The 57,671-nt window shown below is 53.7% G+C and carries 53 protein-coding genes (1 of these 53 running past the window's edge); 49 read left to right on the forward strand and 4 right to left on the reverse strand.

The window, feature by feature from the left end; translation table 11 throughout:
- Positions 1–194 precede the first annotated feature (194 nt).
- The 31 genes from ftsA to FD38_RS01750 all read left to right on the forward strand — a co-directional run bounded on the left by ftsA (position 195) and on the right by FD38_RS01750 (position 36,086).
- Positions 195–1,532, forward strand: a complete 1,338-nt coding sequence (gene ftsA, locus FD38_RS01600; RefSeq protein WP_057730538.1) for a cell division protein FtsA — start codon at positions 195–197, stop codon at positions 1,530–1,532.
- 21 nt (positions 1,533–1,553) lie between these two features.
- Positions 1,554–2,834, forward strand: coding sequence for a cell division protein FtsZ (gene ftsZ, locus FD38_RS01605; RefSeq protein WP_057730540.1), 1,281 nt, complete (start codon positions 1,554–1,556; stop codon positions 2,832–2,834).
- 37 nt (positions 2,835–2,871) lie between these two features.
- Positions 2,872–3,315, forward strand: coding sequence for a cell division protein SepF (locus tag FD38_RS01610; protein ID WP_057730542.1), 444 nt, complete (start codon positions 2,872–2,874; stop codon positions 3,313–3,315).
- An 11-nt stretch (positions 3,316–3,326) separates the two neighbouring features.
- Positions 3,327–3,635 carry a YggT family protein gene (locus FD38_RS01615; protein ID WP_225430755.1) on the forward strand — a complete coding sequence of 103 codons (309 nt, stop codon included), beginning with the start codon at positions 3,327–3,329 and terminating at the stop codon, positions 3,633–3,635.
- Positions 3,636–3,658: 23 nt separating this feature from the next.
- The gene (locus tag FD38_RS01620; RefSeq protein ID WP_057730544.1) at positions 3,659–4,438 is read left to right on the forward strand and encodes a YlmH family RNA-binding protein; all 780 of its coding nucleotides are present in this window, start codon (positions 3,659–3,661) and stop codon (positions 4,436–4,438) included.
- Between the two features lie 19 nt (positions 4,439–4,457).
- A complete protein-coding gene (locus tag FD38_RS01625) occupies positions 4,458–5,168 on the forward strand; it encodes a DivIVA domain-containing protein (protein ID WP_057730545.1) in 711 nt (236 codons plus the stop codon).
- Positions 5,169–5,518: 350 nt separating this feature from the next.
- Complete coding sequence (ileS, locus tag FD38_RS01630; RefSeq protein WP_057730547.1) at positions 5,519–8,329, forward strand: isoleucine--tRNA ligase; 2,811 nt, start codon at positions 5,519–5,521, stop codon at positions 8,327–8,329.
- A 157-nt stretch (positions 8,330–8,486) separates the two neighbouring features.
- Entirely contained in the window at positions 8,487–8,708 is a 222-nt protein-coding gene (locus tag FD38_RS01635; protein ID WP_057730548.1) for a cold-shock protein, read from the forward strand.
- A 3-nt stretch (positions 8,709–8,711) separates the two neighbouring features.
- Positions 8,712–9,254, forward strand: a complete 543-nt coding sequence (locus FD38_RS01640; protein WP_057730550.1) for an NUDIX domain-containing protein — start codon at positions 8,712–8,714, stop codon at positions 9,252–9,254.
- A gap of 8 nt (positions 9,255–9,262) precedes the next feature.
- Positions 9,263–9,577 carry a hypothetical protein gene (locus tag FD38_RS01645; protein WP_057730552.1) on the forward strand — a complete coding sequence of 105 codons (315 nt, stop codon included), beginning with the start codon at positions 9,263–9,265 and terminating at the stop codon, positions 9,575–9,577.
- A 17-nt stretch (positions 9,578–9,594) separates the two neighbouring features.
- Positions 9,595–10,287 (forward strand): 5'-methylthioadenosine/adenosylhomocysteine nucleosidase, encoded by a 693-nt coding sequence (locus FD38_RS01650; RefSeq protein WP_057730554.1) that lies wholly within the window; start codon positions 9,595–9,597, stop codon positions 10,285–10,287.
- A 25-nt stretch (positions 10,288–10,312) separates the two neighbouring features.
- A complete protein-coding gene (locus tag FD38_RS01655; protein ID WP_057730556.1) occupies positions 10,313–11,479 on the forward strand; it encodes a cysteine desulfurase family protein in 1,167 nt (388 codons plus the stop codon).
- A 1-nt stretch (position 11,480) separates the two neighbouring features.
- Positions 11,481–11,822, forward strand: coding sequence for a DUF1831 domain-containing protein (locus tag FD38_RS01660; RefSeq protein WP_057730557.1), 342 nt, complete (start codon positions 11,481–11,483; stop codon positions 11,820–11,822).
- 150 nt (positions 11,823–11,972) lie between these two features.
- Positions 11,973–14,063, forward strand: a complete 2,091-nt coding sequence (locus FD38_RS01665) for a DUF262 domain-containing protein (protein WP_057730559.1) — start codon at positions 11,973–11,975, stop codon at positions 14,061–14,063.
- 290 nt (positions 14,064–14,353) lie between these two features.
- On the forward strand, positions 14,354–15,211 hold the full coding sequence (locus FD38_RS01670; protein ID WP_057730560.1) for a metallophosphoesterase family protein: 858 nt from the start codon (positions 14,354–14,356) through the stop codon (positions 15,209–15,211).
- 135 nt (positions 15,212–15,346) lie between these two features.
- A complete protein-coding gene (gene mnmA, locus FD38_RS01675) occupies positions 15,347–16,477 on the forward strand; it encodes a tRNA 2-thiouridine(34) synthase MnmA (RefSeq protein ID WP_057730562.1) in 1,131 nt (376 codons plus the stop codon).
- A gap of 244 nt (positions 16,478–16,721) precedes the next feature.
- Entirely contained in the window at positions 16,722–17,381 is a 660-nt protein-coding gene (locus FD38_RS01680; protein ID WP_057731038.1) for a histidine phosphatase family protein, read from the forward strand.
- A 13-nt stretch (positions 17,382–17,394) separates the two neighbouring features.
- Positions 17,395–18,078, forward strand: a complete 684-nt coding sequence (locus tag FD38_RS01685; RefSeq protein ID WP_057730564.1) for a tetratricopeptide repeat protein — start codon at positions 17,395–17,397, stop codon at positions 18,076–18,078.
- Positions 18,079–18,084: 6 nt separating this feature from the next.
- Complete coding sequence (gene recD2 / locus FD38_RS01690; RefSeq protein WP_057730565.1) at positions 18,085–20,598, forward strand: SF1B family DNA helicase RecD2; 2,514 nt, start codon at positions 18,085–18,087, stop codon at positions 20,596–20,598.
- A 90-nt stretch (positions 20,599–20,688) separates the two neighbouring features.
- Positions 20,689–21,675, forward strand: coding sequence for a ribose-phosphate diphosphokinase (locus FD38_RS01695; RefSeq protein ID WP_057730567.1), 987 nt, complete (start codon positions 20,689–20,691; stop codon positions 21,673–21,675).
- A 66-nt stretch (positions 21,676–21,741) separates the two neighbouring features.
- The gene (locus FD38_RS01700; protein WP_057730569.1) at positions 21,742–22,797 is read left to right on the forward strand and encodes an acyltransferase family protein; all 1,056 of its coding nucleotides are present in this window, start codon (positions 21,742–21,744) and stop codon (positions 22,795–22,797) included.
- A 175-nt stretch (positions 22,798–22,972) separates the two neighbouring features.
- Positions 22,973–24,625 carry a peptide ABC transporter substrate-binding protein gene (locus FD38_RS01705; protein ID WP_235806462.1) on the forward strand — a complete coding sequence of 551 codons (1,653 nt, stop codon included), beginning with the start codon at positions 22,973–22,975 and terminating at the stop codon, positions 24,623–24,625.
- 192 nt (positions 24,626–24,817) lie between these two features.
- On the forward strand, positions 24,818–25,726 hold the full coding sequence (gene murQ / locus FD38_RS01710) for an N-acetylmuramic acid 6-phosphate etherase (protein ID WP_057730572.1): 909 nt from the start codon (positions 24,818–24,820) through the stop codon (positions 25,724–25,726).
- A 152-nt stretch (positions 25,727–25,878) separates the two neighbouring features.
- Positions 25,879–26,868: an aldo/keto reductase gene (locus FD38_RS01715; RefSeq protein WP_057730574.1), complete on the forward strand. Its 990-nt coding sequence runs from the start codon at positions 25,879–25,881 to the stop codon at positions 26,866–26,868.
- Positions 26,869–27,010: 142 nt separating this feature from the next.
- Positions 27,011–28,027: a ribose utilization transcriptional repressor RbsR gene (gene rbsR, locus FD38_RS01720; RefSeq protein ID WP_057730576.1), complete on the forward strand. Its 1,017-nt coding sequence runs from the start codon at positions 27,011–27,013 to the stop codon at positions 28,025–28,027.
- A 119-nt stretch (positions 28,028–28,146) separates the two neighbouring features.
- Positions 28,147–29,067, forward strand: a complete 921-nt coding sequence (rbsK, locus tag FD38_RS01725; RefSeq protein WP_057730577.1) for a ribokinase — start codon at positions 28,147–28,149, stop codon at positions 29,065–29,067.
- Positions 29,068–29,379: 312 nt separating this feature from the next.
- Complete coding sequence (tkt, locus tag FD38_RS01730; protein WP_057730579.1) at positions 29,380–31,404, forward strand: transketolase; 2,025 nt, start codon at positions 29,380–29,382, stop codon at positions 31,402–31,404.
- Positions 31,405–31,520: 116 nt separating this feature from the next.
- Complete coding sequence (locus tag FD38_RS01735) at positions 31,521–32,411, forward strand: C40 family peptidase (RefSeq protein ID WP_057730581.1); 891 nt, start codon at positions 31,521–31,523, stop codon at positions 32,409–32,411.
- Positions 32,412–32,514: 103 nt separating this feature from the next.
- Positions 32,515–33,555 carry a DUF1002 domain-containing protein gene (locus tag FD38_RS01740; RefSeq protein WP_057730583.1) on the forward strand — a complete coding sequence of 347 codons (1,041 nt, stop codon included), beginning with the start codon at positions 32,515–32,517 and terminating at the stop codon, positions 33,553–33,555.
- A 484-nt stretch (positions 33,556–34,039) separates the two neighbouring features.
- Positions 34,040–35,701 (forward strand): LysM peptidoglycan-binding domain-containing protein, encoded by a 1,662-nt coding sequence (locus FD38_RS01745; RefSeq protein ID WP_057730585.1) that lies wholly within the window; start codon positions 34,040–34,042, stop codon positions 35,699–35,701.
- A gap of 178 nt (positions 35,702–35,879) precedes the next feature.
- Complete coding sequence (locus tag FD38_RS01750) at positions 35,880–36,086, forward strand: hypothetical protein (RefSeq protein WP_057730586.1); 207 nt, start codon at positions 35,880–35,882, stop codon at positions 36,084–36,086.
- Between the two features lie 63 nt (positions 36,087–36,149).
- Here the strand turns inward: FD38_RS01750 and FD38_RS01755 are convergent, their stop codons facing one another.
- The 3 genes from FD38_RS01755 to FD38_RS01765 all read right to left on the reverse strand — a co-directional run bounded on the left by FD38_RS01755 (position 36,150) and on the right by FD38_RS01765 (position 39,159).
- The gene (locus tag FD38_RS01755; protein WP_225430754.1) at positions 36,150–37,112 is read right to left on the reverse strand and encodes a diacylglycerol/lipid kinase family protein; all 963 of its coding nucleotides are present in this window, start codon (positions 37,110–37,112) and stop codon (positions 36,150–36,152) included.
- A gap of 152 nt (positions 37,113–37,264) precedes the next feature.
- Positions 37,265–38,944, reverse strand: coding sequence for a ribonuclease J1 (gene rnjA / locus FD38_RS01760; protein ID WP_057730588.1), 1,680 nt, complete (start codon positions 38,942–38,944; stop codon positions 37,265–37,267).
- On the reverse strand, positions 38,941–39,159 hold the full coding sequence (locus FD38_RS01765; RefSeq protein WP_057730590.1) for a DNA-directed RNA polymerase subunit epsilon: 219 nt from the start codon (positions 39,157–39,159) through the stop codon (positions 38,941–38,943). The genes rnjA and FD38_RS01765 overlap by 4 nt, the downstream gene beginning before the upstream one ends.
- Positions 39,160–39,359: 200 nt before the next feature.
- Here FD38_RS01765 and FD38_RS01770 point away from each other — a divergent pair, with 200 nt between their 5' ends.
- Entirely contained in the window at positions 39,360–39,857 is a 498-nt protein-coding gene (locus FD38_RS01770; RefSeq protein WP_057730592.1) for a hypothetical protein, read from the forward strand.
- A gap of 94 nt (positions 39,858–39,951) precedes the next feature.
- Here FD38_RS01770 and def read toward each other — a convergent pair whose 3' ends face one another.
- Positions 39,952–40,512, reverse strand: coding sequence for a peptide deformylase (def, locus tag FD38_RS01775; protein ID WP_057730594.1), 561 nt, complete (start codon positions 40,510–40,512; stop codon positions 39,952–39,954).
- Positions 40,513–40,789: 277 nt separating this feature from the next.
- On the opposite strand from def, the gene pdhA reads away from it, so the two are divergent.
- The 17 genes from pdhA to holA form a co-directional block, all read left to right on the forward strand.
- Positions 40,790–41,905 carry a pyruvate dehydrogenase (acetyl-transferring) E1 component subunit alpha gene (pdhA, locus tag FD38_RS01780; RefSeq protein WP_057730596.1) on the forward strand — a complete coding sequence of 372 codons (1,116 nt, stop codon included), beginning with the start codon at positions 40,790–40,792 and terminating at the stop codon, positions 41,903–41,905.
- A gap of 2 nt (positions 41,906–41,907) precedes the next feature.
- Complete coding sequence (locus FD38_RS01785) at positions 41,908–42,885, forward strand: alpha-ketoacid dehydrogenase subunit beta (RefSeq protein WP_057730597.1); 978 nt, start codon at positions 41,908–41,910, stop codon at positions 42,883–42,885.
- Positions 42,886–42,963: 78 nt separating this feature from the next.
- Positions 42,964–44,280 (forward strand): 2-oxo acid dehydrogenase subunit E2, encoded by a 1,317-nt coding sequence (locus FD38_RS01790; RefSeq protein ID WP_057730599.1) that lies wholly within the window; start codon positions 42,964–42,966, stop codon positions 44,278–44,280.
- Between the two features lie 7 nt (positions 44,281–44,287).
- Positions 44,288–45,715 (forward strand): dihydrolipoyl dehydrogenase, encoded by a 1,428-nt coding sequence (lpdA, locus tag FD38_RS01795; protein WP_057730601.1) that lies wholly within the window; start codon positions 44,288–44,290, stop codon positions 45,713–45,715.
- Between the two features lie 168 nt (positions 45,716–45,883).
- On the forward strand, positions 45,884–46,789 hold the full coding sequence (locus FD38_RS01800) for a Rossmann-fold NAD(P)-binding domain-containing protein (protein WP_057730603.1): 906 nt from the start codon (positions 45,884–45,886) through the stop codon (positions 46,787–46,789).
- Positions 46,790–47,089 (forward strand): UPF0223 family protein, encoded by a 300-nt coding sequence (locus tag FD38_RS01805; protein WP_057730605.1) that lies wholly within the window; start codon positions 46,790–46,792, stop codon positions 47,087–47,089.
- Entirely contained in the window at positions 47,089–47,880 is a 792-nt protein-coding gene (locus FD38_RS01810) for an inositol monophosphatase family protein (RefSeq protein WP_057730607.1), read from the forward strand. Before FD38_RS01805 ends, FD38_RS01810 begins: the two co-directional genes overlap by 1 nt.
- 136 nt (positions 47,881–48,016) lie before the next feature.
- Positions 48,017–49,861 carry a translational GTPase TypA gene (typA, locus tag FD38_RS01815; RefSeq protein WP_057730611.1) on the forward strand — a complete coding sequence of 615 codons (1,845 nt, stop codon included), beginning with the start codon at positions 48,017–48,019 and terminating at the stop codon, positions 49,859–49,861.
- A 422-nt stretch (positions 49,862–50,283) separates the two neighbouring features.
- Positions 50,284–51,438, forward strand: coding sequence for an FtsW/RodA/SpoVE family cell cycle protein (locus FD38_RS01820; RefSeq protein WP_057730612.1), 1,155 nt, complete (start codon positions 50,284–50,286; stop codon positions 51,436–51,438).
- Between the two features lie 21 nt (positions 51,439–51,459).
- Positions 51,460–51,744 (forward strand): YlbG family protein, encoded by a 285-nt coding sequence (locus FD38_RS01825; RefSeq protein WP_057730614.1) that lies wholly within the window; start codon positions 51,460–51,462, stop codon positions 51,742–51,744.
- Positions 51,741–52,298 (forward strand): 16S rRNA (guanine(966)-N(2))-methyltransferase RsmD, encoded by a 558-nt coding sequence (gene rsmD, locus FD38_RS01830; RefSeq protein ID WP_057730615.1) that lies wholly within the window; start codon positions 51,741–51,743, stop codon positions 52,296–52,298. Before FD38_RS01825 ends, rsmD begins: the two co-directional genes overlap by 4 nt.
- 2 nt (positions 52,299–52,300) lie before the next feature.
- Entirely contained in the window at positions 52,301–52,789 is a 489-nt protein-coding gene (gene coaD, locus FD38_RS01835; RefSeq protein WP_057730617.1) for a pantetheine-phosphate adenylyltransferase, read from the forward strand.
- 50 nt (positions 52,790–52,839) lie between these two features.
- Complete coding sequence (locus FD38_RS01840) at positions 52,840–53,847, forward strand: SepM family pheromone-processing serine protease (protein WP_371862756.1); 1,008 nt, start codon at positions 52,840–52,842, stop codon at positions 53,845–53,847.
- 107 nt (positions 53,848–53,954) lie between these two features.
- Positions 53,955–54,674, forward strand: coding sequence for a helix-hairpin-helix domain-containing protein (locus FD38_RS01845; protein WP_057730620.1), 720 nt, complete (start codon positions 53,955–53,957; stop codon positions 54,672–54,674).
- A 47-nt stretch (positions 54,675–54,721) separates the two neighbouring features.
- Positions 54,722–55,204: a ComE operon protein 2 gene (locus FD38_RS01850; protein ID WP_057730622.1), complete on the forward strand. Its 483-nt coding sequence runs from the start codon at positions 54,722–54,724 to the stop codon at positions 55,202–55,204.
- On the forward strand, positions 55,201–57,459 hold the full coding sequence (locus tag FD38_RS01855; protein WP_225430753.1) for a DNA internalization-related competence protein ComEC/Rec2: 2,259 nt from the start codon (positions 55,201–55,203) through the stop codon (positions 57,457–57,459). Before FD38_RS01850 ends, FD38_RS01855 begins: the two co-directional genes overlap by 4 nt.
- 2 nt (positions 57,460–57,461) lie before the next feature.
- On the forward strand, positions 57,462–57,671 hold the 5' portion of the coding sequence (gene holA, locus FD38_RS01860; protein WP_057730624.1) for a DNA polymerase III subunit delta. Its footprint extends 825 nt past the window's final position; the window shows 210 of its 1,035 coding nt (coding positions 1–210); its start codon is at positions 57,462–57,464; its stop codon lies off the right edge, out of view.

A 57,671-nucleotide genomic window follows, 5' to 3' on the forward strand; every position in this document is an offset into this window, starting at 1 on the left:
TTTTTGAAAAACATGAAAACTGACGACTTTTTTGGAAGGTATGAATAATTCAGGTCATTTTGATTTCAGCGTCAAAAAGCGCTGATAAAGGCTTTTTCAACCCCTAGTAAATGTGGTAAACTGAAGGATAATTAGGAGAAAAAGCGAATTCATACGTGTTAATAGATTGATTAGCTTAGGAGGTTCCTTTTTCTATGGATAATTCAGGGATGTACGTAGGTCTCGATATAGGAACCACCTCAATAAAAGTCATTGTTGCTGAAAATGTTAAAGGGCAAATGAACGTTATTGGCGTGGGGAATGAACGTTCGAATGGTGTCAGTCGCGGTGTGATCGTGGACATTGACAAAGCAGCTGAAGCGATTCAGCGCGCTATTCGACAAGCCGAAGAAAAGGCTAGTATCGAAATTCACGATGTCATTGTGGGAATTCCCGCAAATATGTTAAAAATTGAAACTTGTAGCGGCATGATTGCCATTGATGATCAATCGCGGGAAATTACCGGGCGTGACGTGCGTAACGTTGCGGCGGCCGCGTTGATTCAAAGCTTACCCCCAGAGCGTGAAGTTGTAGACATCCTCGCCGATGAATTTGTCGTGGATGGGTTTGACGGCATCAAGGATCCCCGCGGAATGGTGGGCGTGCGCTTGGAACTGCACGGGACCATCTTTACGGGACCCAAGACCATCATGCATAATACTCGCAAAGCGGTCGAACAGGCCGGGTTACACTTACGAGGAACTGTGATTAATCCGATGGCCCAGGGGATGATGGTCATGAACGATGGTGAACAGGACTTTGGTACGATTCTGATCGACCTGGGGGGTGGCCAGTCGACTGCGGCGGTCATTCACGATCACCAGTTGAAATACATCGACGTCGATCAAGAGGGCGGTCAATTCATCACCAAGGATATCTCGGTGGTCTTGAACACCTCGCTGGATAGCGCCGAAAAGTTAAAACGCGATTACGGGTATGCGGATTCGACGCAGGCGAGTGACGAAGACGAATTTCCGGTCGACGTGGTCGGGCAAAGCCAGCCGACGCCGGTCTCGGAAAAATACTTAGCGGAAATCATCGAGGCCCGGTTAGACCAGATCTTCAAACGGTTACGGGCCAACTTGGATAAGGTCCAGGCGCTGGAATTACCGGGTGGCATCGTGCTGACCGGTGGGGTCGCGGCCTTACCCGGGATTACGGAATTAGCGACGGACGAGTTTGGGACCAACGTTCGGGTGTACGTTCCGGACCAGATGGGGTTACGGCACCCGTCGTTTACCCTGGCCTTAGCACTCGTCAATTACTTTGGGGGTCTCAACGAGATCGATTTACTGATTAAGAGCGCCTTAACGGGTTCCACCCAGTTAGCCGACGAAACCGACGAGATCCGGCAACGTGAAGCCGAAGCTGCTCCCCGCAGTTCCGCGCCCGAAGCGCAGCCGACGAGTCAAAGCAACGTTAAGAAACCAAAAGCCAAAAAGAACAATCGGTCCGACCGGTTCAAGAAGTTCTTTAGCGACTTCTTCGACTAATGTGAGATGGAGGAAAACACAATGGAATACTCATTAGATTCTGCTCAAAATCATGGCGCCAACATTAAAGTGATTGGCGTCGGCGGTGGGGGCAACAACGCCGTCAACCGAATGATTACGGAAGACGTCAAGGGCGTCGAATTCATCGTTGCCAACACCGACGTTCAGGCCTTGGAAGCGTCCAAGGCCGAAACCAAGATTCAACTTGGCCCGAAACTGACCCGCGGGTTAGGGGCCGGCGCCAACCCGGAAATCGGGGCTAAGGCCGCCGAAGAAAGTGAAGAAGCCATCACCGAAGCCCTGGAAGGGGCCGACATGGTGTTCGTCACCGCCGGGATGGGCGGTGGAACCGGGAACGGGGCCGCACCGATCGTGGCGAAGATCGCCAAGGAAAGTGGCGCCTTAACGGTGGGGGTCGTTACCCGACCATTTAGCTTCGAGGGTCCCCGGCGAGCTCGGTTTGCGGCCGAAGGGGTCGCGGCCATGAAGGAAAACGTCGACACGTTGATCATCATTGCCAACAACCGGTTGTTAGAAATCGTCGACAAGAAGACGCCGATGATGGAAGCCTTCCAGGAAGCCGACAACGTCTTACGTCAAGGGGTCCAAGGGATTTCCGACTTGATCACTAGCCCCGGCTACGTGAACTTGGACTTTGCCGACGTGAAGACGGTCATGAAGGATCAAGGCTCTGCGCTGATGGGGATCGGGTCGGCCAACGGTGAAAACCGGACGGAAGACGCGACCAAGAAGGCCATTTCCTCACCATTGTTGGAAGTGTCCATCGACGGTGCCGAACAAGTGCTGTTAAACATCACCGGGGGTCCCGACCTGTCCTTGTTTGAAGCCCAAGCCGCTTCACAGATTGTGTCCGATGCGGCCACTAGTGACGTCAACATTATCTTCGGGACGTCCATCGACGAAGACCTAGGCGACGAAGTTCGGGTCACGGTGATTGCCACCGGGATCGACAAGAAACGCGAAGAAAAAGAAGCGGCCCGTAGTCGGGTTGCTCGGCGGGCTAGTCAACCTAACGGTAGTGCGGCGGGTCAAGCGTCGCAACCGACGACGCGTTCGAACGCTCCAGCCAACGATGACGCCAAGGCGGATCCGTTTGGCAACTGGGATATTCGCGAACCCGCGCACCGGCCAGAACCCAAGCAAAAGTCGAACAACGACGAATTTGCCGGGGTCGACAAGCCAGATTTTAATATTTTCAACCCAAGTTCCAATCAGAGTTCGGCAGCGGACGACGATCAGGGCGAGGACACGCCACCGTTCTTCAAGCGGCGGCGGAAGTAACCTGCTCGTTAAGCCGTTGTGAGAGGAGTGACCAACTATGGCGGATAAGTTTAGTCTAAGCAAATTTTTCGGCATGAACGATGATTACGACGAAGACTATCAGGACCCCAGTCCGGTGACTCAGCAACAACAGCCACAAGCAAAATCGACGGTCCCTCAACGGCCCGTCGATACTCGGAAGGTGGTTGCCATGCGGTCGGCAAAACCAAATTCAAGCCACATTGCCATTTGTGAACCACGCATCTATTCGGACGCCAAGGGCATTGCTAAGCAGATTACCACGGGTGACGCGGTGATCGTTAACTTTGCTCGCGTCGACGAGGCGCAGGCCCAGCGGATCGTGGATTTTCTCAACGGGACGGCCTTTGCGGTCGGTGGTGAAATCAAGCGAATTGGTGAACAGATTTTTCTGTGTACGCCACATAATTTCGAGGTCAGTGGCGACGTCGCGGCGAACCTCGGAACGCAATTTACGTCATAAGGAGCGGTGCTGTGATTACAACTGGAGTCAGTTTAGCGGTCATTAACTTGGTGGCGCTGATCTTTAAAATTTTGAACTGGCTAGTGGGGGCCTACGTCTTATTGATCGTGGTTTACGCCCTACTTAGCTGGTTACCAGGCGGGTATCAGTCTCGCTTCGGCCAAATCATTGGTCGGTTAGTCGAACCATTCTTAAGTTATTTTAACTTTATTGCTATTGGACCCTTGGGGTTTGGCCCGGTCGTGGCCATCATCGTGTTAACGGTGGTGCAGTACGGCCTCCAAGCCCTCGAGGAGTTCATTTTGCGGCTGCTGCTATAGGGCCACGAGAGGAGTGAACGGCCGTGGATGAGAATATCACGCAACATTTTCGGCCGGAGGAAGCCCCGTTTATCGATGCGGTCGGCAACTGGTTACAACAGGTGCAAGACGAGTATCGACCGGTTTTGACCCACTTCCTGAATCCCCGCCAGGTCTATGTCGCCACCACGCTGGCGCGACGGGCCGATATCCCGGTGCGGTTCAGTGGGGGCTTTGCCGCGGCAGAAATGCAGCGGGCGCTCTTTTATCCGGATTATTACACCCCCGAAGCTCAAGACTTCGAGCTCACGCTGTTACGCGTGGATTACCCGGTCAAGTTCGCCACGCTACATCACAGTCAGATCCTGGGAACCTTGTTGGGATCGGGCATCGAACGCGAAATTATTGGGGACATTATCACAGACGGTCAGACTTGGCAGTTGGTTACCGAAACCAATATGGCCGATTATTTAACGGGTCAGGTCGAGCGAATTGGGCGGGTCAAGGCCCGGTTAGTCACGACGACCTGGGACGCGTTAGTCCAACGAGAAGACGAATGGGAACCGGAAGCGGCGACCCTGTCGTCGTTACGGTTGGATAGCATCGTCGGGACGGGTTTTCATTTATCCCGTCACCGGGCCAAGGAACTGATTGAAGCCGGTCGGGTCCGGGTCAACTGGGCGGATACCGAGAAACCCGACTACGAATTAGCCGTGGCGGATCTGGTTTCCGTGCGGGGGTTCGGGCGCATTCGCCTCGATGAGGTGGGTGGCCGAACCAAAAAAGAAAAAATTCGGGTTATCCTAGCGGTGCTGAAGAAATAGATGCGGAGGGAACGTACAGATGGTACTAAGTCCATTAGATATTCATAATAAAGAATTCGGAACGAAAATGCGGGGTTACAACGTTGATGAGGTCAATGATTTCTTAGATCAAGTGATCAAGGATTACCAAATCACGTTGAATCACAATAAGGAATTAGAAGAACAATTAGATGCGGCCAACGAAAAATTAAAGTACTTTAACGACTTAAAGGATTCGTTGAACCAATCGATCTTGGTGGCGCAAGAAGCGGCCGACAAGGTGAAGGCTAATTCACAAAAGGAATCTGAAATTATTATTCGTGAGGCCCAAAAGCAAAGTTCCGACATCGTTTCTGAAGCAACGAATAAGGGTAACCAGATTATGGACGAAGCCTCAAAACGGGCCAAGAAGTTGGCCGTGGAGACCGACGACTTGAAGAAGAGTACCCGGGTCTTCCGGCAACGGCTCCAAGTCATGTTAGAAAGTCAATTAGAAGTGGTCAAGTCCAACGACTGGGACGACCTGTTGAAGGAAGGCTCGATGTCGAGCTATGAGGAAATCAAGAAGGTCGTGGGTGACCGACTTGACAACGCCACGGAACAAGGCGTACACTCGGAAGCACCACAAGATGATGACGGTACCACCCAAGTGGCCGAGACACCGGTCACGGACACGGGTGATGCGAGTCAAGAAACCGTGGTCATCTTCCCGGATAACGATCAAGACCATTACGACCAAAAAACTAAGTAAAACGACCAGCATAGAGAACCACAACGAGACGGTAAACGACGATAGCGACCTAGGGACGGTGAAAGCCTAGGAAGTCAGCGACCCGTAGCGTGATCAGTCTCTGAAGCTCTAGAACTGAAGTCAGTAAGTTCTAGCGGGTACCCCCGTTACGGGTTTGAGGGAAGGTGGCAAACACCTTCTAAAATTGGGTGGTACCACGAACGACTTCGTCCCTTGCGACGGGGTCGTTTTTTGCGTGGTTGAGAATTAAAATTTTCCGGTCAGTCGACCGGTGAGCTGAGGTTGCGTCCACAACTTGAGCTCACCGGTTGACTGACCGAGGAGATTAAACACAAGGAGGAATCACTGGTATGCGAGTGAAAGACACGCTGAACTTGGGTAAAACCAAGTTTAAAATGCGGGGCAACTTACCGGTCAAGGAAGTTGACCGGCAAAAGGCCTGGGCAGATAACAAATTGTATCAAGCCCGCCAGAAATTAAACGAAGGGAAACCGACCTTTATTCTACACGATGGGCCACCGTACGCGAACGGACCGATCCACATGGGCCACGCGATGAACAAGATTTCTAAGGACATCATCGTGCGTTACAAGTCCATGAACGGCTTCCGCGCGCCTTACGTTCCCGGCTGGGATACGCACGGTCTGCCAATTGAACAACAATTGACCAAGGCCGGTTACGACCGCAAGAAGATGTCGACTTCCGCGTTCCGGGACCTGTGTCGCGAATACGCCTTAAAGCAGGTCGACCAACAACGGGAAGGCTTCAAGCGCTTGGGCGTTTCGGCCGACTGGGACAATCCTTACCTGACGTTGAAGCCAGAATTCGAAGCCGCAGAAGTGCGGGTCTTCGGCAAGATGGCCGAACGGGGCTTGATTTACCGGGGTAAGAAGCCGGTTTACTGGTCTTGGTCCTCCGAATCGGCCATGGCCGAAGCCGAAGTGGAATACCACGACGTGACGTCACCATCCGCGTTCTTCGCCGAAGAAGTGGTTGACGGCAAGGGCGTCTTAGACACCAACACGTACTTCGTGGTTTGGACCACGACGCCGTGGACCGTGCCCGCTTCCGAAGGGGTCACCCTTGACGCCGGTATTGAATATGCCGTGGTCAAGCCCGCTAACGACGACCGGCAATTCGTCCTGGCCAGCACGCTGGTCGCCGAAAATGCCGAACGCTTTGGTTGGGAAGACGTGCAAGTGGTCAAGACCGTGCTCGGAAAAGACCTGGAAAACATCACGGCCCAACATCCGTTCATCGCCGACCGTAAATTAGTGATCATGTTAGGGGACTTCGTGACGACCGAATCCGGGACTGGTCTGGTCCACACGGCGCCTGGTTTAGGGGAAGACGACTTTAACGTCGGTGCCCTTTACCACTTACCGGTTCTGGTTCCCGTGGACGACAAGGGGTACATGACCGAAGAAGCCGGTCCCGATTTCAAGGGCGTATTCTACGAAGATGCCAACCAAATCGCTTTGGACAAGCTGAAGGAAAACAACGCCTTACTGAAGTACATGCCGTACGAACACAGTTACCCGTTTGACTGGCGGACCAAGAAGCCGGTCATCTTCCGGGCAACGCCGCAGTGGTTCGCTTCCGTGGACAAGGTTCGTGACGAAATCCTGGCCAGTTTAAAGGACGTTTCCTTTAAGCCGGACTGGGGGCAACGTCGCTTGGCCAACATGATTAAGGACCGTGGCGACTGGGTCATCTCTCGGCAACGGGTCTGGGGTGTGCCACTACCGATCTTCTACGCTGAAGACGGCACGGCCATCTTAGAAACGGAAACGATCAACCACGTGGCCGACTTGTTTGCCAAGTACGGCTCCAACGTCTGGTTCGACCGCGATGCCAAGGACCTGTTACCGGACGGGTACACCAACGAACACTCGCCCCACGGTGAATTCACCAAGGAAACCGACATCATGGACGTGTGGTTCGATTCGGGGACTTCCCACCAAGGGGTCTTGGCCGAACGCGACGATTTGGTCTACCCGGCCGACCTGTACCTGGAAGGGTCCGACCAATACCGGGGTTGGTTCAACTCCAGTTTGATCACCAGCGTGGCCGCCGAAGGTCAGGCGCCGTATAAGCAGGTCGTGTCCCAAGGGTTTACCCTGGATAAGGACGGTCACAAGATGTCCAAGTCCTTAGGGAACACGATTGCGCCGAGTGAAATCATCCAGAAGATGGGGGCCGACATCGTGCGTCTGTGGGTCACGTCCGTGGATACTTCCGCCGACGTGCGGGTGTCGACCGAAGCCTTCGTCAAGATTTCCGACAGCTACAAGAAGTTACGGAACACCATGCGGTACTTACTGGCCAACACCAGTGACTTCGATCCGCAGACCGATACGGTCGCCGTCAATGACTTACAGGCCGTGGACCGGCACATGCTTTATCGGTTGAACGAGTTCGTTAAGGACGTCAAGGCCGACTACGACGACTACAACTTCTTGAACATTTACAAGGAATTGATGAACTTCGTGATCACCGAATTGTCCGCCTTCTACCTGGACTTTGCCAAGGATGTTTTGTACATCGAATCCGCTAACAGTCCGGTCCGGCGCTCGATGCAAACGATCTTCTACCAGATTGCCGTGACGTTGACCAAGTTGTTGACGCCAATCCTGCCTCACACCACCGAAGAAATCTGGACCTTCTTGAAGGAACCGGAAGACTTCGTTCAGTTGGCGGAAATGCCGGCTGTCTTGGACTTACCGGACACTAACGAAGTTGAAGACCAAGGTGAAACGTCGGCTTGGGACCGCTTCATGACGGTTCGAAGCGACGTGTTGAAGGCTTTGGAAGAAGCCCGGAACGCCAAGCTGATCGGGAAGGCCGCCGAAGCTCACTTGGATCTTTACGTGAGTGCCGACGTGCAAACGCTATTTGACCAACTTGACGTGAACGTTCAACAAATCCTGTTGGTTTCTGGGTTAGACGTCAAAGCCTACGACCAAAAACCGGCTGATGCGTTAGACTTCGGTAACGTGGCCATTGTGGTCACCCCAGCCGAGGGCGACGAGTGTCAACGGTGCCGGTTGATCAAGACCGACGTGGGTAGTGATACCGCTTATCCGCACTTCTGTGCGCGGTGTGCCGCCATCGTCCGGAAGGATTTCCCGGAAACGGCCACGGATGGGTTTGACGAATAGGCCTAAACGTTAACTAATCATTAAAGATTCTCCGAAAACGGGCGACTAGCGCGATGAGCGCGGGTCGTCCGTTTTGGCGTCGCAACGCCTGGTTTGCGGGGGCCTGCGAAAACGGGTATAATCTGCTTGTATATCTAGACGGGAGGGAAACCAGCGTATGTTAACCGGTACGGTAAAAAGTTATAGTGAACAACGGGGCTTCGGCTTCATCACCACGCCCGCAGACGGCGACGTCTTTGTGTACTACACGGGCATTTTAGGCGACGGCTTTCGGAAATTAGAAGCGGGTCAGACCGTTCAATTTGTGATTGTGCAGGGCCAACGGGGACCGCAGGCGGCCAAAGTCACGCCGGTCGTCACCGCAGATCAGGAGGCGTAGGGCATGGACTTAGAAGAACACGTTGAATCCTCCGAAACGTTATACGACGGGGTAATCGTGCGCTTAGAACGCCAACAAGTGCGTCTGCCTAACGGTGAAGCGGCGACCCGGGAGATCGTGCGGCACGTGGGCGCCGTGGGGATTTTAGCCCTACCGGACCCCGACCACATGATTTTGGAACGGCAATGGCGCGCGCCCATCGCCAAGGCAACGTTGGAGATTCCGGCGGGCAAACTCGATAGTCGCGATGCCGACAACATCGAACACGCGGTCCGGCGGGAATTAAATGAAGAGATTCGGTATGAACCGGGAACGTTGAAGCGCATCACCGGGTTTTATTCGAGCGTCGGGTTTTCCGATGAATACATGACGCTCTTTTTGGCGACTGACTTAAAGCCGGTGACCACGGAACTGCCCCGCGACCAGGGCGAAAACTTGGAACTGTTGACGGTCACGAAAGCGGAGGCGCAAGCCATGATTGACCGCGGGGAGATCGAAGACGCCAAGACCATTACGGCCATCTATTACTGGCTCTTACAAAAGTAGGTGACGGGATGCGAAACGATTGGCAATCTGATGATGATCAGCCCAAAACCCGGGCGGATTATCGGCGCGAACAGGAACAAGCGGAGCGGGAAGCTAACGAGCGGGACCGGCAGCGCAATGCCGCGGAACGTAAATCTGCCCGTAACCAACCGGCCGATGATTTAGACCCCGACGCCGACCCTAACTCGGCGACCGGGCCGTTGGACGACCACACGCCGCAGGCCAAGCAACGGCGGTTAGGTCGGCGCCTGAACTGGGCGATTTTTTGGCTCGCGGTGCTGATTGTGGCCGTGTATTTAATCTTATTTTTCGTAGAATTTTAGAGGAGTGACTCACCAAAATGACATTCGGCGTAATTTGTGCCATGGAAGAAGAAATCAAAGAACTTAAACTGGCCCTGCAAGACGAACAAACCACCAATATTCACGGGGTGGAATTCTACCAGGGAACCATTCACGACCAAAGCGTCGTTCTGGTTCGTTCCGGAATTGGGAAAGTTGAAGCCGGTTTGACCACGGCTTTACTGATCACCCAATTCAACGTGGACGTGGTGATCAACTCTGGGTCGGCAGGGGCTTTAGCGGCCGGCTTAAAGATCGGTGACGTGGTCATTTCGACCGAAACGGCCTATCACGATGCCGATGCGCGGGCCTTTGGCTACGAATACGGCCAACTGCCCCAACAACCAGCCCGGTTCGCGGCTTCCAAAGAATGGGGCGCCAAGATTGCGGCGGCGGCCAGCCAAACCGGCCTGACTACCAAGCAGGGCTTGATCGTGTCCGGCGACCAATTCTTAAACGGTCCGGCGGCCACTAAGCCCATTTTGGAACACTTCCCCGACGCACTTTCCGGTGAAATGGAAGGGGCAGCGGTGGGACAAGTGGCCCATCAATTTGACGTTCCTTACGTGGTCGTGCGGGCGATGTCCGACACGGCGGATAACAATTCCGGGGTCGATTTTGACGACTTCATCATCGACGCTGGTCGGCAGTCGGCGCAGATGTTATTAGCGCTCTTTGCCGCACAACAGTAACCATAGTTTCTAGGAGGTTTTGGGAGTGAAGGAGATTTACTTGGACAACGCGGCCACCACGCCCTTGTCACCAGCCGTTTTAGCGGAGATGACGGACAAGATGACCCACGTCTTCGGCAACGCGTCGACCCTGTATGGTTTAGGACGCGAAGCCCATACGATCATGGAAAACAGTCGGCAGGTGATTGCGGATAGCATTCACGCGGCCAGCGATGAAGAGATTGTCTTCACCAGTGGCGGGAGTGAAAGTGACAATACCGCCATCACCCAAACGGCTCACGCCCGTCAAGCGTTGGGCAAACACATCATTACCACGGCTATCGAACACAAGGCCATCTTAGAACCACTTAAGGCCTTGGAACAAGAAGGGTTCGAGGTCACGTATTTACCCGTCGATCAGCACGGCCGGATCAGTCTGGACGACTTCAAGGCGGCCCTGCGCGACGACACGATCCTGGTGTCCATCATGATGGGCAATAACGAGGTCGGCAGTCGGATGCCCATCCACGAGATCGGTGACATCTTGAAGGACCACCAAGCGTGGTTCCACACCGATGCCGTGCAGGCGTACGGTCTGTTAGACATCGACGTGCAACGCGACCACATCGACCTGTTGTCGACGTCGGCGCATAAGATCAACGGCCCCAAGATGATGGGCTTCCTGTACCGGCGCGAGGGTATCAACTTCCCAAGTCTGATCAAGGGCGGCGACCAGGAAGAAAAGCGCCGGGCTGGAACCGAAAACGTGCCCGCCTTGGCCGGTTTTGCCACGGCCGTTCAGGCGTTGACGCCCGAAGTGAAGGCTCAACGGCAGACCAAGTACCACGACTTTAAGCAACACGTGGTCGACGGGTTGACTCAAAATGGTATCGACTTTGAGGTCAACGGGTCGCTGACCGGTGAAAACCTGAACCACGTGCTGAACATTTGGATCAAGGGCGTGTCGACCTACGTGATGCAGACCAACCTCGACTTGGCGGGTATCGCGGTGTCCGGCGGGTCTGCCTGCACGGCCGGGTCCATCGAGCCGTCGCACGTGCTGACGGCGATGTTTGGGGCCGATAGTCCGCGGATCAGTGAGTCGATTCGCTTGTCGTTCGGGGCCTACACCACCATGGCGGATCTGGACGCCTTTATTACCGCCGTGACTAAGATTGTGACGCGTTTAAAGCATACCAGTGAGGTGAAGTAGCGTGTTATTTGAAAAGCAGATGCAAATTGACGGGGATACCGACGTCTACGAACTCGACCCCAACATTAAAGCGTACGCCTTAAAGGACGTGGGGTTCCAGGTGTCTAATGCCGGGAACTATACCCTGGAACGGTCGGTCGATCCGACCTCACCGTACAACAAGAACCAGATGTTGAAGGTGACGATTGCCAAGGACCTGTCCGGTTTTAAGATGGCAACGACTAATGCTTCGGGGAACCGGCGCTTGAACATCTTCAAGGGCCCGCACGCCGAGGGGAACGTCGAGCAGTATCACTTTATCATGCAAAATTTGATCGACCGGGAAATCTTGCGGAAGAAATAACCGGTCACATAAACGAATCAATAAAGGCTCTTTTATCTAAGGATAAGAGGGTTTTTATTTTGACATGTTTTATCTGATAATTGACGGAGTGTCGTATAATTGTAAGAGAAAACAGACGGTACTTGGTAAATGTAAAGGAAGGTTGTTGTTATGCAAGGTAGCCCCAAAATGATTATACGAATCATACATAACGAAGATAAAATCTATATTCCTCTTTATCAGCGACGCTATAGTTGGGGAACGGACCAAGTTCAACGGTTGGTTGAAGATATTCTTATGGCGGAACAACGAGGACTTGATAAGTATTTTGTCGGTAGCTTAATTTTGGATTTAACGACAACGGATGCGGTTGCCGTTATTGATGGACAACAACGATTGACGACAATATCGTTATTTTTAATAGCATTACGAGATTTAATGGCGGTAACTGATGAGCGACAAGCAAGGATAATCAATGATAAGTATCTCGTTGATCCTTACGATGAAGAAACTGGCTATCATAATCGTTTAAAACCAGTTGACGGGGATGAACAGCAGTATATTGATGTTCTTTTGCATGGTGATCAGGCAAAGCCATCGTTATTTAAGCTAAACTATCAGTATTTTAAGAATGCTGTTCAAAGTGGTGTGCTCTCAGTTGAAGACTGGTTAAATTTATTACAAACGAAATTACAAGCGATGGTGATTACAGTTCAACCAGGAGATGATGCCCAACTTATCTTTGAAAGTCTTAACTCGACTGGGTTAGGGTTAACTGAGTCAGATAAAATTAGAAATTATCTATTAATGGGCTTAGAACGTGATGCTCAAACGCAAGCTTTTGAAGTTTGGAAATCAATTGAAAGATTAGTTCATCGTGAAAATATCTCGAATTTTTATCGACATTACTTAACATCGTTGGCAACTTCATCGAAGCCAGTGAAGAAGAATGATATCTATGATAATTATCGGCAGGAGATTGGACTCCATCCTAATTTTGACCGTTATACGGAATTGTTAGAAGAAGAAAAGGTTGCCAAAATTTATGCTAAAATTCAGTTTCCGCAAGAGTATCAGTTTACAGATCAGACTACGCAACGATTATTGATTAGATTATCTCATTTACATATGGATGTGATGATGCCGTATTTCCTACAAATTTTTAATTTGTACGAAAAGCAAAAACTATCGCTTAATGGATTAAATGAAGTTCTGAAAACAGTTTTAGGCTATCTTGCAAGACGACTATTTGTCGGTATTCCAAGTACAGGATTAAATAACTTTTTTACGACTTTGAATCGTCAAGTACAGCGTCTAACGAAAAATAACGATATTAATTATCCACGAGCATTAGAAGTGGTATTAACACACAAGGTTAAAGAAAATAAGATTTTTCCGTCTAATGCAATGCTAATGGATGCACTGACATCTAAGGATTACTATCATATTAGAACAGAATCTTTCTGGTTTATTATGGATGAACTGAATAATTGGCGTGGAGAAACGCAAATGTTATTTGAGCGAGCTGAGAATGGCGATTTTTCAATTGAGCATATTTTGCCGCAGACGTTAAGCCGAAGCTGGCAACAAAACTTAGGAGAAAATTGGCATGATGTTCAGGTTACCTGGACTAACCGACTCGCTAATTTAACATTAACAGGTTTTAATTCACAGATGAGTAACCATAGTTTTCGTGATAAGCGAGATGCTCCTAATGGTTACAGAGATTCTGGGATAAAATTAAATCAGACCTTGGTTGGAATGGATGAGTGGAATGAAAATTCGTTAAAACAGCGACAATTTGATTTATATCAACGAGCACTTAAGGTTTGGCCATTGCCGAGTGTTGCCGATGTTGAGGTAGATGCGGGTGAGTGGGTAAGTTTAGCGGATATTGATCCAAAGGGAGAGAAACCAATAACGTTTAGTTTTAAGGAGCAAAGGGATGTTTCGATTAAGAGTTGGAAAGAACTTTATGATCGAATTGTTAATATATTGTGGTTGGATAATCCACCAATATTCTATAAATTAGCCAATGATGATGCGGAATGGTTAGTAAAATATAATCATGAGGTAAGTGATTCAATTCAGTATCGTCAGTTAGATAATGCAGATCAACATCAGGGGTTAAGTGTTTATTCCGGCGGTGCATCGGCTCAGGATCGGAAAAGGCATATTCAACGTTTTCTAACAGCAAGCAATGATTCATTAGAGAGTGTCCAAGTGAAGTTGAATAAGGGATTAGCTTTGCATGAAAAATAGTATCGTTTGTGTTTTTTAGTTGGTGTGATGCGGGCAACGTTGCCTTTAAAGTACTGTAGGCTTAAATGCACAGTGTACAGCCTGGAGGCGAGCAGGGGCTCAGCCAGCGAAATTGTGGTTAGTCAGTGTACCTTGCTGACTTACCACAAGGCCGAGTTTTGAAACTCGCGGGTCTAGCGAGGTTCAAAATCGTGCCCGCAGGCGTTCCAGCCCCTGAGCGCCGGAAGGCGACCAGCTTTATCCCAATCAGCATTATACGTAGTAGTTTTTCAAGAAGGTGAAGAGAGTTTATGGCAAAAATTGCAGTGATTTCGGACGTGCACGGTAACGTCACGGCGCTTCGGGCGGTCCTCGCCGATGCCCGGGCGGCCGGATGTACGGCGTATTGGTTCCTCGGGGACCTGTTCTTCCCGGGACCGGGCGCCCACGACCTGTTAACGATCCTCGACGCCCTACCCATCACGACCTACGTGCGGGGCAACTGGGAAGATATTCTGTTCGCAACGGTCGACGGGGCCATCGACAGAGATGACCCGATTGACGTTTACGCCACCATTCTGGGGCACTACGTCTGGACGCACCTAACGCCAAGCGACCACCACCGGTTGCGGGCCTTGCCGATGGTCCAACGGCGCACCGTCAACGGCTTGACCTACCAGCTGACCCACAACCAACTGACCAAGAATTTCGGTCACACGCTGATGCCGGCACAGGACCAAGCGGCCTTTGACCAACTGGCGGCCGGTCCCGCCGACGTCTTCTTATACGGCCACACCCATCATCAGCTGGTGCGGCAGAGTAGCGCCGGCCAACTGATCATTAATCCGGGGACCGTGGGGATGCCCTTCACTCAGTGGGCAGCCTTTGCCAAGGACTTACGGGCCCAGTACGCGATTCTGACCACCCACGACTTTGACGCGCCCACCGTGGATTTACGCCGGGTGGCTTACGACGCCGAGGCCGAGCTGGCCTTAGCCCAAGCGGCGCAATTGCCGTACCTCGACTTGTATACGGCCCAGCTCCACACCGGGGTGGTGCGGACCCACGACCGGCCGGGGTTAGCGGCGGCGACCCAACGACACGGGTACCAAGCCGAGTTTGCCCGGTTATGCGCCCAATTTCCGGCTAGCGGGCACGCTCAGGACTAGGCCGGCCGCCGGTTGATTGAAAAGAAACACCAGGCTTGCAATCTGGAAACGAAATCGTTACACTGATAAATACTGGACTTGTGCGACCTTCAACTCGTAGATTCTCCAGAATCTGATAGAAATGATGGTGATACCATGCAAGACAACAGCCAAACACGTGTGGTTGTCGGAATGAGCGGCGGTGTCGATTCCTCCGTGGTCGCGTTGCGGTTAAAGCAGCAGGGCTACGACGTCGTGGGCGTTTTCATGAAAAACTGGGACGACACGGACGAGAACGGCGTCTGCACCGCGACCGAAGACTATAAGGACGTGGCCAAGGTTGCCGCTAAGATCGGGATTCCCTATTACTCGGTCAACTTTGAAAAGGAATACTGGGACCGCGTGTTCACGTACTTCTTGGACGAGTACAAGAAGGGCCGGACGCCGAACCCCGACGTCATCTGTAACAAGGAAATCAAGTTCAAGGCTTTCTTGGACTACGCCTTGGAGTTAGGGGCCGACTACATTGCTACTGGGCACTACGCGCAATTAACGCGCGATGCCGAGGGGCACAACCACCTGTTGCGTGCCGTGGACCAGAACAAGGATCAGACCTACTTCTTAAGTCAGCTTTCCGCTGAGCAGCTGGACCGCGTGATGTTCCCAATCGGGGACCTGGTCAAGAAGACCCAGGTGCGTCAGTTGGCTGAAGAGGCCGGCTTAGCGACGGCGAAGAAGCCCGATTCCATGGGCATCTGCTTCATCGGTGAGAAGGGGCAGTTCAAGGACTTCTTGAAGCAGTACTTACCGGCTAAGCCCGGCAAGATGATGACCGTTGATGGTGAGGTCAAGGGCCAGCACGCCGGTTTGATGTACTACACGATCGGTCAGCGCCGCGGCTTAGGCATCGGTGGTGACGGGATCGATAACGAGCCGTGGTTCGTTATCGGTAAGGATCTGAGCCAAAACATCCTGTACGTGGGCAAGGGTTACCACAATCCGCACCTGTACGCCACGCACCTGGCCGCTTCCGACATCCACTGGGTCAACACGATCGACCGGGGCCAGGACTTCCACTGCACGGCGAAGTTCCGTTACCGGCAGAAGGATACCGGCGTGACCGTTCATTTGAGCGACGATGGTCAGCAGGTCACCGTAGAATTCGACGATCCGGCCCGGGCGATTACCCCCGGCCAGGCCGTGGTCTTCTACGACGGCAACGAGTGCCTGGGTAGCGCCATTATCGACGCGGCTTACAACGAAGAGCGCCAGTTACAATTAATCTAATCTTGAAGCAGGGTCCGGGCCAGCACCCGGATGCTTAATCAACAGAAAGAAAGTTCTCGAAAAATTGAGACTTTTCTTTCTGTTTTTATTTAGGTCGCTTGGGTTTTTCCGAATGAACGGTGGTGAAACGGGCTTTTTGACCCAGTTACTTTGAAAACGCCGCGAAAACTGGCATAATATGTAGAGATTGCTTCACCAGAATTTTAAACGCAACGCGCAAGAGGACGTTGAAAGGACGCTTATAATCATGAAACTATACTTTATTCGTCACGGGAAGACCCAGTGGAATCTGGAAGGGCGTTTCCAGGGGGCCGGGGGCGATTCCCCACTATTACCGGAGAGTTACCAGCAAATGGTCCAGGTGGGTCGCTACCTACGCGGGATTACCTTTACCCACGCCTATGCCAGCCCCATTAAACGGGCCCGGGTCACGGCCCAGCACGTCATCCGCGAACTTCACCAGAAGGTGCCGTTGACCCTGATGAGCCGCCTAGAGGAATTTCATCTGGGCCGAATGGAGGGGCAGACCTTTACGTCGATTCAGGAGCGGTTCCCGGCGGAATTGGATGCCTTTCGCAACCATCCCGACCGGTATACCACGACCGCGATTGGCGGGGAGACCTTCCAGCAGGTGATCGACCGGATGACCCCGGCGATTCAGACCATCGTGGCCAACAACCCCCGACCACAGGATAACGTGTTGATCGTGGGGCACGGGGCGGCGTTAAACGCCGAAATCAACGCCCTACTGGCGACCCCGCTGGCCGATTTACGCAAGCGCGGCGGGATTCGTAACACCAGCGTCACGGTCCTCGAGACCAGCGACGGGCAACACTTTGACCTGTTGGACTGGAACAACACCAGCTTTCTGACGGCCGCCGCGACGCCAACCGATACGATTTAAATGAGGTGATCACATGACAGAACCCACTTCCGCCGGCCGAGCGGCGGATAAACAACGCTCAGAAAAATTAGTTCACCAATTAGTGCAACAGATTACCCAAGAACCCGGGAAGTTCGAACCCTACTACGAGTTAGCGACCGTGCTGGTCGACCTGAACTCGTACGCGCAGGCCGAAGAACTCTTGATGAAGGCCCTGGGACTTTTCGCCGCTCAGCCGGACGCCGTGGAACGGTTGCACTACGGCTTGGGCAACGTGTATTACGCGGCCCAAGATTACCCCAAGGCCATCGCCCAGTTCGACCAGTTGGGTGACCAACTCAAGGGCGCCGGCTATTTGATGATCGCCCAGAGCCACATGGCGAATGGCGACCACAAGCGGGCCTTGGCCTTCGCGTTGACCGCGCTGACTAGTCAACCGCAAGACGTGGCGACCCTCCAGGTCGTGGCCGAAAACCTGCTGGCTTTGGGGAACATGGCCCAGGCGGCGCAGTATTACGACCAGGTCTTAGCCCTCGACGCGCAGAACGGGCGAGCTACGTTTGACCGGGGCCTAGTCGCCATGGTGCAGGGCGACCCGTACGCGCAGTACTTTGACCGTGCCAAGCAACTGGACCCGACCTACTACGCGCAGGGACAGAAGAAGCTGGTCGACATCGAAAAGTTTATTCAAGCACAGCACAACCAAAAGAAGGAGTAATCAGGCATGGCAACCGAATCTTTGGACTTACTCGCAACCGATAACGGCACGCAGGCCGACTACGTGGTGGGCACGGTGAGTGCGGTCTTCTTTGCCAGCCAGGATAGTTTCTATAAGGTCATGCTGGTCAAAATCAGTGAGACCAGTTTAGATTGGCACGAAGACGAGATCGTGGTCACCGGTAACTTTGCGGATATCAAAGACGACGTGGCCTACCGGTTCACCGGTAAGCGGGTGGAACACCCCAAGTACGGGGTTCAGTTCCAAGCAGACAACTACCAAAACGAAACGCCGACCTCGCGGAACGGTGTGATTGCCTACCTGAGTGGCGAAGACTTCCCGGGCGTCGGTAAGAAGACTGCCGAACGGGTGGTGGACGCCCTGGGCAACGACGCCATCGAGGCCATCCTAAACGATCACACGGTGCTGGACCCGTTGGGGCTATCGCCGAAGGTCACCCAGACGCTGATCGATAACCTGCAGGCCAATAACGGCATGGAGCAGATCATCATTGGGTTAAACGGCTACGGCTTTGGGAGCACCTTAGCCGCCGCGATTTATAACCACTATCAGGAAAAAACGCTCGACGTGATCCACGAAAATCCGTACCGACTAGCCGAGGACATCGCCGGGGTGAGTTTCAAACGCGCCGACCAGATTGCCACGCAGCTGGGGTATGCCCCGGACCGCCCCGAGCGGTTACGCGCCGGCATTCTCCAGACGCTACGGGACCTGTCCGTGGCCAACGGGGACACCTATACCACGGCTAAACCCTTGTTGACTAACGCGTTGGGCCTATTAGAGAATAGCCGCAACGTGCGGTTGAACCCCCAAGACCTGGCGACCCAGCTTCTAGAGTTAGCCAAGCAGCAAAAGGTCGTGGGTGACGACCAGCGCATCTACTTAAAGCCGTTGTACGACGACGAATGGCAAATCGCCGAACATCTGAACCGGCTCTTACAGGCCGACGATGACGACCCGGCGGCCAAGTTCAACGACGAGGCCATTCAAAAACAATTACGTATCGTCGAAAAACAAACGGACATCACCTACGACGACTCCCAGACCGCAGCGCTGACCGCGGCGATTCGGGCCAAGGTCTTGCTACTGACCGGGGGGCCGGGGACCGGAAAGACCACAATCATTCGCGGTTTGGTCCAGTTATATGCCCGGCTACACGAGCTTTCTTTAGACATTAACGAGTACAAGGAACGGCCGTTTCCGATTCTGTTGGCGGCCCCGACCGGCCGGGCCGCAAAGCGGATGAGTGAGACCACCGGCCTGCCCGCCAGTACGATCCACCGCTTATTGGGATTGACTGGTCGCGAAGCCGACATCGAAGACGCCACCACCAAGGATTTAGAGGGTGGCTTATTGATCGTCGACGAGGTGTCGATGGTCGATGTCTCACTGATGAAGGTCCTGTTACGGGCCGTGCCGGTGGGCATGCAGGTGATCTTCGTGGGAGATAAGGACCAGCTGCCTTCCGTGGGGCCGGGCCAGGTCTTTCACGACCTCTTAGCCAGCGACCAACTGACCAAGATTCAACTGGATACCATTTACCGGCAGGGGGATGGGTCGTCGATCATTCCGTTGGCCCACGCCATCAAAAACGGGCAGCTCCCCGCCGACTTCACCCAGAATCAGCCGGACCGGTCGTTTATCGCCTGTCACGCCAACCAGGTGGCCGACGTGATCGACCAAATCGTGGGGAAGGCCCACCAGAAGGGCTTTAGCGCCGCCGACATCCAGGTGCTGGCCCCGATGTACCGGGGAACGGCCGGCATCGACCGGCTCAACGACATCCTGCAGGGGATTTTGAACCCCAAGAAGAGCGAGCGCACCAAGGAAGTTGAGTTTCGCCATCAGCGTTTTCGAATCGGTGATAAGGTCTTACACCTGGTCAACAGCCCCGAAAACAACGTGTTTAACGGCGATATCGGGACCATTACCGGGATCGACTTGGCCAGCGATAAGCACAGTAAGGTCAAGAGCGACCAGTTGACGATCGCCTTCGAGCAGACCGAGGTCACTTACGCGCGTAACGACTGGATTCGCTTGACCCTAGCCTACTGCATGTCAATTCACAAAGCCCAGGGGTCCGAATTTAAGCTGGTCATCCTCCCGATGGTCAGTCAGTACAGCCGCATGCTCCAACGCAATCTGCTGTACACGGCGGTGACCAGAGCGGCGCAGATGCTGATCCTGGTGGGTGAACCGCAGGCCTTTACCGCGTGCGTGGAAAACTTGTCGGTCAACCGGCACACCACGTTGACCCAACGCATCCAGGCGGTCTTAGCCCCGGACGCCCCGCAAACGCCGACTGCTGGCGAAACGCCAACGTCGACCGCCCCGACACCGCCGGCTACGGCGGCCGAGGCTTCACCGGAGCAGCCGGTCGCTCAGCCAACGACGCCACCGGATTACCGCTTAACGCCGGAGTTGGCGTTGGCCGGGCAAATCGATCCGATGATCGGCATGCAGGGTATCACGCCCCAACAATTTATGCCCCGGGCCTAAAAACGTTCGGTTAAGCGTTGCGTTTCCGGCGGTAAATTGCGATAATGAAGACGAGTTAATTTAACCAGTGAACAAGCATAGGAGGCTGTTATGGTAGAACAGGTCGAAGCGGGCAAAATGAAGCTCTTTGCCTTAAGCTCTAACCGGCCCTTAGCCGAAAAAATCGCCCGGGTAGCCGGCGTGGAATTAGGTAAGGCAACCGTTAAACATTTTAGTGACGGTGAAATTCAAATCAGTATTGATGAAAGCATCCGGGGGGATGAACTCTTTATCATTCAGTCCGTCTCTGATCCCGTGAACACCAACCTCATGGAATTATTGATCATGGTGGATGCCGCACGGCGGGCCAGCGCAGCGAAAATCAACGTGGTCATTCCGTACTACGGGTATTCGCGGGCCGATCGGAAGGCGCGGTCGCGGGAACCCATCACGGCTAAACTGGTGGCGTCGCTCTTACAAATGGATGGCGTCAGCCGGGTCATCGCGTTGGACCTCCATGCGGCGCAACTGCAAGGGTTCTTCGACATTCCCGTCGATCATCTGCAGAGCGACCGGCTGTTGGCCAGCTACTTTGAGAACAATACCGACCTGAACGCGGAAAACACGGTGGTCGTGGCACCCGACCATGCGGGGGTCAGCAGAGCCCGGCGGTTAGCCGAATTATTGGGTACGCCGATTGCTATCATCGACAACCGGAGTGAGACCGAAAATGCGGCTCATCCGGAAGCTGTGATTGGGGACGTGCGGCAGAAGCACGCCATCCTAGTGGACGACATCATCGATACGGCCGTACGGATCTCCGTGTCGGCGGTGGCCCTGCGAAACGCGGGGGCGGCCAGCGTGTACGCTTGTGCGACCCACGCCGTGTTGTCCGGGGACGCGACTAAGCGAATCGACGCCGCGCCGCTAGAAAAGGTGGTCGTGACCGACTCGATTCAGATTCCAGCCGACAAACAAAGCGATAAGTTCGTGGTCATGTCCGTGGACGAACTCTTCGGGCGGGCCATTAACCTGATCTATCACGAACAACCCGTTGATCAGCTGTTCCATTCACCAATTACCAAGCAACAGCAGTAACGGCAGACATGACAAATGGTTTAGGGGGACTCGGTGGAGTCTCCTTTTTTAGTGAGGATTGAGAAAATGCAGCAAGCAGCAACCACGCCGACCGCCGACATCGGCGACTATCTCAAGGTCGCGGCCTGTACCGCGGTCATGTTACAGTCGGTTTTAGGCTTTGCCATGGCGGCCCATCCCACGGTGCGGCAACAATGGGTCTTCGGCAGCGCCTATAACTTGGTCAAATTTACGGCTCCGGCCTTTATCTTTGGCATCCTGTACACCACGTTACGGCAACACGCCCGGACCCCGACCCAACCCAAACGGCAGTACTGGCGCCAGCAGTGGTCGGCCCTGGGAGTTCCCACGGCCTGGTGGACGGCGGTGTATCTGGGTCTCCTGCCCGGCGTTCAACAACACGGAACGGCGCAATCGGTCGGCCAATTTCTCTGGCAGGCCGTTAACGGTAACGCCGCCCCGCACCTGTGGTACAACACCATGATGCTCCAATTCATCGGGGGGATGCCACTTTTCTGGGCGTGGTCCCGGTGGGTCGGGCATGACGGCCACCGCGCCCGCCTCAGTCTGGGCGTCACGGCGCTCTTTTACGTAGGCTGGCTGTGGTGGTTTCCCCACGCCCCCACTTATCTGGTCGACCGCTTGGCGTTGAGCTTTCTGCCCTACGCCGTGGTGGGCGTCTTGTGGGGCCAATTCAAGACGGGGGCCGTAGCCCTACAACGTCACTGGCCCCTAGTAGTGCTGGCCTGGCTAGCGGCCTACGGGTGGCTGAGTGCCCAACTCGTAGCTCGCGGCAGACCGGTGCGGTTGGCCGCGGCGAGTTATTACCAGCCTTCGGCGACCCTCTACGCTTTTGCCGTGATCGGCCTGGTCAGTTGTTTAGCAATCGCCCAGTTACGGCGACGCTCGGCGTGGCTGAAACCCATGCACTGGTTAGCGACCTACGCTTACCGGGCCTATCTCGGCCACGTCTTCTGGCTGGTCGGGGTGTGGGCGGTGACCAGTGGGCTACCACTCGGCTGGCGGGTAGTGGTCAGTTATTTGGTGACGTGGCTCCTGGCGTTTATCACGACCTACGGCTTACACGTCGGCTGGCACCGGTTAAAATGGCAAGGGCATTAGGGAATGGCCCCAATTTCTCATCTGAGGGCCGTTCGACTTGCAAACGATTTTAAAAATCGGTATGGTGGAAACAGATGTTTTGCTTACGAAAAATTAGTATTTTCGGTGAACCGTTTGTCCGAGTTACCACGAGACGGTTGGCTCGGGACATCGCAGAAATTAAATTGAGGAGCGAGTGATTTTGAACGGAAAACACGTTGGCGTTTTAGTAGGAGTGAGTTTGCTGGTCATTGGGGGACTAGCCGCTTGTGGGAAGTCGTCGTCGAGCAGTTCGTCGCAGGGCTTAGCCACGAAGCAAACCGTAAAATTGTCGGCCAAGTCGGAAGTGACCACGTTGGATGTTTCCAAGGCGGCCGATTCGACGAGTCTGACCATGCTGTACCACACGCAAGAGGGGCTCTTTCGGCTAGGGAAGAACGAAAAGTTAATTAACGCGCTAGCCACCAAGACCACGGTGACCAACGGGGGAAAACGCTACGTCTTTAACTTGCGCAAGACCAATCACTGGAATGACGGAAAACCGGTCACGGCCCACGATTTCGTCTACTCGTGGCAACGGACGGCTAACCCTAAAACGGCTTCGGAATACGCTTATCTGATGGCCGGGGTCAAGAACTTTAACCAGGTCCAATCGGGAAAGGTCGCGCCGAGTCAATTGGGAGTCAAGGCCCTGGGCAATTACCGCTTGGAAGTCACGTTGAGCAAGCCGGTCGCTTACTTTAAGCTGTTGCTGGCCTTCCCAACGTTCTTCCCGCAAGAAAAGAGCGTGGTGGTCAAGGAAGGAAGCCACTACGGTCATTCCGGCAACGCCACGGCTTATGACGGACCGTTTAAGATGACCAAGTGGACCGGGACGTCGCAGAGCTGGAAGCTGGTCAAGAACCCGAAGTTCTGGGATAAACGGCACATTCACCTGCAGACCATGAACTTCCAGGTCGTGGCCGATCCGTCGACCGGATTGAACCTTTATCAGAAGAAGGCCCTCGATGCCACCACGCTGGACGGCACCCAGGTGGCGAACCTCAAGAACAATTCCGATATGAAGACGTTCGTGGGGGGCTCGACCTACTACATGCAGATGAACGAAAAACGGGTCAAGGCGTTAAAGAACGTCAAGGTCCGGCAGGCCTTGTCGTTAGCCATCAACAAGCAACAGTTGGCCAGTCACGTCTTACGGGACGGGTCGAAGGCCCCGCTAGGGTTCGTTTCCCAAAACCTGACGCAAAACCCGCAGACTAAGGCCGATTTTGCCAAGGACGCTTACGTTAAGCAGGGCGTGGCTTACGATTTGCCACAAGCGAAGCGCTTATTAAAGGCGGGCTTGAAGGCGACCGGCACCAAGCAACTGAACCTGACGTTGATGTGTGACGACTTAGCGGTCACCAAGACCGTGGCCCAGTACATCCAAGCCGAATTGGAGAAGTTACCTAACGTGAAGGCTTCCCTGAACACGTTGCCGTACAAGACCCGGTTGAGCCGGTCGAACTCCGGAAACTTCGATCTGGTCCTCTCGAGTTGGGGAGCCGACTTCGCGGATCCTATCAACTTCTTATCGTTGATGACCACGGGGAACACCAATAACAACGGAAGTTTCAGTGATGCGCAATACGACGCGTTGATCAAGAAGTCCGAGAACCAAGACGCTAACCGGCCCACGGCGCGGTACAACGACCTGGTCAAGGCCGAAAAACGGTTGATGACCCAACAAGGGGTCATCCCACTGTATCAACCGGCCACGGTGGAATTGTGGAACCCCAAGGTCACCGGTTACGTTTGGAACCCAGCCGGCATGAGTCGCGGGTACCAATGGATGGCCGTTGAAAAGTGAAATTAGCATCTCGAAAAAGGAATTGATCATTACCAATTCTTTTTTTATGGCCCCGAAATGAAAACGGTTACTAACATTTTATAAATCAGAATTGAAATTCGGTATGGAACATGGTATACCTAAGATAGGTTTTATGAAAACGAATACATAAAATGAAAAATAACGTTTTGTGTTAGGTTGGAGGATGACGAGATGCAATTAGATGAAATCTTAACGGAACAGCGGAATCACCGTTCAACCCATATCGATCGCGAATCGACGCTGGAAATGGTTGCGACGATCAACCGGGAGGACCAACGGGTGGCCCGGGCGGTGCAGAAGCAGCTTCCCCAGATTGCGGCGGCCATTGATGCGGCGTACCCGAAGTTCGACCAAGGGGGCCGGTTGATTTACATTGGTGCTGGGACGTCTGGGCGTCTCGGGGTGATCGATGCGACGGAATTACAACCCACGTACGGCTTGACCGCCCAGCAAACCTTTGGCCTGATTGCGGGCGGTCCCCGGGCGTTGACCCAAACCGTTCAGGCGGCCGAAGACTCCCCGGAATTAGCGCAGGCGGATCTCGCCGCCGTACATCTGACCAGCGATGATGTGGTGGTCGCCAGCGCCGCATCGGGCCAGACGCCCTACACGGTGGCGGCCTTAAAGGATGCCCAGTCCCAGGGCGCGTTAGGCATTGGGTTTTCCTGCATTGCCGACAGTCCCTTGGCCCAATTAGCGGACTATCCAATTACCCCGGTCGTGGGCCCCGAAGTGATTACGGGGGCGACCCTGTTGAAGGCGGGAACGGCCGAAAAGATGGTTTTGAACATGCTGTCGACCGGGATCATGATCAAGACGGGGAAGGTGTACCAGAACCTGATGATCAACGTGGTTCCGACCAACGATAAGACCTTCGAACGGTCCAAAAAGATCATCGCGGAAGCCACGCAAACCTCGACGTTAGCGGCCGAACGGGCCTTAGCCCGGGCCAACAATAACGTGCCGTTGGCCATCGTTTTGATCGAAACTAAGGGCACGATTGCGGAGGCCAAGGAACTGCTGGCGACCACGAACGGTCACGTTTCCCAAGCGGTTAAGTTGAGTGACGATCGGCATTAAATTGGACCGACCAACTTGACTGGTCCACACCAATTCTCTATACTTTAGGTGGTATAAGATGGATGAGATTAAGGGCCACCCCCCGGTAACTTTCGGGTGAGGAACCCTTGACCTCCTCATTGGTATGGAGCAGAAAGGAATGTGGCAATTACATGTACGTAGCAGATGAACACCGATACGAAAAAATGCCGATTCGGCGCGCTGGTAATACGGGATTTCAACTTCCCGCAATCTCCTTTGGGATGTGGCACAGCTTTGGGGAAGACGCGAACTACGCCGACACCCGCGACATTATCTTAAAGGCGTTTGACGCCGGCATCTTTAGTTTCGATTTGGCCGCGAACTACGGTCCCGGTACCGGGGAAGCCGAACGCCTCTTCGGTCAGGTTTTTCACCGGGAGATGGAAGCTTACCGTGACGAAATGGTCATCAGTACCAAGGCGGGCTTTCACATGTGGCCCGGCCCTTACGGCCAAATGAGTTCCCGTAAGGCCTTGATTGCCTCACTGGACCAATCGCTGGAACGGATGGGCTTAGACTACGTGGATATTTACTACAGTCACCGGTACGACGCCGAAACGTCGCCCGAAGAAACGGCCGTGGCCCTAGACGACCTGGTCAAGCAAGGGAAAACGTTATACGTCGGGATTTCCAACTACACGGCGCCGCAAGCCATGGCGATGGTCAAGATCTTTAAGGACCTGCACACGCCGTTTGTGATGGACCAAGTGTCCTATAACATGTTGAACCAAAAGACCGCCCAAGACGGCTTATTTGACCGGATGCGGGAAAATAACGCCGGGATCATGGCCTATGGTCCCTTGGCGGAAGGGTTGTTGACTGATAAGTATCTGGACGGTATTCCGGATGACGTCAACATTCATTGGTCGAGCCAATACATCTTTAAGGATGGTCGGGATAAGATTTGGCACAAGCTGCAGGCGCTAAATAAGATCGCCCACAGCCGGGGTCAAAAGCTGTCCCATATGGCGTTGGCTTGGTTACTCCACGATCCCGTGGTGACCAGCGTGATCACCGGGGCTTCCAAAGCGGAACACCTGTATGAAAACGTAAAGGCCGTTCAGAATCTGACGTTCGATCCGGAAGAATTGGCCGCCATTGATAAGATTCTCAAAGCGTAAGTGAAACCAATTTAGGCGATGTCTGCGGGCATCGCCTTTTGTGTGGAAATTGGTCGAACCAGACCAATTTCTGAAAAAGACCACCGCAGCGGCGCATGGTGGGGTATAATTTAAAAAAACGGTAATGATTGTGGAGGATCCTATGACACGAAAAGTGACGATTCGAGACCTCGCCGAGGCAGCTGGTGTTTCGGTCACGACGGTTTCACAAATTTTAAACGGTAAGGGTGAACGGTTTAGTCTGGAGACGCGCCAACGCGTGCATCAACTCCAAGACAAGATGGGCTACGTCCCCGATTTTAACGCCCGCAACCTCATCATGAAATCTGCCCAAACCATCGGGGTGTTGGTGCCGAACCTGGGCAACCCCTTTTTTAGCATGTTCATCAAGGGGGTTCAAGCGGCCAGCCGGGAGCGCCACTTTATTCCGCTGATTTTTGGGGCCAATCACGACCAAGAACTCGAGAGTTACTACCTGCAGGAGTTGATCAAGCGGGCGGTTGACGGGCTGATCATTGCCAGCGCGTCCATCACCGGGGAAGCCATCGATAATATTCTCAAGAAAAACGGCATACCGTACCTGCTGATCGACCAAAACGGGGGTCCCAGTCTGGACCGGATTCGCATCGACGATACCCGGGGCGGGCAACTGGCGGCCCAGCACTTGGTAGCGTTGGGGCACCGCAAGATCGCGGTGGTCATGCCTGATCAGCCGACCCAGAACCTGACCGTGCGGTTGGCGGGTTTTCGCCAAACCCTGCAGGCGGCGGGAATCGCGTTTACCGATGCTAACGTGGTCCACTCGCCGATGACCAAGCTGGGCGGCTACCAAGCCACGGCGGCAATCGTGGCCCAGCAGCCCACGGCGGTCTTTGCCATTAACGACGAGACGGCGTTGGGGCTGATCCGGGGGTTACACGAACGGGGCCTGCGGGTGCCGGAAGACCTTTCCGTCCTGGGATACGATGACATTGATCTCGACGAATACGTGGTGCCGAAGCTAAGTAGCGTTCATCAACCGGTGGTGACCATGGGGGAACAGGCCACGGAATTATTGATCAAGCGGATTCACAACCGTCGCCAAAGCGGTCAGACCGTGGATCTGCCGGTGGACTTGCGGCAGCGGGAAAGCACGGGGCCGGTCGATTCACAGAAATAATCCTTGTAAGCCTTTTCGGAATATGGTAATCTTACAGGTAGCGAAAACGAACAATAATTTATGTCAGTGATGCGTAAAACGTTTTACATGCGATAGAGAACGAAGGAGTGAAGGTCATTATGGCAAATCAGGTGACAGTTTTAGGAAGTTTAAACGTGGATACGACGTTACGGTTAGCGCGGATGCCGCAACCGGGGGAAACGTTATCGACGGAAAATAAGACCAGTGCCGCTGGGGGTAAGGGTGCCAACCAGGCCGTCGCTGCTGCACGGGCCGGGGCCGTTACGCGGTTCATCGGTAAGGTCGGCAACGACGACGCGGGGCGGTTTATGGTGGAATCGTTGAATAACGACCACATCGATACCAGTGCCATTGTGACCGATCAGACGGTGGGGACGGGTTCGGCGTTCATTCTGTTGGATGAAGCCGGCCAAAACAGTATTCTGGTTTACGGGGGCTCTAACCAACAAATCAAGTCGGCCGAAGTGACGGCCGTTGAAGCCGACATCGCCAAGGCGGACTTCTTGATCACCCAGTTCGAAACGCCACAAGCCGCCACCTTAACGGCCTTCACGATTGCTAAGCAGCACGGTGTGACGACCATTTTGAATCCCGCACCGGCCGCTAAGATCGATCCGGCCATCCTGAAGGTGACGGACCTGGTCGTTCCGAACGAAACGGAAAGTGCCATCTTAACGGGGATCGAAGTGACCGACGTGGCCTCTATGGACGCCAACGCCAAGAAGTTCCGGGAAATGGGCGCCAAAAATCTGATCATCACGGTCGGCAGTAAGGGTGCTTACTATTCAACGCCGGCCGGGTCTGGCTTCGTTCCCGCCTTTAAGGTCAAGGCAGTGGATACCACGGCGGCCGGGGATACCTTCATTGGTGCGCTGAGTTCGCAATTAAAGCCGGACTTGAGCAATATCGAAACGGCGTTGGTCTTTGCTCAACGGGCCAGCTCCTTGACGGTTCAGGGCTTAGGGGCTATGCCATCGATTCCAACCTACGATCAAGTGATCGCGGCGAGCCAAAAGTAATTTTTCAGAAAACTAACAAACTAAGCAGCGGTGTTTTTCGATTTTTTCGGAAAACACCGCTTTTTTTGACCACCCAAAACAACCGGTTGCAATTGGTATAGGAACGGTATAGTGGCCAATTTAAAATCTCGTTTCCGATAAACCCCGCTAAAATAACTTTTGTGAGAGGGGTTGCAATTATCACGTCGAATTGGTATAGTTAAAAAAGTCGATGAAGGACGTCGATTTTACCGGTAAAATTAACGTTTAGCATCATCACTTAAAACGGATGGCCGTGAGTGGTCCGGTCAACTCAAAGCGAGGTTTTATGAGATGTTAAATGAAAAAGCGATTGAACAACAAGCAAGTTTTGATGCAGTGGACACCCAAGCCGTGACGGCGGTGCGGATGCTCAGTATGGATATGATCTCCCGGGCCCGGTCCGGTCATCCGGGATTGCCGTTAGGCGTTGCGCCGATGGCCTACGTGTTATTCTCCCGGCATTTACGGGTGGACCCCTCGTTCCCTCAATGGTTCAACCGGGACCGGTTCGTGTTATCAGCCGGTCACGGCTCCGCGATGCTGTACAGCCTGTTGAACCTGAGTGGGTTTGCGGTCACTCGCGACGACTTGATGCATTTCCGCCAATTGGGCAGTAAGACGCCGGGACATCCGGAATACGGGGTGACGCCAGGGGTCGATGCCACGACCGGTCCGCTGGGCCAAGGGGTCGGCATGGCCGTAGGGATGGCCATGGCGGAAAGCCACTTGGCGGCAACCTATAACCGGACCAATTACGCGGTCGTGGATCACTATACTTACGCCATTTGTGGTGACGGGGACCTGATGGAAGGGGTCGCCGCCGAAGCCGCTAGTTTAGCGGGTCAGCTACAATTAAACAAGCTGATCGTACTTTACGATTCTAACGACGTATCGTTGGATGGGCCCTTAAGTAACGCCTGCCACGATAACGTGGGCCAACGCTTCATGAGCTACGGTTGGAACTACTTAAGAGTGGAAAATGGCAACGATTTAGACGCCATCGATACCGCCATCAACGCGGCCAAGGATAATCAAAACGGGCCGACCCTGATCGAAGTTAAGACCCAAATTGGGGCGGGGAGTCCTCATGCCGGAACTAACAAGGTTCACGGGGCCCCCCTGAATGCCGAAGACCTTGCCGCCACGCGGGACTTCTACAACTGGCATAACGATCCTTTCACGGTGCCCACGGCGGTGCATGATCGGTTCATGAGCACCATTAAGGCACGGGGCTGGGCCAGTCATCAGGAATGGTCGAACTTGGTGGCCCATTACTCTAACGCGGAACCTGGGTTGGCCGCTCAATTCGCGCAGGGCATCAGTCAAACTTTACCGAAAGACTTGGCGGAACAACTGCCGACCTACTACAAAAAAGATCAATTGGCTTCCCGGGCCAGCGGTCACGAGATCCTGCAACGGATCAGTGCCGCGTGCCCGAACCTCTGGGGGGGCTCAGCCGATCTCTTCAGTTCTAACAAGACCAACGTGGCCGATGAAGACCGGTTCAGTGCGACGAACCGGACGGGCAAGAACCTGTGGTTTGGGGTCCGGGAATTTGCGGAAGCCGCCGCGATGAACGGGATTGCGCTCCACGGGGGCACCCGGGTTTACGGGTCGACGTTCTTCGTCTTCTCGGATTACATGAAGGGGGCCATTCGGTTGGCCGCTTTGCAAAAGCTGCCGGTCATCTACGTGTTTACGCACGATTCCTTGGCCGTCGGGGAAGATGGGCCGACCCACGAACCCGTCGAACAGTTGGCGGCGTTGCGGTCGATTCCGGGACTGACGGTGTACCGGCCCGCCGATGGTAACGAAACCGCGGCGGCCTGGTTAGCGGCGTTGCAAGCCACCGACCACCCAACGGCCATCGTCTTGACACGGCAAGGGTTGCCGACGTTACCGAAGCCCGCACAACGGGTCCACGCCGGGGTTAAACGCGGCGGTTACGTCGTGGCCGACGCGCAGGACCAAGCCGAAGGGATTCTCATCGCTTCGGGTTCCGAGGTCCAAGTCGCCTTGACGGCGCAAAAGCAACTGTTGGCACAAGGGCACGACGTTCGGGTCGTTTCTATTCCGAGTTTTGAAGCCTTCAACCAACAGTCGGCGGATTACCGAGAAAAGGTCTTGCCTAAGGCCTTACGGCGGCGGGTCGCCATCGAAATGGCGAGCGGCTTAGGCTGGTGCCAATACACCGGTTTAGACGGCGCAATCATTTCCCAAGACCGGTTTGGGGCCAGTGGGAACGGCGAACAGGTCATTGCCATGGCCGGGTTTACGCCGGAACGGGTCGTCCAAACGTACCTTAATTTAAACTAGTTCACCCCATTAAAATAAAAGATCAGGTCGGGAGACCTGATCTTTTTTGGGTGATTAACTAGTCACCGCCTAAGATTATTGGTATATTTGAGGCAAATGGATTTGGAGGCGGTTTTATGGAAATTCGACGGGTAAAGGTGCCGACGGCTATCGTGTGGGCCGCACCGACCAAAGCTAAGGTGGCGCAGGCCTATTTTAACGCACCGGATATTGCAACGTGGCTGGCCCAATTAAGCGTCACGGACCAAGCGGCGTTGGCGGACCAAAATACGATGGTGACCCAGGCGTTGTTAAACGACCGGGTGATCTTAGACCAAGTGCAGGGCGACTGGGCCCACGTCTTTGTGAAACGGCAGGCCACGCGATTAGAACGCCGGGGATACCCGGGCTGGTTACCGGTACGTCAACTGACCGCACGTGATCAGGAACTCGATTATCCTACGACTACGGTCCGGTTAGTCCAGGCGGAAACGCCGTTATTGGACGATCAGGGACAGGTCGAACTAACGCTTCCCTTGGGAACGGTCTTGACCACGACGGGACAGGACGCCCAACACATCCAGGTTTTGACCCCGTTAGGTAGCGGAAAAATCAGTGCTCAGGCTGCCCGGTTGACCCTGGGCGGGGTCGACGATGGGGACCGTTTATTGGCACTGGGACGAGAATTTTTGGGGACCCCTTACTTATGGGGCGGCATTACGCCACAGGGATTTGACTGTTCCGGATTGGTCTATGCGTTACACCGGGCGTTAGATTACGCAATTCCCCGGGATGCTCAGGACCAATTTACCAGCGGGTATCCCATCGCGCCCGAAGCCTTAGCCCCCGGCGACCTGGTCTTCTTTGCGCATGATCACGGGACCGGGGCCATTCATCACGTGGGCATTTACGCGGGCAAGGGCCAGATGCTGCACGCGCCTAAGCCTGGCGAAACCGTGACGCTGACGTCGCTGGCTCAGGCACCGTACGCGGCCGAATATGCGGGCGGTCGCCGGTTCTGGCAATAATAAGAATCCTCTAAGGTCACGGGTGACCCCGCACGGAGCGGGGGAGGCCATGCTATACTAGGCCTAGGGTCAGATAATATTCGTGAAAGAAGAGGACAGATTAATGAAAGCCAAACGACTTTTACTAGGTCTTGCCACGGTCACGGCAGCCTTGGCCTTAGGGGGCCATGCGTTAGCCGGTCACGCGGATACGACCGATACCACGGACAGCAGTTCGGTGGTAAGTGATAGCAGTTCCACGACCAGTGATAGTGGCAGTACCGTCCAAACCAAGGCGCTCTCGAAGGCCTACGTGGTCTACGGGGCCGGTCTGGCGAGTGAAGACAAGGACTCGGTAGCGACCGCGTTAGGCGTTAAATCGAACTACGCGGCCTTGACCGCCACGGGAAGCGACTACGCTAAATATCTAAATTCGGCGGGAACCACGGACGCCAGTATGATCAGCTCGGTGGCGTTAGCGCCGGCCGATCCCGGTTCGGGCGTCAAGGTCAATATTGCTAAGTATAACGGCAGTAATAACATTACGCAGGTGACGGCTCAACAGTATTCCATGGTCGCGACCATGGCGGGCGTCAAAGATGTGATCATTACGGTCACGGCCGACAAGTCGGTGTCCGGTGAATCCGCGTTGACCGGGGTCTACAAGGCCTTAGCCGCCGATGGGTTAACCTTGAATGCGGAAAATACCCAAGCTGCCAACGGGGTGTTGGACGCCACCCAACCGGCCATCAACGATAACAGTAGCGATAAGAAGTATCCCGGTAAGCTGATGGCGGCCGTGGGGTCGGTCTCCTCGGATTTGGCCAAGCAACGGCAAAACGGCAACGACCTGGCCACTAAGGCCGACATCGAAGCCATGCTGCAAAAGGCTTTAGCCAAGCAGGGAATCACCAATCAAACCACGCAAACCCAAATCAACAATATTTCGATTGCGTTGAGTAAGGTGCAACAAGCACCGGTCTCGACCAGCAAAAACTACGTGTCTAACGTGAAGAACGTTGCCAATAATCTGGCTAACAGCATTGGCAATAAGATGGCGAGCGTGAAGGACTTTGCGAATAGTGCGGACGCCAAACAAGCGGAGAACTTCATCGTCCGAATCTGGCACCAAATCGTGAACTTCTTTACGGGGCTATTTAACTAGCTTGAGATAGATACTGAACAAATTAACGGGCATTTAGCCCGTTTTTTTGTGGTCAGCAACCGATTTCACAATAACGGGGAGCAGCCGGGATATTGTAGAATACAAAAAGCGTTGGGCCGAATAGATTGTAGACTACAATTGTTGGGAAAATTTACCGGAATTTTTGAATAATTAATCAGGTAGGCCAACTGATTGCAGTAGCGAAATGAACGCTTGTTCTCTTAAAACGGATGATTAGTTGTTGGTATGATAGCGTTATGAAGGGAAAAGCAGAAATGTAATCGTTTTAGTAGAACACACGTTTCGGGATAAAAATTCGTTAATCTTTTCTTAATAATTCACAAGAAACGCGCAAAACGTGTGGTAAGATGGATTTGTAATTCGTATTCGTTATGAACCAACGGGGATCAAGCGGAATTCTGATCAGAATTTCGTGGGGGAATGCATCAGTAAAAATTGAGGAATAAAGGACGTGTGTGTGGAAATGAGTACAGAACAGCGAAAAACGAAAGTCGCAGTTGGCGTTGTCGGCGCTCTCGGGGCCTTAGCCGCCGGCGCACAAATGACGGCTAGCGCCAATAGTATTCAGGTTCAATCCGGCGATACGGTTTGGGGACTTTCCCAGAAGTATGGCGTCTCGATCCAAACCCTAGAAGAACAAAATTCATTAGATACGAACACCGATTTAATTTTTGTCGGGCAACGGTTGCAAGTTAAAACGGCGAACCCGCAAATTGACTATACGGTCAAGTCTGGCGATACCCTGTGGGATTTAGCCCAGCACTATCACACCACGGTCGCCCAATTGCAAAAGGCCAATCATTTAACGGGGGACATGCTGAGTGTCGGACAAAAACTGGTCATCCCGCAAGCTAAACAACAGGCGACCACCACGGCGCCCGCGACCAATCCCACGGTAGCGGCCACCACGCCATCGGCTAGTCGGCAGATCACCCAAAAGGCCAACGCCTTTCAGGCCCAGATCTTAGCGCAACAACAAGCGGCGGCTAGTCAACAACAGCAACGGCAGAGTAGTAGTACGCCGACCGTCACTAGTCAGTCCTCCACGGCCAGTGCTCAGAGTTCGTCAACCGTTGCGGCGACCTCCGAGGCGACCCAACGGACGAGTTCCACTACGGCGGTCTCTCGTGCCCAGCATACGGCGACGTCCCGGGTCACCACGCCGGCAAAAGCCACGAGTTCGGCGACTCAATCGACGTCAGCGACCACGCCACGCCAGTCGAGTGCGGCGGCCACTACTTCAACGACCCAGTCAGCGGCTGTAAGCGCAACGACGAGTACGCCGAAGACGAGTTCCGTGGCTCCTTCAACGAGTCAGCAGGTCCAGTCTGCGACGACCCAACCAACCACGACACCGACTAGTCGGGCTAAGACCGTTAAGCGGGTGACCCGTTCGGCGACCCCGAAGGCCACGACGCCTTCCAAGGCCGCTCAGTCAACTGCCACGAGTTCGGCAACTAGTCAGTCGGTAGCGTCGTCAACGCCAAAGACCAAGACGGTGACGACGCCAAAGGCCCAAAAGACGTCGAAGACTACGACGGCCACGACTTATAGCGCAACGGTGACCAGCAGTAGCAGTTCTGCGACGACGCAAACCAGTTCGTCGACGTCAGCGGCTGCTCAGACCAGTTCACAAGCCACGGCCACGTCTCAACCGAAGACGACCACTAAGACCCCTAAGGCCACCAAAGCCGCAACTTCAACGACGGCTACCAACACCAGCAGTTCGAGTACCACCACTAAAAAGAATACTGCCGGTTTGACCAGTGGTTCCGTCACGGGACTGGCTTTAAAATTAGCTTCGGCCAACATCCCTTACGTTTGGGGTGGGTCTTCACTGAGCGGGATGGATTGCTCTGGCTTAGTGGCGTACGTTTACCAGCACGCCATGGGCATCAGTCTGCCTCACAGTACCACGGCCCAAGAGGGCATGGTCTCCACGCATTCCGTGGGTTCGGCTAAGCCCGGGGACATTCTGTTCTGGGGAAGCCACGGGTCGACGTACCACGATGCCATTTACTTAGGAAACAATCAATTTGTGGCCGCACCACAACCCGGACAAAACGTGTCGGTCCAACAGATCAGCAAGTACTTTATGCCGTCCTTTGCCGGCACGGTCAAGTAACTACCGCTATTGCGCGGTCAAGATGATTTAGCTTAAATTTTTGACCATTTTTGCGTGGGTGCCGAAATTTTTTAAGATAATCGTTAACAAATCCGAATACGCGTGGTATTATCTTCCAGTAGTCATTTTACGGCGACTGAATATTTAATATCTAGTGGAAAAGGAGTTGTTGAAGGTTATGAGTAATCGGATGGAGATCTTGGCAGAATACCGCCAAGCTAATACGCAATTAGCGACGTTAAAGGAAAAGGAAGCTGTTGGGATCCACTCAGGCACAGAAACGGTTAAAATCGAGCCCCGGTACGGCGAAGAAATGACGTACCTGACCAATAAGTGCGCTCAGCTTGATATGATTCTGGAAGCAATGGCTGCTTCGGAAGATTAACCTAAAATTGATTCTAAAAATCCGCACCTCCCATTTTCGGAGGTACGGATTTTTTTGATGATGTTAAAGGGTCACGTCGATCCAGAAGGGGTACTGTTGTAACCCCACGTAAACGTCGAAGAACCGGCCACCCATTTCTTCGCCGTCTAATTGGCCGTATTCGATGGCCGGCACGGTCAGGTGGAGATTAGTCGCGGTGTAGTAGTGAACTGCCTTAGACGTCAAATGACGCTTAAATACCAGGCGTAAGGCCAGCCAGATCAACTTAAGGAAGTTAGGCTTTTCAATTACGACCAGGTGGAGCTGGTGATCCGTCAACGTGGCGTGGGGCACGATGCCCACACCCCCGCCGAAGTAGGGGTGGTTGGTCGTTGTGACCAGAAAGGCGTTGGGGTAAATATCGCGTTGATTATTGACGTGCACGGTGAGCGTAAATCCCGATTGGTTATAATAAACGCTCAGGGCAGAAGCCAGATAGGACAGCGACCCCAGGTGATGCTTGTTGAGCCACACCTTGGCCTTTGATTGATTCGCTTGAGCAATGATGCTAGCGTCGAACCCGATTCCCAGATTATTGGTGAAGACGCCGCGTTCCTGCTTGATGGTTTCGTTGTAGTTACCCACGTCGTAAAGGGTTGCGTGGGTGCAGTGAATAATCTGATCGAGCGCCTGGGACCAGTCGTGGGCCATGCCGGCACCGCGGGCGAAGTCGTTGCCCGAGCCAACGGGTAGGTAGGCGACGGGAATCAAATGCTGCCGGTGTTCATGGGTCAGCCCGTTGATGACTTCGTGTAAGGTGCCATCACCGCCCACGGCAAGGACCACCCAATCGTTGGAACCGGTATCAGGCAGGTGCTTAGCAAACTGTTCGCTTAAGAGGATAGCGTGATTAGCATACTCGGAAACCGCCACCTGATAGGTGACCGCCGCGGCATCCAGGCGTTCTTTGATTTGGGGCCACAGGGTACCGGCACGACCACTCCCCGCATGCTCGTTTAAGATAATATAGTACTGGACACTCACCATACTGCTCCTCTCAATTTTTTTCTCTCTTATTATAACGAACTTTTTTTCACGTGCCTAGTCATTCCGTAAGAACTTTGACGGGACGTAAGAAATCGGGCCGGATTTCAGCAAAAAAGGCCGAGACAAACGTCCCGGTCTTCAGCGTAAAATCGTTATTTCGTCATGATAAACATCGGTAAGATCATCGGGTGACGTTCCGTCTTCTCGAACAAGAAGTTTTGCAGATCGTCGATGACCGCGTTGCGAATCGAGGCTTCGGTTGCCTTAGGGTTCCGCATCGCACGGCGGATGGTCTGGAAGACCCGCCGACGACCCTCGTTAAGGAGTTCGCCGGATTCACGCATGTAGACAAAACCACGTGATAACAGATCGGGTCCCGCTTTGATTTCTTGATTCTTGAGGTCGATGGTGGCCACGACGACCACTAAGCCTTCTTCGGAAAGCAGTTGCCGGTCGCGGAGCACCACGTTACCAATGTCGCCAATGCCGGAACCGTCGATGTAGACGTCCCCAGCGGCGAAGTGACCGGCGACCCGGGCAGAATCCTTGGTCAGGGCTAAAACGTCCCCGTTTTGAAGGATAAAGCTGTGGTCTAACGGCACACCGCATTGTTCAGCTAACTCGGTGTGAATCTTCAACATCCGATATTCCCCGTGAATCGGCATAAAGAATTTCGGTTGCATCAGCCGGAGCATCAGCTTCTGTTCTTCTTGACCACCGTGACCGGAGGTGTGGATGTTGTTGACCTTCCCGTGAATGACCGTGGCACCGGCTTCTTCCAGTTCGTTGATCACTCGGTTCACGGAAATCGTGTTCCCGGGAATCGGGTTACTGGAGAAGACCACCGTGTCGCCCGGCTGAATCGAAATCTGCCGGTGCGTTCCGTTGGCAATCCGGGAAAGGGCGGCCATGGGTTCCCCCTGAGACCCGGTACACAGAATCATGACCTTGTCCGCAGGAAGGGAACGAATGGCGTTGGCATCCACTAACGCGTCGTCGGGAATGTTCAAATAACCTAATTCCCGGCCGTTGACGATGGCGGCTTCCATGGAACGCCCGAAGACGGCAATCTTACGACCGTGGGCTAACGCCGTTTCACAGGCCGTTTCAATCCGCGAGATGTTGGAAGCGAAGGTGGCAAAAATGACCCGGCCTTGCACTTGATCAAAAATCCGGCGAATTGATTTACCGACCCATTTTTCGGATTTGGTCCAAATTGGGCGTTCGGCGTTGGTGCTGTCGGACATTAGGCAGAGCACACCTTCTGCCCCCAGCTTCGCCATCTTTTGAAGATCAGGCGGCTGGTTGGTAACGGGGGTTAAGTCGAACTTATAGTCCCCAGTTTCGACGATGGTTCCGACCGGCGTGTGGACCGCAATCCCTAACGTATCCGGAATGGAGTGCGTGGTCCGGAAGAACGAAACGCTCATTTTGCGGAACTTAAGCACCGTATCATCGTCAATTGTGTGTAGTTCAGTTGATTTAAGTAATCCGTGTTCTTCGAGTTTGTTCTTAATCAAGGCCAACGCTAAAGGACCCGCGTAAACCGGAACATTAAGAGCCTGGAGCAAATAAGGAATACCGCCAATGTGGTCTTCGTGGCCGTGGGTGATCACTAGCGCCTTGATCTTGGATTGGTTCTCAACGAGATATTGATAATCGGGAATCACATAGTCGATCCCTAATAATTCGTCCTCGGGAAATTTGATCCCGGCATCAATCAAGATGATTTCATCTTGGAATTGAATCCCGTAAGTGTTTTTCCCGATTTCACCTAATCCACCCACGCCAAAGATAGCAGTTTCGTTATTTTTGACGTTTAACTTGTTCATTCAGTGAACTCCGTTAATTTAAAATTTGGTTCCTTTTGTTCATAAGCCAGGGTGTCCCCCTCGATGGCTTCAATGAACTCAATATTGTGGTCCGTATGCGCTTCAACTAAAGCCCGGGCTTCAACTTCCGTCGGGGCTTCAAGGTAAAGTGCGTGGGTATCCTCGCGCTTAGGATTCCGTTTCATGTCTTCTTGGTAATAAACTTTGTAAATCACTAACAAGACTCCTTTTCTATAGTAGATTTGATCTGACCGTGAAAAAGCGCCAAATCAGTTTTTTGATCTTTCCGAACTGCGGGTTGCTTACACAACAATTAGCACAATTTTAGCATAGTTTTGGCGAATTGTATAGAATTACCCCTAGACGACAATTCATGCTATGATAATTGTAAGAAAACCGGAACGGAGGGACTGAGATGGCTTTAGGAATTGAGATTCTCATTGGCGTGATCATCGCCTGGGGCGTATACGTGTTGATTCACCGGACGGTCGTTCAACGGGCGACGCGGATCGTTCGTCGCTCGGCACAAACGGAGACGGACGTCGCGGTGACTGCCGCGATTCAACGGCTGGTGAACGATAAGGTGTTGACGGCTGCGGAAAGTCAGCTGAGTCCCTCCGAAACCGTGGCGGACGTGTGGGGACGGGGCGTGATGGCCTTTGAATACACGTTAGCGGTGGGACTGGCGACCGAGCATCAGGTACCGCAACTAGAACGGGCTTTAAATGAAGCGTTAGCCAGTTACAGTGCGGATCACCAGGTCAAAGCCGTCATCGCGGGTTCGGCGTTCGTGGTCAGCGACATTTGGGTCTACGAGGATCGGTTACATCTCGATGTGGCTTATCTGATGAACGAATCCACCGTGGAATACTTGAAGGATCTGAAAAAGTTGAACGATCCAGCTGTTCAATGATGCACAAGATCGTCTATATAATGGAAGAAAAAATTAAAGGGCGTACCCAATTCTAAGATTGGATGCGCCCGTTTTAATTGGTGAAATAAAATACTTAGTCGATCATGACCATGTCGTCATCGCGACCGAAGGGTTGGTCTTGGTCGATGTGGTCGTAGAACAAGATGCCGTGTAAATGGTCGATTTCGTGTTGGCAAACGATGGCTGGATAGTTCTTTAAACGAACTTGATGCTTTTCCCCGTTGACGTCGTAGTACCGTAAGGTGATCCGGTCGTGACGGGGCACGAAGCCGGGGACGTCCTTGTCGACGGACAAGCAACCTTCGCCCTCAGTCAACGCGCCGTTTTGAACGGATTCGGAGATGATGACGGGGTTGATGATCACGTCGGTGAAGGGGGACTTCCCGCCTTCTTCGGGTGCGGGAACCAGCACGGAGGCCATTTTCTTGGAAACGCCCACTTGTGGTGCCGCTAAGCCTACGCCGGCCCGTAAGCCGTATTTCTTACATTGTTCTGGATCTTGAGAAACCACTAAGTATTCCATTAAGTCTTTTGCCAGTTGTTGGTCTTCTGCAGACAACGGAAAGGTCACGTCGGCAGCTTCTTGGCGTAAAACCGGGTCGCCGTCACGGACAATATCTTTCATTAAGAACAAGGACATTACCTCCGAGAATTAATCATAGTTACCATTCATTTTAGCATAATTGGTCAATAAAATGAAATGAAAAGAAAACGGTTTCCGTTTTCAAAAAAATCCTAAATCCAGAAATCATAGATTTCATAAGGGATTAGCTATAATTGCCGAATTTATCCTAATGAAAGGGCTTGCAACCTTTATGAAAAGATGTTACTTTATAAACGTAGTCAGGAAACGCAACGTTGACTCACCTTTAGTTAACAATTTCATATCAAGTGAAAGGAAAGTGTTACTTATGGCTAATGGAAGCAAACAGATTGTAGACTTTGCCAAGATCAAAGCTACGATGGCCGATCCTTACAAGCACCCGGTTCAAGTCATTGACCGGGAAGGGAAGGTTGTCAATCCCGACATCTTAGCAAAATATTCAGATGATCAACTGGTTGACTTCATGAAGAAGATGGTTTGGGAGCGGACACTGCACGAACAAACCATGAACTTCTCGCGTCAAGGCCGTCTGGGTTTCTACGCGCCAACTGCTGGTGAGGAAGCAAGTGAAATGGGTAGTGTGACTGCCTTTAAGGAACAAGATTTCTTAGCACCTGCTTACCGTGATTTACCACAAATGATTCAACACGGCACAACTGTTGCAAAAGGTTTCTTATGGTCCAAGGGTCACGTCGAAGGAAACATTCATGAAAACAAAAACATGCTGTTTCCACAGATTATCATCGGCGCCCAATACGTTGAAACGGCGGGCGTTGCCTTAGGGATTAAGAAGAATAAAGATAAGGACCGCGTGGCCTTTGTCTACACTGGTGATGGTGGGACGTCACAGGGTGACTGGTATGAAGGGGTTAACTTCACCAGCGCCTTCCAAGCACCAGCAGTGTTCTTCGTTCAAAACAACGGCTGGGCAATTTCCGTGCCACGGTACAAGCAAACCGCAGCGGAAACCTTAGCTCAAAAGGCCGTTGCCATGGGTGTTCCTTCCGTACAAGTTGACGGGATGGATATCGTGGCGGTTCACGAAGTCTCTAAGTTAGCACGGGAATACGCCGCTGCTGGCAACGGGCCAGTGGTCATCGAAACGTTAACTTACCGGTTCGGTGCTCACTCCTCCGCGGGTGATGATCCTTCGCGTTACCGGACCAAGGAAGAAGAAAAGCCATGGTTCGACGCCGATCCATTAATTCGGATGCGCAAGGTCTTAACCGACAAGAAGCTTTGGTCACAAGATCAAGAAGACAAGTTGGTTGAACAGTATAAGGACGACTTCAAGGAAGCTATGAAGGAAGCCGAAGCAGCTCCTGCTCAAAAGGTTTCCGACTTCCTGAAGTGGACTTACAACGTTCCTACTCCAAGTGTGAAGAAGCAAATTGCAGAATTTGAAGCAAAGGAGTCGAAGTAATCATGGCTAAAATGACGTACATTAAAGCGATCACTTCTGGACTAGATCAAGTCTTAAACGATGATCCAAAGACTCTGATCTTCGGTGAAGATGTTGGGAAAAACGGTGGTGTGTTCCGGACGACTGTCGGCTTGCAAGACAAGTACGGCGAAGACCGGGTCTTCGATACGCCATTAGCTGAATCCGGAATTTTAGGATTAGCCATTGGGTTAGCTTTGACCGGTTGGCGGCCAATCCCCGAAATCCAATTCATGGGCTTCACGTTCGAAGCCATGGATGGGATCGTGGGCCAGTTAGCCCGGGATCACTACCGCTTCGGGGGCACTAAGAACTTCCCAGTCACGATCCGGACACCATTTGGTGGGGGGACTCATACCGCCGAAATGCATGCGGATAACCTGGAAAACTACTTTGTTAGCACCCCAGGGCTGCGGGTGGTTACCCCAGCTAACCCTTACGATGCCAAAGGAATGATTATCTCCGCGGTTGAAAGTGACGATCCGGTTCTCTTCATGGAAAACCTGAAGCTTTACCGGTCCATGAAGGACGAAGTGCCCGATGACAAGTACACGGTGCCGTTGGATTCCGCTAAGGTCGTTCGCGAAGGTAAGGATATTACCATCGTGGCTTACAGTGCCGAAGTTAACGAATCCTTGAAGGCCGCCGATGCCTTGGCTAAGGACAACATCGATGCCGAAGTCATTGACTTACGCTCCTTGTCACCAATCGACACCGACACCATCTTTGCTTCTATCGATAAGACCCACAAGGTCGTTGTCGTTCAAGAAGCCCAAAAGATGGCCGGGGTTGGAGCCCAAGTGGCTTCCGACATCGCCGAAGAAAAGATTATGTCCCTGGATGCGCCAATCGGTCGGGTTGCGGCCCCAGATAGCGTTTACCCATTTGCCCAAGCTGAAAACGATTGGATTCCGAACGCGGATGACATCGAAGCTAAGGCTCGCGACATTTTCAACTACTAATTTTAAAATAAACTCAAAAACAAAAAAATACGATGTGGGTGACATCCTACATTATGATGAAAGAAAGGAAGTTTTCCCATGGCTTATACGTTCAAACTCCCGGAGCTTGGTGAAGGGATGGCCGAAGGCGAAATTTCTTCATGGCTAGTTAAAGAAGGCGACCAAGTTAAGGAAGACGATACGTTAGTCGAAATCCAAAACGATAAGTCGGTTTCGGAATTGCCATCGCCCGTAAATGGTACCGTTTCCCAAATTGTTGCGCAAGAAGGTGACACCGTTGAAATTGGTGATCCCCTGATTGTGATTGATGACGGTTCAGACACGCCTGCCGACTTAGGTAAGGGTGGCGACGCCAAGGAAGAAGCTGCGCCCGCCGAAGAGGCCGCACCAGCTGCTACTGAGACGGCTGCTCCTGCCCCAGCCGCCGCAACCGGCGTACCCGCAGCCTCCGACCCGAACAAGTTAGTGATGGCCATGCCATCCGTGCGGCAATACGCCCGTGACAAGGACGTGGACATTACCTTGGTCACCCCAACTGGGAACCATGGTCAAGTCTTAAAGGCCGACATCGATAACTTCAACGGTGCTGCTGCACCGGCTAAGGCCGCTGCGCCAGCTGCTGCCGCAGCCCCAGCTGCCACTAAGAGTGCTGCTGGTGGTGCCATCAAGCCTTGGCAAGCTGATCGTCCTGATCTGGAGACGCGTGAACCAATGTCACCAATGCGGAAGATCATTGCGAAGAGCATGCGGACTTCCAAGGACATTTCGCCACACGTTACCTCGTTTGACGAAGTTGAAGTTTCTAAGTTGATGGCTAACCGGAAGAAGTACAAGCAAGCTGCCGCTGACCGCGACATTCACTTGACCTTCTTACCTTACATTGTGAAGGCTTTGGTTGCTGTGATGAAGGACTTCCCTGAAATCAACGCTTCGATCGACGACACGACTCAAGAAATCGTCTACAAGCACTACTACAACATCGGGATTGCGACGAACACGGATCACGGGCTGTACGTGCCAAACATCAAGGCGGCGGATTCTAAGGGTATGTTCCAAATCGCCAAGGAAATCACCGAAAACACCCAAGCCGCTTACGACAACAAGTTGTCGCCAGCTTCCATGGCCGGTGGTTCCATTACCATCAGTAACGTGGGCTCCATCGGTGGTGGCTGGTTCACGCCAGTTATCAACCAACCTGAAGTAGCAATCTTAGGGGTTGGCCGGATTGAAAAGGCACCGTACGTCAACGACGATGGCGACATTGTGGTTGGTCGGATGCTGAAACTTTCCTTGAGTTACGATCACCGTTTAATCGATGGTGCCTTAGCTCAAAACATTTTGAACGAAATGAAAGCATTGCTGCATGATCCAGAAATGCTGTTAATGGAAGGATGATCGAAATATGGCAGATGTTGAAAAAAAGGATACCGTCATCATTGGTGCCGGCCCCGGCGGTTACGTCGCTGCAATTCGGGCTTCAGAATTAGGCCAAAAGGTTACGCTGGTCGAAAAGTCTGACACCGTTGGTGGGGTATGTTTGAACGTTGGCTGTGTTCCTTCCAAGGCCTTAATCCAAGCTGGTCACCGCTTAGAGGCGGCCAACCATGGCGACCCTTACGGAATTACAACCCAACCCGCAACGATTGACTTTAAGAAGACCCAAGACTGGAAACAACACAAAGTGGTTGACCGGATGACCGGTGGGGTCAACATGTTGCTCAAGAAGCACCACGTTGACGTCGTAAACGGTGAAGCCGTCTTCTTAAGCGATACGCAATTGCGGATTATGCCAACCGGTGAAAAGCAATTCATGTCGACGGATACGGGTCGGACTTTCGAATTCAATAACTTGATTATTGCTTCCGGGAGTCACCCCATTGAAATCCCTGGCTTCAAGTTTGAAGGCCGGGTCATCGACTCCACTGGTGGGTTGAACTTACCAGAAATCCCTAAGGAATTCGTCGTGATTGGTGGGGGTTACGTTGGGACCGAATTAGCTGGCGCGTACGCGAGCTTAGGGTCACACGTGACGATCATTGAAGGAACGAAGTCCATTCTGCCTAACTTCGAAAAAGATATGGTTTCAGTTGTCCTGAAGAAGTTGAAGAAGAAGGGTGTTGACGTGATTACCAACGCCATGGCCAAGAGTTCTTCTCAAGACGACAACGGTGTGGCGGTCACCTACGCGGTGGACGGTAAGGAAACCACGATTAAGGCGGACTACTGCATGGTCACCGTTGGTCGGCGGGCAAATACCGATAACTTAGGCTTAGAATACACTAAGGTTGAGTTAGACGATCACGGTTTGGTCAAGGTGGATAACCAAGGCCGGACGGCTTCCGAACACATCTTCGCCGTTGGGGACATTGTGGCTGGGCCTGCCCTGGCACACAAGGCCTTCTACGAAGCCAAGACGGCGGCCGGTGCCATTGCGGGCAAGAAGGTGGCCAACGATTACGTCAGTGTTCCGGCGGTCTGCTTCGCGGACCCAGAATTAGCAACGGTGGGTTACACGGCCGCCGAAGCTAAGGACAAGAACATTGCCGTGAAGACCGCGAAGTTCCCATTTGCCGGGAATGCTCGGGCGGTTTCACTGGACGAACCCGATGGCTTTGTTCGGTTCGTTTACACGGACGACGACAACAAGAACATCGTGGGGGCCCAAGTGGTTGGCCCTGAAGCCAGCACCATGGCTGGTGAATTGTCACTGATCGTTAACGGCGGCATGAACGTCGAAGACGTTGCCTTGACGATTCACCCACACCCAACCTTGAACGAACCAATTCAAGAAGCGGGCGACATTGCGTTGGGCTTCCCAACTCATCTGTAAATCGATTTGAAGTTAGCTTAAACCTAGAGGAGAACAGCGGGCCACGACCCGCTGTTCTCTTTTTGTGTCTTAAGAACCAGCGGGGGTGGCGGGCTGTGGCTTGCTATCCCGGCGGCATCACTTATAATGGGATTATGACGATAATTCAGAGAAAAGTGGAGGGGTTTAATGAAACCAACACTACTCATTCAAGGGGAGCTGACCCAGACCTGTCAGTTGCTCCAACAATTGCTAATTGCTGATTTACCGGTGGACTGTGTGGTCTTACCTGAACACACGACCGATACGCCGCAGTATCAAACCCTAGTCGTGGCGAGTGCGTTGTGTGCGCAACTCTCCATTCGGGTGGGGACCAACACGGATTACGGCCAGGCGGCTTGGTTGGTGGTGCTCGACCGGTCGAGTGCGGAGGTCGCCTTGCCCGAACGCGTCGCTAATTTACGGCGGTTGATCAGCCGGATCCTAGAGAACGGGTTTCAGGGCCAAATCATTTTTGCCGGGCAGCATGACGAACTGTTGACCTACTTTGCTTGGAAATATTCGGGAGCGGCCCCGGGCCAAATCTGGGGGTTGGGCACTTACCCGATGACGCGGTTACTGACGTGCCGCCTGGCGGAACGACTCGGCGTGGGACCGGGCGCCATTCAAACCACGGTAGTGGGGCGGGCGGCCGAACCCATCCCGGCGTGGAGTCGAACCTACGTGGGACCAACGCCGATTTTAATGTATCTGGCCACGGCCGATGCAAAGTTTAACGCCGACGATTTGGGCAAGATGGGGACTTGGCTCCAACGGGAAGCCGTGGCATCGCAAACGACGTTACGGCTAATGGTGTTGATCCGCATTCTACGGGCTGTTTTGGCCAATCAACCCCTGATCGTGCCGGTCGCTCATCCCCAACCGACGGCCCCGACCTACGCGGCGGCGACCCCGGTGCTGGTGACGGCCAACGGGTGGAAACCGCTACCGAACTTAGCCTTATCTGAAGATGAGCAGCAACCCTATGCGGCCACTTTGGCGGCTATCCAAGATGAAATCGCCCAGATTGAGGGCACCCAAACGGAGGGAAAATAAATGGCGCAAACCACGAATTATGAGTATCCACTGTTCCCGGACTGGTCAACGGCCGACATTTTAACGGTCACGCGGTTGTATCAAGCAATCGAGGCCGCTTACGAGCAACCGCGAGGCGTTGAGGCCGCGAAAATTTTGGCGGCCTACCGGGAGTTTCAAACGGTGGTGCCCCAAAAATTTGAGGAAAAGCAACTGGACCGGGACTTTCAAACAGCTTCCGGGTATAGTATTTACCGCACCGTCAAACTGGCGCGGCAATTGGGAACGGGACGGGTCAACATGAAAGGAACGCAGAACTAATGGCAACCGATTGGCAACAACTTAGTCGCGACGTCGAGGCACTTCTCAAGGAAGCCCGGCGTCAAGTGATCGCGAAGATGCACCAAACTTTGACGGTGGACGAAAAGACGGGACGTAAGGACCTGGTCACCAACGTGGATAAGGGCAACGAACAGTTCTTGATTCGCGCGATTCGCCAACTCGACCCGCAAGCGCAGGTGTTAGGCGAAGAAGGGTTTGGCGATAACGTCACGTCCGTGAAGGGCCGGTTATGGATCGTGGACCCCATCGACGGGACCATGAACTTCGTGAAGCAACGGGACAACTTTGCCATGATGATTGGGATCTACCAAGATGGCGTGGGCCAACTCGGCTTTATCTATGACGTGATGAACGACGTTTTGTACCACGGCGGGCCCCAGCTCGGCGGCGTCTGGGCCAATCAGCAGCAACTCGGGGCGCCGGCGGACTTGGCGTTAGCGGACGGTCTGATCGGGATGAGTTCCCCGTTGGTTATCAAAGACGTTGCGCACACCCAGGCCATTGTGCATGCCAGTGCAGGGATGCGGGTCTACGGGAGTGCCGGGATTGAAATGATTAATATTATGTTGGGAAAGACCCTCGGCTACATCTCCTACTTGAAGCCGTGGGATTTTGCGGCGGGTCAAGTCCTGTTAAATACGTTAGGGGTTCGAACCTCAACTATTGACGGGCAACCGCTCGATATGCTATCATCTAACCTTGTACTAGTAGCGACGAAACAAGCGCAACGTGATATTCTCCAAATTGAAGAAGATGACGTCTCACTGTGACCCGGTCACAGTTTTTTTATGCGACCGGCCGGTATGGATGGACTTTGCCGGTCATTGACGCTACAATAAGGCGTACTTACCCTGTGGGTGCGTCAAGCACCATCTAATTCAACAAGCACGAAAGGAAGAAATACACTTGAAAACCAGAGATGATATCCGTAACATTGCCATCATTGCCCACGTTGACCACGGGAAAACGACCTTAGTTAACGAAATGCTGAAACAGTCCGATACGTTGGACTCCCATGCGTCCATTGAGGACCGGGCACTGGACTCGAACGCAATTGAACGGGAACGGGGAATTACGATCCTGTCCAAGAACACTGCGGTTCGTTACGGCGACAAGCAAATCAACATTTTGGACACCCCAGGACACGCCGACTTTGGTGGTGAAGTGGAACGGATCATGCGCATGGTTGACGGCGTTTTGTTAGTTGTCGATGCCTACGAAGGAACGATGCCACAAACCCGTTTCGTTTTGAAGAAGGCCTTGGACCAACATTTGACCCCAATCGTGGTCATCAACAAGGTTGACCGTCCGGGCGCTCGCCCATCCGAAGTGGTGGACGAAGTTTTGGACCTCTTCATTGAATTAGGTGCCGACGAAGACCAATTGGACTTCCCCGTGGTTTATGCATCTGCCATGAACGGAACGTCCAGCTACGATCCAGACTTGGACACCCAAGAACACACCATGCAACCAATCTTCGACACGATCGTTAAGCACATTCCAGCGCCTATCGATAACGAAGACGAACCTTTACAATTCCAAGTTGCCATGCTGGACTACAACGATTTCGTTGGTCGGGTCGGGATCGGCCGGATTTTCCGGGGCAAGATCAAGGTCGGCGATAACGTTACCGTGATGAAGTTGGATGGCTCCAAGCAAAACTTCCGGGTGACCAAGTTATTTGGGTACTTCGGTTTGAAGCGTTTGGAAATCAACGAAGCCAAGGCCGGTGACTTGATTGCCGTTTCCGGGATGGAAGAAATCAACGTTGGGGAAACCGTTGTGGACCCGAACCACTTGGAACCACTTCCACTGTTACGGATCGACGAACCAACCTTGAAGATGACTTTCCGGACGAACGACTCGCCATTTGCTGGTCGTGAAGGGAAATTTGTCACTTCTCGTCAAATCGAAGAACGGTTGAAGCGTGAACTGCATACCGACGTTTCCTTGCGGGTCGACGACACGGATAACCCAGGTGCCTGGGTCGTTTCCGGTCGTGGTGAATTGCACTTGTCCATCTTGATTGAAACTATGCGGCGTGAAGGCTACGAATTACAAGCTTCCCGTCCAGAAGTTATCTACAAGACGATTGACAACACGCGTTGCGAACCATTTGAATCCGTCCAAATCGACACCCCTGACGAATACACCGGGGCCATCATTGACTCCCTGTCCAAGCGGAAGGGTGAAATGAAGAACATGGAATCCGTTGGGAACGGTCAAACCCGTTTGACCTTCTTAGCCCCAACTCGTGGGTTGATTGGGTACTCCACGGACTTCTTGTCCATGACGCGGGGTTACGGGATCATGAACCACACGTTCTCCAAGTACATGCCAGTGATCAAGAACTGGAACCCAGGTCGTCGTAACGGGACTCTGGTTTCCATCAACTCTGGGAAGGTCACGACTTACGCCATCATGGCCGTTCAAGACCGGGGGATTATCTTTACGCCTGCCGGAACGGAAGTCTACGAAGGGATGATCATCGGTCAGAACAGTCGTGAAAACGACATCTCCGTGAACATCACGCGTGGTCGGAACCAAACCAACGTCCGGGCCGCTGGGTCTGAAGATATCGCTAAGGTTAAGACGCCATTAGTGATGTCACTGGAAGAATCTCTGGAATTCATCAACGAAGACGAATTCTGTGAAATTACCCCAGAACACGTTCGTTTGCGGAAGCAAATCTTGAACACCAGTGAACGTGAAAAGGCAGCCAAGAAGTTGCGTCACGGGAACAACAAGTAATTTTAAACTTTAAAAATTTTGCCGGAAGACTCAGTGGGAAACCACGGGCCTTCCGGCTTTTTTTGACCGCAATTTGGTGCGAGCTGCGGGGAAATACCTCGACTGCTGGGCGGGCGTGGCGGATCTTGGCTAGTAGCGGTCGGCAGGGGGATTAAGAAATGTTAAAACGTGATGACACGGCGATTCCGCGCGGTATCTGTGATACAATTAATTCCGAGTTTGGTATAATGTAAACATTACGCGGAGTGCTGGTTAAGGCTGGCGGCTTGCCGTAAGGGGCGCGGCCATCTGGACGCTGTCGGCGAAAGCCGGTGGTGTCAATCGTGGGCCCGTTGACTGACGGGAATGAGCCCCATCAATCGGCAACGCTGCGGACACATTCGAATGCCGGATTAACCGGCAGGCTTGGGGCGAACGAACGTATGCGAAGATTAAAATATTTAGATTATTGGTTGGTGGTCCCTTATCTGGTGTTAAGCCTGTTAGGGATCGTCATGGTGTACTCGGCCAGTGCCGACATCGGTAACCAAAATGGGGGCAGCCCGACCAGCTATCTGGTCAAACAGTCCCTGTACGTGATCATGGGACTGATCATTGTGGGGTTCATGTTGGCGATGAATTTAGAAAAATTACGCCACCCAACCTTACTGCGCTGGTTGAGTTACCTCGCGATTGGCTCGTTGGCGGCGTTACTGTTGGTCGGTAAGACCGTTAACGGGGCCGCGGGCTGGTTTCACTTTGGCCCCATCAGCATTCAACCAGCCGAGTTTGTGAAATTTTATTTGATTATTTGGATGGCCAACACCATCACTAACCGGCAAGATGACCTGGCGACCGAGGGTTGGTGGACGACCATGTGGCAACCCATCGTGACCAGCGCGCTGATCGTCGGGTTGATTTTTATTCAACCTGACCTTGGCGGGGCGGCCATTAACGCCAGCATCATCGTGGTCCTGCTCTTTGCCAGTGGGTTTAACTGGAAGTGGGCGACGGGCATCATGAGCGCGGGATTACTTGCCATCGTGGTCGTGATTATCCCCCTCCTGGTCAAGCTTTCGGAGACCAGAATGGCACAGGGGTCCTACCAGTTACAACGAATGGTGGCGTTTAAGAACCCGTTTATTCATTCCCAGGGAGTCGGCCAACAACTGGTGAACTCCTACTATGCGCTGAGTAACGGGGGCATTTTTGGGGTCGGGTGGGGCAACAGTATCCAAAAGACGGGATATTTACCGGAACCCAATACCGACTTTATTATGGCCATTCTGGCCGAGGAACTGGGCTTGCTGGTGGCGTTAGGCGTGATTGCGTTACTTTTCTTGATGATCACCCGGATTGTCCTGGTGGGCGTCCGCAGCAACTCGACCTATTACGCGCTGGTGTGCTACGGGGCGGCGACCTACTTGACCGTGCAAACGTTCTTTAACATCGGCGGGGTCTTGGGTCTCTTACCAATCACCGGGGTCACGTTCCCGTTCATCAGTTACGGGGGGTCCAGTACCTGGACGTTAGCCCTGGTCCTGGGTATCGTTTTAAATATCAGTGCGCGGCAGAAGCACTACCGCGCCACACATTAACCACAAGAAGGGGTGAGTCCCATGGCATTTGAAATTCAGCCACGGCAGAGTTTGATCGTGTATACCTATAGTCTCAAACAGACGCGCCAACTGAAACGCTACGGTACCGTGATGTACGTCTCAAAGAAGATGCGGTACGTGGTACTGTACGTGAACCAGGATGAAATTGACGAGTTGACCCAGAAACTGCAGCGGTTACGATTCGTTAAACGGGTCGTGCCGTCGATGCGGCCTAAAATCAAGGAAACGTTTAATGGGGTCACGGATCCCGAAGAAGACGCGGAAGCAAAGGATGATGACGCATGAGAATTGTTGCAGGTGATTTTGGTGGCCGGCGCTTGAAGGCCGTGCCCGGGATGGCGACGCGACCCACTACGGATAAGGTCAAGGAAGCCATGTTCAACATTATCGGTCCCTATTTCGACGGGGGCCAAAGCCTGGACCTGTTTGCGGGGTCGGGCGGGTTAAGCATCGAGGCCGTCTCGCGGGGCATCGACCGTGCGGTGTTGATCGACCGCCAGTATGCCGCGATTAAAACCATCAAGGACAACGTGGCGGTTACCAAGGCGCCGGAACGCTTTGAAATCCTCAAACGCGACGCTAACCGGGCCGTGCAGGAACTCGCCGGTCGGGGAGAACAGTTCGACCTGGTGTTCTTTGACCCGCCGTACGCCCAACAAAAAATCGTGCAACAAATGACCCAATTACGGGAATTAAAGTTATTGACGGCCACGGCGCGAATCATCTGCGAGACGGATCAGAACGCCCAGTTGCCGGAAACGGTGCCGGGGTTTGAGTTTGTGGAACAGCGAAACTATGGGATTACCGTCTTAACCATTTATGCAGTAGGAAGGGATTAACGATGACGATTGCGGTTTTTCCGGGGAGCTTTGACCCCTTAACCAATGGCCACTTAGACTTGATCACCCGGGCCAGCCACCTGTTTGACCAATTGATTGTGGCGGTCGGTCAAAATACGGCCAAAAAAGGCGTTTTTACGCCCGCCGAACGGGTCGCCTTTATCGAACAGAGTATTCCAGACTTGCCTAACGTGACGGTGCAGATCGAAACGGGATTGACCGTGGCGTTCATGCAGCAATGTCACGCCACGGTGCTGATCCGGGGACTACGCAACAGCGTCGACTTCGAGTACGAACAGGGCATCGCCGGAATGAACCATCATTTAGATGCGCACATCGAAACGGTGTGTCTGATGGCCGATCCGCAGTACCAGTTCGTGTCGTCGAGTTTATTGCGAGAAGTCGCCAAGTTTGGCGGGGACCTGACCACGCTGGTGCCGGTCCCGGTCGCCCAGGCGCTAGCCCAACGGTTGGGAAGTGACCGACCATGATACGACGGTTACGGCAGACTACCCGGGAACAACGGACCCAATTTGTGGGGATGCTGGTGGCGGTCCTGGCCATCCTAGCCTTCTTCATGCTCCCCTTACCGGAGTACATCGAAGGGCCGGGGTCAGCGGATAATTTGAAATCGTTCGTGAAGATGCCCGGCCATCCGGATAAACGGAGTGGGAAGTTTATGATCACTTCCGTGGCGGTGGCGCAGGCCCGCCCGGTCAGCTATCTGTACGCCAAGCTCAATCCCCATTATTCGGTCGAGTCCACGGCGAACGTCACGGGGGGCGAAAGTAACGCCACTTATGACAAGGTGCAGGACTTCTACATGCAAAGTGCGATCAACGAGTCGATCTACACGGCTTACCGGGCGGCCAAACGACCGGTGACCCGGCAATATCTGGGAATTTACGTGGTCAGCGTAGATGACCAGTCGCCGTTTAAACACGACCTACAGGTTGGCGACACCGTGACCAAGGTCAACGGCCGCCATTTCAACAACATGGTGGGCTACCAGACTTACATCCAACGTCAAAAGGTTGGCAGCCGGGCCACCATTACCTACCAACATAACGGCAAGACCCGCACGGCCACCGCAAAGTTGATGAGTTTGCCGACCAAGAAGGCCGGAATCGGCATCACGCTGACCGATAACGTTAAGGTCGTGCCCAAGACCAAGGTCACCGTGAATCCCGGCAACATTGGGGGGCCGTCCGGTGGGTTGATGTTTAGCCTCCAAATCTACCAACAGCTGACCAACGAAAATCTACGTCACGGCCGCAAGATTGCCGGGACGGGGACCGTGGACAGTAACGGTGACGTGGGGGAAATTGGCGGTATCGATAAGAAGATCATCGCCGCTAAGCGGGCCGGGGCCACGATTTTCTTTGCTCCGTATGTCAAACCCACCAAGGCCTTGTTGAAGTATGAAGAACATCACCAGACGAACTATCAGTTGGCTAAGGCCACGGCGAAGAAGTACGCGCCGAACATGAAGGTCGTCCCGGTGAAGAACTTTCAGGACGCCTTGCACTATCTCCAAACGCATCCTTAACCCCAATCGGGTCGCCACCTTTCCAGCGAAAGGTGGTTTTTTTATCACTTGAAAAAAATTATCGCGCGGTTAGCCGGAGTTATCTGCGTGACGAGGAGGTGAGAGGGATGCAACGAATCATAACGTGGTGGGAACAGCTCCCCCACTACCAACGACTGCTAGGGATGGTGATCGTTGGGGGCTTGGTCATTGGCGGGCTGTGGAGCGCTTTACGCCCCGCGCCAGCGACCACGTCGACCGGACTGGGAACGCCGCCACCGGCAACCACGGAGGTGACGAGTTCGTCGGGAACTGGTTCGACGCGTACGAGTCGGCCCGTTACCGAGGCGCCCGGGGCTTCTGGGGCGGTCAGCCACGACACCCAAGTCTGGGTCGACGTTCAGGGGGCGGTCAAACACCCCGGCCTGTATCAGTTTGCCCAGGGGATGCGGGTGGCCGACGCACTCAAGACGGCCGGTGGGGTGACGCCGCGCGCGGATCGGCGACAGATTAACTTGGCCTTACGCCTGACGGATCAGCAACAACTTTACGTGCCCTTAAAGGGCGAGAAGGCGCCAGCAGCGTCGGCTGGCAGTGGGACTGGTAGTCCGGCAACGCCAACCAGCGGGGCGACAAGTGGGACTAGTTCGGGGAGCACGCCGGTCAACCTGAACACGGCGACCGTGACCGAATTACAGCAACTCACGGGAGTCGGGGCGAAAAAGGCCCAGAAAATCGTGGACTACCGGACCCAGCATGGACCGTTCAAAAGCGTCAAGGATCTGACGCAGGTCGCGGGCTTTGGGGAGAAGACGGTCGCCCATTTACAAGCTCAGCTGACGACTTAGGGCGTGGTATACTGAATTGTAAACTGAAGAAACGGGGTAATAGCGACATGACGAAAGAACGAATTCCGTGGGACCAATATTTTATGTTACAAGCGTTAGTGATTTCGACCCGGAGCACCTGTAACCGGTTGTCCGTCGGGGCCATCGTGGTCCGCGACCGCCGGATCATTGCGGGCGGGTACAACGGCTCGGTTTCGGGCGACGACCATTGTCTCGACCAGGGGTGTTACCTGGTCGACGGGCACTGTGTCCGGACGATTCACGCGGAAATGAACGCGATTTTGCAGTGCGCGAAGTTCGGTGAAGCCACGGATGGCGCGGAGATCTACGTTACGGACTTCCCGTGCTTACAATGCACCAAGATGTTATTGCAGGCGGGGATCACTAAGATTACCTACCTGCGGAATTACCATAACGATCCGTACGCGCAAAAACTGTTAGATTTGAAGCACGTGGCCGTCCAACAGGTCACCGTCGATTCCCAATTGTTAACGCATTTATCGTTTGACCAACCCAAGACGGAGCGGTGACTGCGGCTCACTGGTTTTTGGCCAGTCTGCCGGTCGCCGCGTTAAGCGTAATGCTAGGCGGTCACTGGTTGGGTGGCGGGGTACTGCTCCTACTGAGTGTTGGGCGAGTCCTCACGTTACGGTCGTTACCCACCCTCTTGGTGACCGGGGGATTATTACTGGGATTCGCTGGGTGGTTCGGTTGGCGGCAAACGCAGCTGGATCAGCGGCGGTTAGCCGTGACGGCGCTGCAGCCGGTCACCCTGCATCTCCGAGTGCAACCGGACAGTCCCGTGATTCACGGTAGCGGGTATACGCTAGTGGGGCAACGTCCGAACGGGGAGCGCCTGACGGTCCACGGAACCCTGCATTCGGCTAACGAGTTAACGCAACTTCGGCAATTGCGGCGGCCAACTTGGTGGACGGTCACGGGCCAGGCGAGTGGCCTGTTACCGGCGCCGAACTTTAACCAGTTTGATGCGGCCCGCTACTGGGGCAACCGGGGCATTGTCAACACCGTCAAGGTGACGAGTGCGACTTGGCGACCGGCCGCTAGCCGGGGGCTGACCTGGTGGGCGGATACCTGGCATGGTTGGCGCAGCAGTCTGATTCGGTACTGTGAGCAACTCCCCGGAGCGTTACGTGTGTACGCGCTGGGCCTATTTCCGGGTAGTCGGGCCAGTGAGGCGCCCCAGGAACTCGCTGGGATGCAGCGACTAGGATTGATCCACCTCTTTGCCATTTCGGGCTTGCACGTCGCGTTGGTCCTGACGGTGGCCGAGTGGGGACTGATCCAGGCACGGTTACCGCGCGAATGGTGGGAGTGGGGCCTATTAGCGGGACTACCGGGCTATGCGATCCTGGCCGGCGGTGGCAGTGGTGTCTTGCGGGCCTGCTGGATGCGTGGTTTACAGCTGGGGGGCCGCCGGCTGAAGCGGCCCGTTAGCCCACTGGGTGCCTGGACGGGCGCCTTTTTGGTGGGGCTGGCGCAAAATCCGGGATTGGTGTTCGAACTGGGGAGTCAGCTCAGTTACGGCCTATCGTTGGCGTTGATCCTGCTCAAGGAAGAGACTTCGCGTTGGCGGGAGCTGGGATTGACCCTACTGGGCTTGCCCAGTCTCCTGAGCGGTGTCTTTCAGTGGCACAGTCTGACCATTCTCGCCAACTGGGTGGTGGTCCCGTTGTTTCCCGTGCTCCTGTTACCTTTGACCGTGCTGGGCACGCTGACGGGACCTCGTTGGCCGGCAATCACGAACGGGTGTGCCGCCGGTTTAGCGGGGATCGATGACCTGTTGCGCCGGGTCGCGGCGTTACCGGGCAATGTGGCCTTTGGCAAACCCTATTGGGGAATTGCGGTCGCGTGGTACCTGGGAACCTGGTGGATCTGGAGTCGGCCACCCCAGCAACGGCGACGCTGGCTGGTGGGCCTGCTGGTGAGCTATGGCCTGGTCTTTGTCGGCATCCACTATCCGCTCCACGGTGAAGTGGCCTATTTCGACGTGGGGCAGGGGGATAGCATCCTGATTCGCACGCCCGGTAACCGCCGGGTGACGCTGATCGACGTGGGTGGACGCCTGGCGTTTCCCCAACCCGCCTGGGCACCGGTACGGCCGGTGACCTACGGGGCCGAATATACCAGTGTGACTTACCTGAAGAGTCGGGGAATCACCCACATCAACGACATTTATTTGACCCATCATGATGCGGACCACATTGGCGATTTACCGGCGCTCTTGGCCGCGTTTCGGGTCGATTGTGTGTGGGTCTCGACGGGAATGGCGCGGGAAGCGGCCTGGCAACGGACCGTGGCCCGGTACCCCGGCTTACGGGTCCGCCCCTTACAGGTGGGCGTTCCGGCGTCACTAATGGTCCACCATCCCTTCGCGGTCATGCCGGCCGATAATGCCGGTTCACTCGCTTTACAGGGGGACTTTGGTGGGTTAAACTTCCTATTTATGGGAGATTTAGACCAGGCGGGGGAACAGAAGATTTTAGCGGCCCAGCCCCACCTGCGGACCGACGTCTTAAAGCTAGGACACCACGGCAGTAAGACCGCCACGGCGGCGAACTTTGTGGCCCAAGTCCGGCCCCGACTAGCCATTATCTCGGCGGGCCGGCATAATCGCTACGGTCATCCCAGTCCCGAAACCTTACGGACGCTACAAGCGGCGAACCTACCATGGGTCAGCACCCAGCAACGGGGGATGATCCGCTACGTTTATCGGGGCCAGCACGGAACTTGGCAAACCAAATTAAATTTAAAAGGGGAATCCTAGGCGTGACGATAACACAACTCTTAAAACAACTGGCGGCCGGTCAGGTGACCGCCCCCATCTACGTTATTCTGGGCGAAATGCCCTATTTTCAGCACCGCTTAAAGACGGCGTTTAAGCAACTGGTGCCTACGGAAGAACAGACCATGAATTATGCCAGTTATGACCTGGAGACGGTCCCGTTAGCCGTAGGACTCGACGATGCGATGGCGGCC

The organism is Levilactobacillus zymae DSM 19395, from assembly GCF_001434115.1.
GTDB lineage: Bacteria > Bacillota > Bacilli > Lactobacillales > Lactobacillaceae > Levilactobacillus > Levilactobacillus zymae.

What these genes read in the sequence shown, in the direction of transcription:
- ftsA (WP_057730538.1), top strand. Translation starts at nt 195, where the DNA reads ATGGATAATTCAGGGATGTACGTAGGTCTCGATATAGGAACCACCTCA.
- ftsZ (WP_057730540.1), top strand. Translation starts at nt 1,554, where the DNA reads ATGGAATACTCATTAGATTCTGCTCAAAATCATGGCGCCAACATTAAA.
- FD38_RS01610 (WP_057730542.1), top strand. Translation starts at nt 2,872, where the DNA reads ATGGCGGATAAGTTTAGTCTAAGCAAATTTTTCGGCATGAACGATGAT.
- FD38_RS01625 (WP_057730545.1), top strand. Translation starts at nt 4,458, where the DNA reads ATGGTACTAAGTCCATTAGATATTCATAATAAAGAATTCGGAACGAAA.
- ileS (WP_057730547.1), top strand. Translation starts at nt 5,519, where the DNA reads ATGCGAGTGAAAGACACGCTGAACTTGGGTAAAACCAAGTTTAAAATG.
- FD38_RS01635 (WP_057730548.1), top strand. Translation starts at nt 8,487, where the DNA reads ATGTTAACCGGTACGGTAAAAAGTTATAGTGAACAACGGGGCTTCGGC.
- FD38_RS01640 (WP_057730550.1), top strand. Translation starts at nt 8,712, where the DNA reads ATGGACTTAGAAGAACACGTTGAATCCTCCGAAACGTTATACGACGGG.
- FD38_RS01645 (WP_057730552.1), top strand. Translation starts at nt 9,263, where the DNA reads ATGCGAAACGATTGGCAATCTGATGATGATCAGCCCAAAACCCGGGCG.
- FD38_RS01650 (WP_057730554.1), top strand. Translation starts at nt 9,595, where the DNA reads ATGACATTCGGCGTAATTTGTGCCATGGAAGAAGAAATCAAAGAACTT.
- FD38_RS01665 (WP_057730559.1), top strand. Translation starts at nt 11,973, where the DNA reads ATGCAAGGTAGCCCCAAAATGATTATACGAATCATACATAACGAAGAT.
- FD38_RS01670 (WP_057730560.1), top strand. Translation starts at nt 14,354, where the DNA reads ATGGCAAAAATTGCAGTGATTTCGGACGTGCACGGTAACGTCACGGCG.
- mnmA (WP_057730562.1), top strand. Translation starts at nt 15,347, where the DNA reads ATGCAAGACAACAGCCAAACACGTGTGGTTGTCGGAATGAGCGGCGGT.
- FD38_RS01685 (WP_057730564.1), top strand. Translation starts at nt 17,395, where the DNA reads ATGACAGAACCCACTTCCGCCGGCCGAGCGGCGGATAAACAACGCTCA.
- recD2 (WP_057730565.1), top strand. Translation starts at nt 18,085, where the DNA reads ATGGCAACCGAATCTTTGGACTTACTCGCAACCGATAACGGCACGCAG.
- FD38_RS01695 (WP_057730567.1), top strand. Translation starts at nt 20,689, where the DNA reads ATGGTAGAACAGGTCGAAGCGGGCAAAATGAAGCTCTTTGCCTTAAGC.
- FD38_RS01700 (WP_057730569.1), top strand. Translation starts at nt 21,742, where the DNA reads ATGCAGCAAGCAGCAACCACGCCGACCGCCGACATCGGCGACTATCTC.
- murQ (WP_057730572.1), top strand. Translation starts at nt 24,818, where the DNA reads ATGCAATTAGATGAAATCTTAACGGAACAGCGGAATCACCGTTCAACC.
- FD38_RS01715 (WP_057730574.1), top strand. Translation starts at nt 25,879, where the DNA reads ATGTACGTAGCAGATGAACACCGATACGAAAAAATGCCGATTCGGCGC.
- rbsR (WP_057730576.1), top strand. Translation starts at nt 27,011, where the DNA reads ATGACACGAAAAGTGACGATTCGAGACCTCGCCGAGGCAGCTGGTGTT.
- rbsK (WP_057730577.1), top strand. Translation starts at nt 28,147, where the DNA reads ATGGCAAATCAGGTGACAGTTTTAGGAAGTTTAAACGTGGATACGACG.
- tkt (WP_057730579.1), top strand. Translation starts at nt 29,380, where the DNA reads ATGTTAAATGAAAAAGCGATTGAACAACAAGCAAGTTTTGATGCAGTG.
- FD38_RS01735 (WP_057730581.1), top strand. Translation starts at nt 31,521, where the DNA reads ATGGAAATTCGACGGGTAAAGGTGCCGACGGCTATCGTGTGGGCCGCA.
- FD38_RS01740 (WP_057730583.1), top strand. Translation starts at nt 32,515, where the DNA reads ATGAAAGCCAAACGACTTTTACTAGGTCTTGCCACGGTCACGGCAGCC.
- FD38_RS01745 (WP_057730585.1), top strand. Translation starts at nt 34,040, where the DNA reads ATGAGTACAGAACAGCGAAAAACGAAAGTCGCAGTTGGCGTTGTCGGC.
- FD38_RS01750 (WP_057730586.1), top strand. Translation starts at nt 35,880, where the DNA reads ATGAGTAATCGGATGGAGATCTTGGCAGAATACCGCCAAGCTAATACG.
- FD38_RS01755 (WP_225430754.1), bottom strand. Translation starts at nt 37,112, where the DNA reads ATGGTGAGTGTCCAGTACTATATTATCTTAAACGAGCATGCGGGGAGT.
- rnjA (WP_057730588.1), bottom strand. Translation starts at nt 38,944, where the DNA reads ATGAACAAGTTAAACGTCAAAAATAACGAAACTGCTATCTTTGGCGTG.
- FD38_RS01770 (WP_057730592.1), top strand. Translation starts at nt 39,360, where the DNA reads ATGGCTTTAGGAATTGAGATTCTCATTGGCGTGATCATCGCCTGGGGC.
- pdhA (WP_057730596.1), top strand. Translation starts at nt 40,790, where the DNA reads ATGGCTAATGGAAGCAAACAGATTGTAGACTTTGCCAAGATCAAAGCT.
- FD38_RS01785 (WP_057730597.1), top strand. Translation starts at nt 41,908, where the DNA reads ATGGCTAAAATGACGTACATTAAAGCGATCACTTCTGGACTAGATCAA.
- FD38_RS01790 (WP_057730599.1), top strand. Translation starts at nt 42,964, where the DNA reads ATGGCTTATACGTTCAAACTCCCGGAGCTTGGTGAAGGGATGGCCGAA.
- lpdA (WP_057730601.1), top strand. Translation starts at nt 44,288, where the DNA reads ATGGCAGATGTTGAAAAAAAGGATACCGTCATCATTGGTGCCGGCCCC.
- FD38_RS01800 (WP_057730603.1), top strand. Translation starts at nt 45,884, where the DNA reads ATGAAACCAACACTACTCATTCAAGGGGAGCTGACCCAGACCTGTCAG.
- FD38_RS01805 (WP_057730605.1), top strand. Translation starts at nt 46,790, where the DNA reads ATGGCGCAAACCACGAATTATGAGTATCCACTGTTCCCGGACTGGTCA.
- FD38_RS01810 (WP_057730607.1), top strand. Translation starts at nt 47,089, where the DNA reads ATGGCAACCGATTGGCAACAACTTAGTCGCGACGTCGAGGCACTTCTC.
- FD38_RS01820 (WP_057730612.1), top strand. Translation starts at nt 50,284, where the DNA reads ATGCGAAGATTAAAATATTTAGATTATTGGTTGGTGGTCCCTTATCTG.
- FD38_RS01825 (WP_057730614.1), top strand. Translation starts at nt 51,460, where the DNA reads ATGGCATTTGAAATTCAGCCACGGCAGAGTTTGATCGTGTATACCTAT.
- rsmD (WP_057730615.1), top strand. Translation starts at nt 51,741, where the DNA reads ATGAGAATTGTTGCAGGTGATTTTGGTGGCCGGCGCTTGAAGGCCGTG.
- coaD (WP_057730617.1), top strand. Translation starts at nt 52,301, where the DNA reads ATGACGATTGCGGTTTTTCCGGGGAGCTTTGACCCCTTAACCAATGGC.
- FD38_RS01840 (WP_371862756.1), top strand. Translation starts at nt 52,840, where the DNA reads ATGCTGGTGGCGGTCCTGGCCATCCTAGCCTTCTTCATGCTCCCCTTA.
- FD38_RS01845 (WP_057730620.1), top strand. Translation starts at nt 53,955, where the DNA reads ATGCAACGAATCATAACGTGGTGGGAACAGCTCCCCCACTACCAACGA.
- FD38_RS01850 (WP_057730622.1), top strand. Translation starts at nt 54,722, where the DNA reads ATGACGAAAGAACGAATTCCGTGGGACCAATATTTTATGTTACAAGCG.